Source organism: Adlercreutzia sp. ZJ138 (genome assembly GCF_011038935.1).
Classification (GTDB): domain Bacteria; phylum Actinomycetota; class Coriobacteriia; order Coriobacteriales; family Eggerthellaceae; genus ZJ141.
Genome location: NZ_JAAKEA010000010.1, coordinates 1 through 57,671, shown reverse-complemented (window position 1 = coordinate 57,671; position 57,671 = coordinate 1). Strand labels below are relative to the sequence as shown.

50 protein-coding genes and 1 pseudogene are annotated in these 57,671 nt (G+C 56.0%); 14 read left to right on the top strand and 37 right to left on the bottom strand.

Annotation, left to right across the window (positions count from 1 at the left end; genetic code table 11):
* Positions 1-102 precede the first annotated feature (102 nt).
* From G7Y43_RS05935 to G7Y43_RS05830, 23 genes are all read right to left on the bottom strand, one after another.
* Positions 103-1,686, bottom strand: a complete 1,584-nt coding sequence (locus G7Y43_RS05935) for a helix-turn-helix transcriptional regulator (RefSeq protein ID WP_165045048.1) — start codon at positions 1,684-1,686, stop codon at positions 103-105.
* Positions 1,687-1,968: 282 nt separating this feature from the next.
* Positions 1,969-2,652: a ferric reductase-like transmembrane domain-containing protein gene (locus G7Y43_RS05930; protein ID WP_165045046.1), complete on the bottom strand. Its 684-nt coding sequence runs from the start codon at positions 2,650-2,652 to the stop codon at positions 1,969-1,971.
* A 33-nt stretch (positions 2,653-2,685) separates the two neighbouring features.
* The gene (locus tag G7Y43_RS05925) at positions 2,686-3,438 is read right to left on the bottom strand and encodes a molecular chaperone (protein WP_165045044.1); all 753 of its coding nucleotides are present in this window, start codon (positions 3,436-3,438) and stop codon (positions 2,686-2,688) included.
* A 206-nt stretch (positions 3,439-3,644) separates the two neighbouring features.
* Entirely contained in the window at positions 3,645-4,259 is a 615-nt protein-coding gene (locus tag G7Y43_RS05920) for a 4Fe-4S dicluster domain-containing protein (protein ID WP_165045042.1), read from the bottom strand.
* Positions 4,259-7,141, bottom strand: coding sequence for a molybdopterin-dependent oxidoreductase (locus tag G7Y43_RS05915; protein ID WP_165045040.1), 2,883 nt, complete (start codon positions 7,139-7,141; stop codon positions 4,259-4,261). Before G7Y43_RS05915 ends, G7Y43_RS05920 begins: the two co-directional genes overlap by 1 nt.
* Before the next feature lie 26 nt (positions 7,142-7,167).
* The gene (locus tag G7Y43_RS05910; protein WP_165045038.1) at positions 7,168-7,944 is read right to left on the bottom strand and encodes a hypothetical protein; all 777 of its coding nucleotides are present in this window, start codon (positions 7,942-7,944) and stop codon (positions 7,168-7,170) included.
* 431 nt (positions 7,945-8,375) lie between these two features.
* Positions 8,376-8,726: a winged helix-turn-helix domain-containing protein gene (locus G7Y43_RS05905; RefSeq protein ID WP_165045036.1), complete on the bottom strand. Its 351-nt coding sequence runs from the start codon at positions 8,724-8,726 to the stop codon at positions 8,376-8,378.
* Between the two features lie 36 nt (positions 8,727-8,762).
* Positions 8,763-10,037: a 1-deoxy-D-xylulose-5-phosphate reductoisomerase gene (gene dxr / locus G7Y43_RS05900; protein WP_165045034.1), complete on the bottom strand. Its 1,275-nt coding sequence runs from the start codon at positions 10,035-10,037 to the stop codon at positions 8,763-8,765.
* Positions 10,038-10,136: 99 nt separating this feature from the next.
* Positions 10,137-11,039, bottom strand: a complete 903-nt coding sequence (locus G7Y43_RS05895) for a phosphatidate cytidylyltransferase (RefSeq protein WP_165045032.1) — start codon at positions 11,037-11,039, stop codon at positions 10,137-10,139.
* A gap of 1 nt (position 11,040) precedes the next feature.
* Positions 11,041-11,820: an isoprenyl transferase gene (locus G7Y43_RS05890; RefSeq protein ID WP_165045030.1), complete on the bottom strand. Its 780-nt coding sequence runs from the start codon at positions 11,818-11,820 to the stop codon at positions 11,041-11,043.
* Between the two features lie 349 nt (positions 11,821-12,169).
* Positions 12,170-12,727 (bottom strand): ribosome recycling factor, encoded by a 558-nt coding sequence (gene frr / locus G7Y43_RS05885; RefSeq protein ID WP_165045028.1) that lies wholly within the window; start codon positions 12,725-12,727, stop codon positions 12,170-12,172.
* Positions 12,728-12,836: 109 nt separating this feature from the next.
* The gene (gene pyrH, locus G7Y43_RS05880; RefSeq protein WP_165045026.1) at positions 12,837-13,553 is read right to left on the bottom strand and encodes a UMP kinase; all 717 of its coding nucleotides are present in this window, start codon (positions 13,551-13,553) and stop codon (positions 12,837-12,839) included.
* Positions 13,554-13,759: 206 nt separating this feature from the next.
* Positions 13,760-14,272, bottom strand: a complete 513-nt coding sequence (locus G7Y43_RS05875; RefSeq protein ID WP_206215095.1) for a DUF2752 domain-containing protein — start codon at positions 14,270-14,272, stop codon at positions 13,760-13,762.
* Positions 14,273-14,278: 6 nt separating this feature from the next.
* Complete coding sequence (locus tag G7Y43_RS05870; RefSeq protein WP_165045025.1) at positions 14,279-14,950, bottom strand: DUF4234 domain-containing protein; 672 nt, start codon at positions 14,948-14,950, stop codon at positions 14,279-14,281.
* Positions 14,951-15,183: 233 nt separating this feature from the next.
* The gene (locus G7Y43_RS05865) at positions 15,184-16,092 is read right to left on the bottom strand and encodes a LysR family transcriptional regulator (protein ID WP_165045024.1); all 909 of its coding nucleotides are present in this window, start codon (positions 16,090-16,092) and stop codon (positions 15,184-15,186) included.
* Between the two features lie 3 nt (positions 16,093-16,095).
* The gene (locus G7Y43_RS05860) at positions 16,096-17,070 is read right to left on the bottom strand and encodes a LysR family transcriptional regulator (RefSeq protein WP_165045023.1); all 975 of its coding nucleotides are present in this window, start codon (positions 17,068-17,070) and stop codon (positions 16,096-16,098) included.
* Between the two features lie 57 nt (positions 17,071-17,127).
* Positions 17,128-17,886, bottom strand: coding sequence for an energy-coupling factor transporter transmembrane protein EcfT (locus G7Y43_RS05855; protein ID WP_165045022.1), 759 nt, complete (start codon positions 17,884-17,886; stop codon positions 17,128-17,130).
* Between the two features lies 1 nt (position 17,887).
* Positions 17,888-18,874: an energy-coupling factor ABC transporter ATP-binding protein gene (locus G7Y43_RS05850; RefSeq protein WP_165045021.1), complete on the bottom strand. Its 987-nt coding sequence runs from the start codon at positions 18,872-18,874 to the stop codon at positions 17,888-17,890.
* Complete coding sequence (locus tag G7Y43_RS05845) at positions 18,871-19,707, bottom strand: energy-coupling factor ABC transporter ATP-binding protein (protein WP_165045020.1); 837 nt, start codon at positions 19,705-19,707, stop codon at positions 18,871-18,873. Before G7Y43_RS05845 ends, G7Y43_RS05850 begins: the two co-directional genes overlap by 4 nt.
* A gap of 40 nt (positions 19,708-19,747) precedes the next feature.
* The gene (locus G7Y43_RS05840) at positions 19,748-20,320 is read right to left on the bottom strand and encodes a hypothetical protein (protein ID WP_165045018.1); all 573 of its coding nucleotides are present in this window, start codon (positions 20,318-20,320) and stop codon (positions 19,748-19,750) included.
* 431 nt (positions 20,321-20,751) lie between these two features.
* A complete protein-coding gene (locus tag G7Y43_RS05835) occupies positions 20,752-22,524 on the bottom strand; it encodes a DNA repair protein RecN (protein ID WP_165045016.1) in 1,773 nt (590 codons plus the stop codon).
* Between the two features lies 1 nt (position 22,525).
* Entirely contained in the window at positions 22,526-22,624 is a 99-nt protein-coding gene (locus G7Y43_RS10800) for a Fic family protein (protein WP_370514649.1), read from the bottom strand.
* A gap of 52 nt (positions 22,625-22,676) precedes the next feature.
* Positions 22,677-24,746 (bottom strand): leucine-rich repeat protein, encoded by a 2,070-nt coding sequence (locus G7Y43_RS05830; RefSeq protein WP_165045014.1) that lies wholly within the window; start codon positions 24,744-24,746, stop codon positions 22,677-22,679.
* A gap of 199 nt (positions 24,747-24,945) precedes the next feature.
* Here G7Y43_RS05830 and G7Y43_RS05825 point away from each other — a divergent pair, with 199 nt between their 5' ends.
* Genes G7Y43_RS05825 through G7Y43_RS05810 form a run of 4 tightly spaced genes read left to right on the top strand, consistent with a single transcriptional unit; the run spans position 24,946 to position 29,397 of the window.
* Complete coding sequence (locus tag G7Y43_RS05825) at positions 24,946-26,466, top strand: VWA-like domain-containing protein (protein ID WP_165045013.1); 1,521 nt, start codon at positions 24,946-24,948, stop codon at positions 26,464-26,466.
* Positions 26,467-26,469: 3 nt separating this feature from the next.
* Positions 26,470-28,053 carry an ATP-binding protein gene (locus tag G7Y43_RS05820; protein WP_165045012.1) on the top strand — a complete coding sequence of 528 codons (1,584 nt, stop codon included), beginning with the start codon at positions 26,470-26,472 and terminating at the stop codon, positions 28,051-28,053.
* Positions 28,050-28,496, top strand: coding sequence for a D-aminoacyl-tRNA deacylase (gene dtd / locus G7Y43_RS05815; RefSeq protein ID WP_165045011.1), 447 nt, complete (start codon positions 28,050-28,052; stop codon positions 28,494-28,496). Before G7Y43_RS05820 ends, dtd begins: the two co-directional genes overlap by 4 nt.
* Entirely contained in the window at positions 28,486-29,397 is a 912-nt protein-coding gene (locus G7Y43_RS05810) for a glycoside hydrolase family 25 protein (RefSeq protein WP_165045007.1), read from the top strand. The genes dtd and G7Y43_RS05810 overlap by 11 nt, the downstream gene beginning before the upstream one ends.
* A gap of 81 nt (positions 29,398-29,478) precedes the next feature.
* Here the strand turns inward: G7Y43_RS05810 and uvrB are convergent, their stop codons facing one another.
* Positions 29,479-31,629 carry an excinuclease ABC subunit UvrB gene (gene uvrB, locus G7Y43_RS05805; RefSeq protein ID WP_165045005.1) on the bottom strand — a complete coding sequence of 717 codons (2,151 nt, stop codon included), beginning with the start codon at positions 31,627-31,629 and terminating at the stop codon, positions 29,479-29,481.
* Positions 31,630-31,841: 212 nt separating this feature from the next.
* Between uvrB and G7Y43_RS05800 the strand changes: the two genes are divergently transcribed.
* The 7 genes from G7Y43_RS05800 (at position 31,842) to G7Y43_RS05770 (ending at position 42,886) form a co-directional block, all read left to right on the top strand.
* Positions 31,842-33,023: a YeiH family protein gene (locus G7Y43_RS05800; RefSeq protein ID WP_165045003.1), complete on the top strand. Its 1,182-nt coding sequence runs from the start codon at positions 31,842-31,844 to the stop codon at positions 33,021-33,023.
* 152 nt (positions 33,024-33,175) lie between these two features.
* On the top strand, positions 33,176-34,714 hold the full coding sequence (locus tag G7Y43_RS05795; protein ID WP_255464336.1) for a DUF3375 domain-containing protein: 1,539 nt from the start codon (positions 33,176-33,178) through the stop codon (positions 34,712-34,714).
* Positions 34,711-35,559 carry a DUF4194 domain-containing protein gene (locus G7Y43_RS05790; RefSeq protein WP_165044999.1) on the top strand — a complete coding sequence of 283 codons (849 nt, stop codon included), beginning with the start codon at positions 34,711-34,713 and terminating at the stop codon, positions 35,557-35,559. Before G7Y43_RS05795 ends, G7Y43_RS05790 begins: the two co-directional genes overlap by 4 nt.
* Complete coding sequence (locus tag G7Y43_RS05785) at positions 35,556-39,044, top strand: ATP-binding protein (RefSeq protein ID WP_165044997.1); 3,489 nt, start codon at positions 35,556-35,558, stop codon at positions 39,042-39,044. The genes G7Y43_RS05790 and G7Y43_RS05785 overlap by 4 nt, the downstream gene beginning before the upstream one ends.
* Positions 39,031-40,251, top strand: coding sequence for a Wadjet anti-phage system protein JetD domain-containing protein (locus G7Y43_RS05780; protein WP_165044995.1), 1,221 nt, complete (start codon positions 39,031-39,033; stop codon positions 40,249-40,251). The genes G7Y43_RS05785 and G7Y43_RS05780 overlap by 14 nt, the downstream gene beginning before the upstream one ends.
* Positions 40,252-40,652: 401 nt before the next feature.
* Complete coding sequence (locus G7Y43_RS05775) at positions 40,653-41,669, top strand: alpha/beta hydrolase (protein WP_165044993.1); 1,017 nt, start codon at positions 40,653-40,655, stop codon at positions 41,667-41,669.
* Positions 41,642-42,886 carry an alcohol acetyltransferase gene (locus tag G7Y43_RS05770; RefSeq protein WP_165044991.1) on the top strand — a complete coding sequence of 415 codons (1,245 nt, stop codon included), beginning with the start codon at positions 41,642-41,644 and terminating at the stop codon, positions 42,884-42,886. The genes G7Y43_RS05775 and G7Y43_RS05770 overlap by 28 nt, the downstream gene beginning before the upstream one ends.
* Positions 42,887-43,084: 198 nt before the next feature.
* Here G7Y43_RS05770 and G7Y43_RS05765 read toward each other — a convergent pair whose 3' ends face one another.
* The 8 genes and pseudogenes from G7Y43_RS05765 to G7Y43_RS05730 all read right to left on the bottom strand — a co-directional run.
* Entirely contained in the window at positions 43,085-43,327 is a 243-nt protein-coding gene (locus tag G7Y43_RS05765) for a hypothetical protein (RefSeq protein WP_165044988.1), read from the bottom strand.
* A 15-nt stretch (positions 43,328-43,342) separates the two neighbouring features.
* Positions 43,343-43,504 carry a DUF3990 domain-containing protein gene (locus G7Y43_RS10795; RefSeq protein ID WP_370514648.1) on the bottom strand — a complete coding sequence of 54 codons (162 nt, stop codon included), beginning with the start codon at positions 43,502-43,504 and terminating at the stop codon, positions 43,343-43,345.
* 20 nt (positions 43,505-43,524) lie between these two features.
* Positions 43,525-44,052 (bottom strand): hypothetical protein, encoded by a 528-nt coding sequence (locus tag G7Y43_RS05755; protein WP_165044986.1) that lies wholly within the window; start codon positions 44,050-44,052, stop codon positions 43,525-43,527.
* Positions 44,045-45,220, bottom strand: a complete 1,176-nt coding sequence (locus G7Y43_RS05750; protein WP_165044984.1) for an ATP/GTP-binding protein — start codon at positions 45,218-45,220, stop codon at positions 44,045-44,047. Before G7Y43_RS05750 ends, G7Y43_RS05755 begins: the two co-directional genes overlap by 8 nt.
* Positions 45,221-45,468: 248 nt before the next feature.
* Positions 45,469-45,948 carry a PIN domain-containing protein gene (locus G7Y43_RS05745; RefSeq protein WP_165044982.1) on the bottom strand — a complete coding sequence of 160 codons (480 nt, stop codon included), beginning with the start codon at positions 45,946-45,948 and terminating at the stop codon, positions 45,469-45,471.
* Positions 45,945-46,682: a hypothetical protein gene (locus tag G7Y43_RS05740; protein ID WP_165044980.1), complete on the bottom strand. Its 738-nt coding sequence runs from the start codon at positions 46,680-46,682 to the stop codon at positions 45,945-45,947. Before G7Y43_RS05740 ends, G7Y43_RS05745 begins: the two co-directional genes overlap by 4 nt.
* Before the next feature lie 203 nt (positions 46,683-46,885).
* On the bottom strand, positions 46,886-47,446 hold the full coding sequence (locus G7Y43_RS05735) for a hypothetical protein (protein ID WP_165044978.1): 561 nt from the start codon (positions 47,444-47,446) through the stop codon (positions 46,886-46,888).
* 48 nt (positions 47,447-47,494) lie between these two features.
* A pseudogene (locus tag G7Y43_RS05730) lies at positions 47,495-47,974 on the bottom strand (NeuD/PglB/VioB family sugar acetyltransferase); the annotation flags it as partial.
* Between the two features lie 175 nt (positions 47,975-48,149).
* Between G7Y43_RS05730 and G7Y43_RS05725 the strand changes: the two are divergent.
* Positions 48,150-49,433: an ATP-binding protein gene (locus G7Y43_RS05725; protein WP_165044976.1), complete on the top strand. Its 1,284-nt coding sequence runs from the start codon at positions 48,150-48,152 to the stop codon at positions 49,431-49,433.
* A 34-nt stretch (positions 49,434-49,467) separates the two neighbouring features.
* Here G7Y43_RS05725 and G7Y43_RS05720 read toward each other — a convergent pair whose 3' ends face one another.
* From G7Y43_RS05720 to G7Y43_RS05695, 5 genes are all read right to left on the bottom strand, one after another.
* The gene (locus G7Y43_RS05720) at positions 49,468-50,028 is read right to left on the bottom strand and encodes a hypothetical protein (RefSeq protein ID WP_165044974.1); all 561 of its coding nucleotides are present in this window, start codon (positions 50,026-50,028) and stop codon (positions 49,468-49,470) included.
* A 114-nt stretch (positions 50,029-50,142) separates the two neighbouring features.
* The gene (locus tag G7Y43_RS05715) at positions 50,143-50,691 is read right to left on the bottom strand and encodes a hypothetical protein (RefSeq protein WP_165044973.1); all 549 of its coding nucleotides are present in this window, start codon (positions 50,689-50,691) and stop codon (positions 50,143-50,145) included.
* Positions 50,692-51,431: 740 nt separating this feature from the next.
* On the bottom strand, positions 51,432-52,133 hold the full coding sequence (locus G7Y43_RS05705) for a cytidylyltransferase domain-containing protein (RefSeq protein ID WP_165044969.1): 702 nt from the start codon (positions 52,131-52,133) through the stop codon (positions 51,432-51,434).
* Positions 52,081-53,292 (bottom strand): UDP-N-acetylglucosamine 2-epimerase, encoded by a 1,212-nt coding sequence (gene neuC / locus G7Y43_RS05700; RefSeq protein ID WP_206215094.1) that lies wholly within the window; start codon positions 53,290-53,292, stop codon positions 52,081-52,083. Before neuC ends, G7Y43_RS05705 begins: the two co-directional genes overlap by 53 nt.
* Before the next feature lie 2 nt (positions 53,293-53,294).
* Positions 53,295-54,338: an N-acetylneuraminate synthase family protein gene (locus tag G7Y43_RS05695; RefSeq protein ID WP_165044967.1), complete on the bottom strand. Its 1,044-nt coding sequence runs from the start codon at positions 54,336-54,338 to the stop codon at positions 53,295-53,297.
* 1,158 nt (positions 54,339-55,496) lie between these two features.
* Between G7Y43_RS05695 and G7Y43_RS05690 the strand changes: the two genes are divergently transcribed.
* Together G7Y43_RS05690 and G7Y43_RS10790 are read left to right on the top strand one after the other, a co-directional pair.
* Complete coding sequence (locus G7Y43_RS05690) at positions 55,497-57,212, top strand: IS110 family transposase (protein WP_165044965.1); 1,716 nt, start codon at positions 55,497-55,499, stop codon at positions 57,210-57,212.
* Positions 57,213-57,410: 198 nt separating this feature from the next.
* The coding region (locus G7Y43_RS10790; RefSeq protein ID WP_206215097.1) for a transposase at positions 57,411-57,671 on the top strand (261 nt) is incomplete at its 3' end.

Below are 57,671 nucleotides of genomic sequence, written 5' to 3'. Positions count from 1 at the left end.
AACGTGAAGAGGCTGCCGAAGTGGCGGCCTCTTCACATAACGAAGCGCACGTGGTTTTGACTCGGGTGAAACTGGCGGCAACCACGCTGTGCAACTTCCCCGCTATTCGTCCTTGTGTTTTTCGGTGTCTACCAGGTCTATCAGCTCTTGCCGGGAATGCACGCCCAGTTTCGCATACACGTTGCGAGTGTGCGTACGTACGGTGTTCTTCGACACCTGCAAGCGCTCGGCCGTAGCGGAAACGTCGTAACCCATAGCCAAACACTGAAACACGTCGGTTTCTCGCGCCGACAGCCCGAAGCCCTGCGCCAACGTATCGATAACCTCCGCAAACCGCTTGCGCACCGGAGCCTCCTGCACGACCACCACCTGCGGTGTTACCAATTCTTCGGCGAGCAGCTCTTGAATGGGAGACTCTTCCTCGCTTTCGGGCTCGAACAACGCCTCGAAATCCTTCTCGGAATACATGAAGAACGCAACGGCGAGCACCACCACCGCCAACACAATGTAGATAACAAACTCGTTCGGGGCACCCGCGAAACGGCTCAGCTCGTAAGCACCCAATGCCCATCCCAAGCTGTTGCCCATCAGGTATGCACCATATGCCCAGCCGAACACCATGGTGGGCGAATAGCGCTTTTGGTACAGCACGAACGACACGATGCACCACAACAGAAACTCAAACAAAAACGAAACAAGCACCGCTACCTGTGCAACCTTGGCGTTGGGGATGTTGAGAGCAGGTAGAACCGCAACCACCATCACCGCCAGCACCATAATGGCCGAATAGGCCTTCCCTAAGTTCAACGCCTCCATGTTCATGCCAACCGCCATGCACACAAACGCCGTCGCTAATACCATATGCAGCAGCATAACCACCCGCGTACGATCGAGCGTTTCCCCAATGGGAGAAGACTGCACAGCCACGGCATGAATAGATACCAGCGTCACCGAGAAAACAAACACCACCACAACCAGCTTGATAAACGTTTTCGGAAGCGCTTCGAACGACACCGACTGCCCATCAGCGCCGCGCGGGTGTTCTTCATCGCCTGCAGCTAGCTCGAACGAGTTGGTCGGCATAACAGCCAGCAAACCCGCCGCAAGCGGCAGCAGTACGAAAAACAGGATGCCGCACAAAGATGGACCGCCCGCAACCGGCGCCCAGGTAGGAGAGCCAATAATGACGAAGTACGCGCATGCGGCAACCAAATGCGAGCACGCCACATAGAAAACCACTCGTCGGGGGGGTAGTTCTGCATACAGCCGACCACACCGCAGCAGCACTGGAGCCATACCAATGCCGCTCACCACCCCCGACAGATAGAACAGCGGGCGGATAACTTCGTAGTCGAGCATGGGTAGAAGATAGTACGGCCCGATGGCGATAATGGCAAAGCATCCGAATGCCGTAACAGCCGCGCCTCCAACCACCCAGGGCGGGTCAACGAACCGGTCGCGCAAACTGGTGGGCAACAGCGCAATCGCAAGCATGATCAACCCCGTCGCGCCGCTCGAACAGATAAACAGCGACGAAATGTTCGAGCCATTGACCTCGGTGTCAGAGAGCCACACCGAACCGCTGAACAGCACAAAGAACCACGCTTGCCACATAGCGAACGCCATAAACGGCAGCGCCGGACACACCTGAACGAGGCGCTTCACGAACCCGCTAAGCTTTTCCATGATCTCCCCTCCGCAACACGTGCGATCATTCTACCACCAGTTCCCCGCAGCTCAGGCAGAAACACCCCACATATGAAGTCGCACTATCAGCACAATCAGGGACAGCAGGAGACACAAGAGTAAGAGCACGTGACAGGGGTCAAAATGACAGGGGGCTGTCAATGAAGTGGCGGTATCCGCATTCTCTGATATCACTCCCTCTTCTTACAGCTCCAACAACCCAAATCGCAACGACGCCCGAGCGAGCGCCCGGGCGTCGAGAAGCTATCTTTCTTACTGTGTCTAATCAACAATGCCAGCGCGCTTGTCGGCAAGTGCGCGGTACACACGTAAAACGGCATAAGCAATGAACACAACCGAATACACACCCGTGGTAATACCCGCCTGAATGCCGCCATGCAACGCTGCAGGAAGCAACATCGCCAGCAAATGGATGTACACCAACGCATAGAACAGGTACGCAAGCTTTTGCAGCTTCACCCACGAATCGTTGTCCATGCGTTTCTTCACGAAGTTGAACGACGTAACGCCCAACACGATAAGCAGCACAAACAGCACCACCGCCAGCACGAAGGCGAACATGACGTTCCCTTTGATGATGCCACCGCCGAAGATGCGCGGCACATACGACATCAGGTACACTACCATATGACCAAGCGACAGAATCCACGCGATAATGGATAGCTCAGCACGAATACCCTTCAGCCACATGTATGGTTTCGAGCCCTTGGCAAACACACCCACGTACATGACGACGATAAAAATTGCCAGCGACAGCGTGCATTTTTGAATGAGCGTAAACAACACGATCCATACGGCACGCGGCAGCTCGTAGAACGAACCCACCACATACACCAGGTCGATGATGACGGCTAGCGCATAGAACAGCATCGGCCATTTTTTGATGGGGTTGCGCAGCGCGAAGCATGCGGCAACCGTGCATGCGAGGATGATTGCGAACGTCATCTGAACCCCCTGTTTCTCTCTCCATACAATTCGCTAGTTTTCTTCCAATTCGGCACGGAGCTCGTCGAGCACGTCCGCATCGAACAGGAAAAACCCCTTGCTGATTTTGAGGATGCCGCGATAGAAGCGGGTCTTCTGCAGCAGAGTCGCGCGTTCAACCAACAAATCGAACCACGACAGCACATGCGCCTGCAGGAAGTCCTGCGAGATCTTCACATTCTCAAGCGCCGTTGCACGATCACCCTCGCGCAACGCGGTAACCGTACGGTTTGACATGATGACCAAAAACTCAAACATAAACGACAAGTGATCGTCGGGGTAGTCGTAGCCCTCGGCACGCCCAACGCCATTCTGCTTGAACAGCTGATACACCTCGTGATACGACTCCTGGAACATGAAGCCTTCTTCGCTGGTGAAGCACGATTCGTAGGGCGTGGCATACATACCCTTCCACGAAGCTGCACCACCGAATGACGTAGTGAAATCGACTGCTAGCTCTTGACGCGTGCCGGTGTTGCGCTTGCGCAAATATCGGGTGATATCATTCAATCCGTCAGCGAACTGCTCGTTTACGTCGGCATACACGGATAAGTCCATGGCGGCAATGTTTTCTATCTGCTCCTGTGTGAGCGGCCTGAAATAAATGGAGGCGAGCAGATCGTAGAACGCCGCACGCCCTTCCAGCGCCTCGATCATCTGGGCAGTTGTCTCGTCTTGCGCGAAATCAACCTGATCCTCGGCGACGGGGGTTTTCTGCTTTTCTTCGATGTTTGCTTCGTCTGCCATACGGTCACCTCTCAGCATCAGTACGCATTATCCTCAACATATGCGAAAACTCCCCTGGCAAGCCAACGTGGAGGGATGCTCGCCAGGGAAGCCCTCGCGCCTCGGTATCCGAAGCCTCAAACGAAGCTTCGAATACCGAGGATATCAGGCGGCGCGCCCGTGCGCATGCGCCCTGCAACGCCGCCTTTCTGCCGTTTTCCGGCTCGCTACTTCTCGTAGCGCGTGGTGGTGATGTCGTCAAGACCTTCCTGCCACTTAGCGTAGGACAGAATGTACACCGTGGAGGGCTCCAAACCATTCTCGTCGGGCAGATGATAGCAGTTCTCTTCACCAGCCGCAGCAATGGCCTTCGAAGCGGAGCTCTCGGGATCGTCCAGGTCGCCGAAGTAACGGGCGCCCGTGCAGCAGTTGTGCACACAAGCCGGCTCCCAGCCATCAGCGTCGTTGCGACGCTGGAAGCACAGGGTGCACTTCTCCACAACGTTGGTGTTCGGGTTCAGCGTACGCACATTGTACGGGCAGCCGCTGATGCAGGTTTCGCAGCCGATGCACTCGTCGGCGTTTACCAACACCACACCGGTTTCCTCATCGCGGTAGCTCGCACCAGTGGGGCACACCTCAATACAGCCCGGGTTGACACACTGCTGGCACTGCATAGGGCGCCAGTACATTTCGATATCCGGGAAGGTGCCGGTCGGACCGATGGCCGGAACGCGGTTGTAGTACACGCCCAGGTCAACGGAGTTCTCATGCTTGCAAGCGGCGATGCAGCCGTCGCAGCCGCTGCAGCGATCCAGATCGATAACAAGGCAATTTTTCATTAGAACACATCCTCAGTCTGAGCTTCAGCGAGCATTTCCTCAGTCGGCAGGAACGGTGCGAACTCCTCGGGCTCGATCCAGATGTTGGCCGGGCGCTCGGACTTCTCGATATTCACCGTGAAGCCGCGGTTCGTGTAGGAACCGTACACCTCGTTGAACGGGGCGTCATTCTTGGTGAGCACGTTGACGTTGCACTCACGCCAACCACCGGTGATCTCGGACTGCGAGGCGTCGTAGCACTCGGGATTCCAGAAGCGCTCCATCCACACCGTGTTGGGATGCACGCCCTCGGTGAGGTACGCGCGCGCATGCGTTTCGGAGCGGCGGCTGGTAACCTTAACCCAGTCCATGTGCTCGATACCCAGCTCCTTGGCGGTTGCCGGATTGATGCGAATCTCGGCACAGGGGAACAGCTCACGGCTGAACGCAGCGTGACGCATCGTGCCATGATGGAAGTACGGCACGCGACCCGAGGTGAGCACGTAGGGGTACTCGGTGTCGCCGATTGGGCTTTCTGCGGGTTCGATGGGCACACAGATGGGGCTGTAGTCGGCACAGGCTTCCTGCGGCTTCGGGTAGCAGAACGGATAGCCGGTACGGGCCGTCTTCAGCAGGATCTGGCAGTACGTCTCAATCTTGCGGGACTCAGTACCGAAACCAGCCGGCAGACCGTCATCACAGATGACCAGATGGTTGTCGTAGCTGAAGTAATCCGGCGTGACGAGCGGCGTATACTGCTCGGTGTTGGTGGACAGGTCTTCCCAGTCCTTGGCACCGAACTGCTCGACGAGCGCATCCTTGATGGCACCCTCGGTCGGTGTGGCAAGCAGACCCGGCTTCAAGCCGTTCGGGATTTCGCCACCCCACTTCTCAGCACACGCAGCCACAACCTGAGCGGCCGGAATGGAGTGCGACACGGTTTCGCCGATGTGCACGCATTCGTTCTGCAGCCACTGGGTGTCAAGCTGCGTCATGTTCACCATGGGCTCTTCCAGCCACTCACGCAGCGGGAACACCAGGTCGGCAGCCTCAATGTGGAACGAGGTGAGCATCGGGTACTGACCAATGACGAAGTCGACCTCAGGGAACACCTTGTACCACGACTCGGCGTTGCCCAACACGGCCAGCTTGTTGCCGGACATGTCGAACCACACACGCGGCTTGAACGGCTCGCCGGTCTCGATAGCATCGCGCACCGTGGGAATGTGGCTGTGGCACCACGCGTACAGACCCTTGTGGTCCTTCATACCCAGACGGTCGATGAGCAGCTGGTTTGCCAGCTCTTGCTGCGACACATCAGCCTTGCCATAGGGGGTTTCCTCACCCTTGGCCCACGCCTCGTTCTCGGCGTCGGAAGCGCCAACCACAGCACCGATACCGTACATGGCAGAGAACATGCCGTCGAAGCCGTTGTTGAAGGTGACGGGACGGGTGGGAGCAGCGTCGCCGCCGTTGGCACCAAACACGCCAGCCTTCTTCTTCGTCATGGTGACACCCGGCTTGTTGATGCGGCCCATGATAGAGTCGAGACCCATGCAGCCCAGCGGCACCTGAGAAGCCGACTCGGTCATGTCGGAAGCAACACCATTGACGATGCCGCCCCAGTTGTCACAGTAGATATTGATGGCTTCCTCAATCTTGTCAGCCTGCAGCCAGCAATCCTCGGCAGTTGCCTCGAGCGTCCAGGGGTCAGCCGTCTCCTTGTAGATCTGACCAGCGGTCTTGTAGGCCTTGCCATTGAAGTCGCCAGCCCAGAAGATCTCGGGGTCAACCTTGGAGTCCTCGGGCAGGCTGTACTCGAAGGGCTGCACCGAGTTGGTCTTCAGGTCGTAGCACACGTACACCGGCGTGTTCGCAGGCATCTCAGCCGGCGGCTCATAGCCCTCGATGACGTCGGTGGCCTTTACGGGCAGCTTGTAGTTCTCGCTCGTCTCGTCCATGTCGATGAGGAACGGCAGGTTCGTCCAGTACTTGGTGAACTCAGCGTCGTACTTCTCGTTTTCGAAGATGTAGCGGAACCAGCACAGCAACAACTTGGTGTCGGTGCCGGGACGAACGGGCAGCCACACATCGGCCTTCACAGCGTCGGGGCTAAAGTTCGGGTCAACAACGACAGTCTTAACGCCCTTGGCCTTCAGTTCAGCCATGCCACGACCAGATTCTGCGGTCTCAGAGACGGACGGCTGAGCACCCCAGATGACAACCATTTCGGTCTTGTTGTCGTCGCCCGTGCGGAAGATCTCCTGGACGGCGTTGTCAGCCACGGACTGGTCGTCGCCGCCGTAGAAGAGCTTCGACATGGACCAACGGGGCAGGTAGCACTGCGCGCAGCCCGGCTCGAACACGGTGGGGGAACCGAACGCCATGGGAAGCGTCATGGCTTCCATGAACGAATAAGCACCGCCGCCGCCTACGCTAGCGAAGAACGCATAGTTGCCATACTTGTCAATAGCGTCAACGATCTGCTGGGAAGCCAAGTCGATAGCCTCATCCCAGGAGATCTGCTCCCAGTCGTTGGTGCCGCGCTCGACATGCTTCATCGGGTGCAGGATACGACGAGGGCTGTACATGGTGTGCAGCTGGTTTAAGCCCTTGATGCACAGCGAACCACGGGAAACCGGGGCACGCTTGTCGCCCTCGAGCTTGACCACCACGCCATCCTTCAGATATGCGACAACAGGGCACATCTGAATGCAGCCGTGGCAAGAGGTGTACATCTTGGTCAGACCCTCTTTGCTGTCACTCGCAGAAGACGTGGTGCCACCGGTGGAGCCACCATCGTCCTTCATGCAGCCAGACATCGAAGCGCCGATAGCCGCGGCAGCACCTGCGAGTGCAGACGCTTTCACGAAACTACGACGTGTCAACGTTGCTTCTGACATCTTTCTTCCTTTCCTCCTACTTTTACCTACTCGTCCGCCTTCATTTCCTCGAGAAACTCGACCCCCTCTTCCGTAAGGGTCCAGCCCTCTTTCCAAACTAGAGCGCCAGCGCGCTCAAGCTTGTCAACAAATACGCTCGGCTGCATGGTTTCCACATGGCCGTCAATGACGGTCTGTAGCGCCGGGCGACCAGCCAGCAACTTTTGAATATCTGCATATGTGCGCGGCTGGGCGTGCACGAATTCGAGCACATCAACGTACGTTTCCGTGCGCTCAGGGTTAAGCTGAAGCATCTGCACAAGACGCGCCTTTGGGCTGTATTCCTCTACGAAAGCACGACCTATCTCGGTGGTCTTGTAGTGAAAGCTTGAAACCAGATCGTCTTCCTCGTCCTCGGTCAGACCCACCTTCTGCTCCGGTGTAACTACGTTGCCGTCGACGTCCTTCTCGATAAGTTCGAGACCATACGCACCCACCAGCTTCGTGATGAGGTAGTACTGGTTGGTGGTACAGCTTGCGAATTCGGGATAGGTGGCCATTTCCTGCTCGATCACGTTTAAAGGACGCTCTTCGAGACAGAACACGAGCGTTTTATACAGCAGCTCGCGATCGAGTGGTTGACGAGTGACGGTGTAGCCCAACTTGTCGAGCTTTTGATCAAACGTGAGCTCAGGTTGCGGCTGCGCCTCCTGCTCGGCGATTTCCGCCATATCGTTCGCAGCTGGGTCAGCGAAGCCGTTGTCTTCTTCTGTCTGATGTTGGGATTGCATCATCGGAACCGATCGCATTTGCTCTTCCGGCATATGGTTCCTCCCCCTTCTTCAATTCTGGAATGGCGCGCAGGCTCGCAGCCGCCTGAGTGCGGCTCGAGCGCGCTCTTATTGCTCGTTTGTAGCTGTTTTGTTGTGCGCATCTTATGAAGAAAACATGGTGCGCACCATCCGCAGCGTGGATGAAATTCACGATTTTTTGAACTTTTTTCCTCATGCAAAATGGATGAGGTGTTGCATTATGCCTGGTAACAAGAATGCTCATTCAAGAATGATGATGGATGAGTTGGATGAGACTTCTCCATAACCCAGTTCATCTACCGCCCTTGTTCACGTTAGCTCACGTTGTGAACTACTACCAAGCGCAGTCATATCAATCTGCAAAAAAGAGGGCGACCGCGTTCTATGCGGTTCGCCCCAACGCGCGATCACGCAAGCGATCGCAAGCTTGTTCGCGCCACCTGTCAGTCGGCAACAGCCTCCGCGTACTTCAGAGCCGCATAACGATGTAGATCCGCCTTCAAGCTGTCATAAGCGTCAAGCAGCGTAGTGCCATCATCAGTAAGCACGCTGCCGCGCGCACCATCGCGAATGATAAGCGGCATACCAAGCGCTTCTTCGGTTTCGCCCATAATACGCCAGGCCTTGCTGTACGCCATACGCATGCTCTTCGCGGCAGCATTCAGCGACCCAAGGTCGCGCACGCCCCGACAAAGTTCAGCCACACCTGGACCGAACATAACCTTGTCGCCATCTTCTCCGATAGAAACGATGGACAGCTTGATTTGGGGTTCAAGGGTTGCCAACTTGTTCATGCGGAATCCTCGCCTATCCTTCGCGCTTCGACCGTGTTATCTTACCATGCCTGCCGCAACCTCACGCGCCCAGGCATCGATTTCCAACAGCTGGTCGATACTCTCCACACGCTGCACGCCACCGCCGCCTCCCGCTTCGTGAGCATCCATGACAGCTTCCACACATTTGGCAATTCCAAGATAGCTTCCCTGCTGCGACAAAAAGGCTGCCACCGCAACCTCGTTCGCCGCATTCAGAACACACGGCAGCGTGCCGCCGCGCTCGCCCGCCGCACGTGCCAGCGCCAAACAGCGAAATGTGTTGGTGTCAGCAGGCGCAAAGTCAAGATGCCCAAGCTTCGTGAAGTCAACGGGTGTAACTGGTGCGTCCCACCGATCGGGATAACTCAGCGCAAACTGGATAGGAATGCGCATGTCGGTAGTACCCAAATGAGCCTTCACGCTGCCGTCGGTGTACTCCACCATGGAATGAATGGCGCTTTGTGGTTGCACCACCACCGAAATGCGCTCGTAGGGCATGTTGAACAGATGATGCGCTTCGATAACTTCAAGCCCTTTGTTCATAAGCGTCGATGAGTCGATAGATATTTTCGCACCCATGATCCACGTGGGATGCGCAAGCGCTTGAGCAGGCGTGATTTCGCGAAGATCGGCTTTTGTTCGTCCTCGAAACGGACCACCGGAAGCTGTTACCCACAACCGCGACACCTCGCGCGCGTTTTCGCCGAGCAAGCACTGGTAGATAGCGCCATGTTCTGAGTCGATGGGCATGAGCGCCCCCGCTGGCCCTGCGGCAGGAGATACTCCCGCAGCGCGACGAGCGGCGTCTACCCGTGCTGCTAACGGCATGATGAGATCGCCTCCCACCACCAAAGATTCCTTATTGGCCAAGGCCAATACCTTGCCTGCTCGCAGCGTTTCATAACTCGCCTTCAGGCCCGCCGCACCCACAAGCGCGTTCACCACAACGTCAACCTCAGGCAACCTCACCAGATCAACCACAGCATCGGCCCCAAAACCAAGCGACCCATGCGAGATGGTGGCAAGTGCATCTACGAGCGATGATGTGCCCGTCGTCGGCGACGGACACGTTTGTTGCTGCAAGTCTGCAGCAATGGCGGAATCGCGCAGGCTAACGTCACCCATCGCCAAATGCCGCACGTTGAATTCACGCGCTTGCGCAAGCAGATCGACCGCACGCGTACCAGCGGCCAAAGCGACAACTTGCAGCTTGTCGGAATGTTGACGAACCACATCGAGCGTCTGCACACCAATGGATCCGGTTGATCCTAAAACAGCGATGCGCCTCATAGCTTCGTCCTTTCAATTCATGGCGCAGAAACGCGAGACCCAATCTGACAACTTTGGAGGCAGTTTTGGGTCAAGTCCTGCGCTTTTTTCTTTTAGAGGTTAGAAAACGTTGGGAATACACCCTCCCAAAACGAGCAAAACGGCAGCAACCGTAGACACTAAAAACAGCGAGTCGGTGCGATCGAGCAGACCGCCATGCCCGGGCATAATGGTGCCAGAGTCTTTGAATCCGGCATTGCGCTTAATGCGGCTTTCAGCGAAGTCGCCCAGCACGCCCGCGCACCCACACGCCAGGCCAAAGCAAAGCGCTTGAGGAATACTGATAACGACACCAGGAATAAACGTAAAGAGACACCATGCAGCCATCGAGCCAATAAGCCCGGCAACAAACCCTTCCCAGCTCTTCTTCGGGCTGATACGCGGGGCCATCTTGTGCTTGCCGATCTTGCGGCCAACGAGGTAAGCTGAAGAGTCATTCGCCCATACGGTAGCAAACACACACAGCGCCAGCACGCCACCCCAAAAGCCCGGAATGGACATGCGAATCACCATAAAGCCGCACAGCAGCAGCCCACAATACGCCGAGCCGAAAAAGCTCACGCTAACGTCGGCGATACGTGCCCGCGAATAGAACACATACCACACCAGGAGCGCGATCATTTCGCCTATGGCAACAATCGCAATTCCGTTATGCCCACAGAAAAACACGCCGATCGGATACAGCACCGCACTTGCGATGCCTAGAATCTCGTTTGGAAGCTTCGCATCCTTGCGCAACATGTAGAAAAATTCACCAGCGCACACGCCAGCCGTAACCGCCAGCAAGATAAGTGTCGTGTATTCGCTCGCCAGCAAACACACCACCGACAACACCACGTAGATGAAGCCCGTGCGGAACCGCACCTGCAAATCCGAAGCGTTCTTGAATCGATCGGGCGTCTTGCCGTACGCATAGCTTTTGATCTTTGCCGCTGTGTTGCGATCATCCCCCTTTGTCTTCATGCTACTTCACCGCCCCGAATCGCCGATCTCTTTGTTGATACTCGAGTAGCGCCCGCAACAACTCGTAGCGATCGAAGTCGGGCCAGAGCACATCGGTACACACGAATTCGGAGTACGCGATCTGCCACAACAAAAAGTTCGACACTCGCATCTCGCCCGATGTCCGAATAAGCAACTCGGGGTCGGGAATACCTGCAGTGTAGAGCCCGCGCTCAAACAGTTCTTCGGTGATGGCAGGCATCTTACCTGTTTCCGCAAACTCGCGCGCTATATCACGCGCACATGCTTGCACGGCATGTAGTACCTCTTGACGCGCGCCGTAATTCACCGCAACCACCAGTGTCATGCCATCGTTGCTTTTTGTTTTTTCCCAAGCATCGTCAAACGCCTCGCGCGTTTCGGCAGGCAGCATAGACATATCACCGATAGTCATCACGCGCACATGCTCTTCATGCAAGCCATCGACTTCGGCGAGCATGGTTTTGGCGAACAAGTCCATAAGACCCACGACCTCTTCTTCAGGTCGCTTCCAGTTCTCTGTCGAGAACGAGTAGATGGTGAGATAGCGAACCCCCAAATCGGATGCACACCGAATGGTTTCGCGCACCGCTTCGATGCCGGCCTTATGTCCACGCAAGCGATTCAGCGCACGCTTCTTCGCCCACCGGCCATTGCCGTCCATGATGACAGCAACATGCTGTGGGATGGCGCTTATGTCAAGTGCCTTTGGATTAAGCCCGACCGGGGGATTCGGGAATATGTAATCAAGCGGTTTGTTCACAGCGTCATCACCACCTCAAGGCGATAGAAGGAAACAACGTCAGCGAGTCCTAGACGTCCACAGCGAGAACTCATTCCCTCCAGATCGTTAGCTAGACACCAACCATTCACAACGTTGAATGATTATCTGCTCCCAGGTCGTTCGTAACGTCAGCGAGAAGCGTTTCAGGTGCTCCAGATTGCCGTGAAAGTGCGAGGAAGTGTACCAAAGGTACACGACGAGCGCTTGGAGCGGCAAGATGGAGTGCCCGAACGCTTCGTAGCGTCGATCTGTTCCGTTGATCGTAGATCAACGGAACAGATTGCTTCGTAGCGTCGAGTTGTTTCGGCGGTTGTAAACCGCCGAAACTCTAGATCTCCATGACCTCGGCTTCCTTTTTCTTGAAAGCCTCTTCAATTTCGGCGACATACTTGTCGGTGAGCTTCTGAACGTCGGCTTGCGCGCGCTTCATATCGTCTTCGGGAAGACCCTCGTCCTTCATGAGCTTTTCGATGCGGGAATTGGCATCGCGGCGCATGTTACGAACGGCTACACGCGCATCCTCAGCGTATCCCTTGCACTGCTTCACCAGATCACGACGACGCTCTTCGGTCAGCGTTGGGAACGGCAGTCGAATGACCGAACCATCATTTGAGGGCGTTACACCCAAGTCGCTCGCCAAGATAGCCTGTTCGATAGCTTTCAGCACGCTCTTATCCCACGGTTCGATGACCAGCATATGCGCGTCGGGAGTTTTGATACCCGCCATCTGGTTCACTGGCGTGGGTACGCCGTAGTAGTCAACTCGGATACGATCGAGCACCATGGCGTTCGCACGACCAGTGCGTACTGCCGAGAAATTGCCGTTTAGCGACGAGAGGGTTTTCTGCATGTGCTCTTCGGCATCCATCATAATTTCGTCAACCATAGCCGTTCCTTTCGTTCCGCTTGCGACGAGACGGTCGTCCGCTCCGGCGTCGCATGCGAAACCGACCGCGAACCGCGCGTTTCTTACAAGGTTCTTACGCGCTTGACGCCTATTCTACCGTTGTTCCGATGCTTTCACCCTTGAGGGCGCGAGAAATGTTGCCGGCAACGGTGAGATCGAACACAATCATAGGAATGTTGTTGTCCATACACAGCGATGTAGCCGTAGCATCCATAACATGCAGACCGCGGTTGAGTACGTCCATGTAACTGATGCGATCGAATTTCTTCGCATCGGGATTGCTCTTCGGATCGGAATCGTAGACGCCGTCGACTTTCGTCGCCTTCATCAGACAATCGACATCGAGCTCACACGCGCGCAGTGCCGCCGTGGTGTCGGTAGTGAAATAGGGGTTACCAGTACCCGCCGCCAAAATGACCACGCGCCCCTTTTCCATATGGCGCAGCGCACGACGACGGATGTAAGGTTCCGACACCTCTTGCATGTTGATGGCACTCTGAACGCGGGAATAGATACCTCGACGCTCGAATGCGTCTTGTAACGCGAGCGCATTCATAACGGTTGCAAGCATGCCGATGTAGTCAGCCTGCGCGCGGTCCATACCCTCGGCCGATCCCGCAAGACCGCGGAAGATGTTTCCGCCGCCCACCACGATGGCCAGCTGCACACCGCCGTTCACGACTTCCCCAATCTGATCAACCAGGTCATCGACGACTTTCGGGTCGATTCCGTAGCCGAGGTCACCCGCCAGGGCCTCGCCAGACAACTTCAGCAGCACGCGCTTGTATTGGTAGTCTTCAGACATGGGCATCTTCTCCCGTCTTCCGGTTGGTATAACTGTTGCATAAACGTTCACATAGTACCCGAAAACAAACGCCCGCGTACACAACGCAGGCGTTTCCAGCTATTCAACGCAAACGGAAAAATGAGATAGAGCACACAAAAGAACGCAGAAGCATGAGACGGCGTAAGATAAAGCAAGGCAAAACCGAACAAGACAACGTGCGGCACCTACATCAGGTTGCGTACAACACCGAACACGAGCAGTACCACCACCATGGCGATGACAAGCACATTCGCCCATGTAGGCAGACGCATCGACCCCTCACACACGTAGCCTCGCACAAGAACTGCGGCCAGCACCGCACCAGCTGGCAGCAAACACAGAATGGCGGCGTTATGATGAAACGCCGCCTCGAAATCGAGTCGAAGCAGATCGAGGCACATGCGGCTGACCCCACACCCTGGGCAGAGCAACCCCGTCAGCTCATGAAAAACACATGGCACCCCGATGCCAGTTACCGCAAAGAACACTGCGTATACAAGCCCCACCACAAGGGCGATACCCGCAGCTTTTGCCAGGCGGCGGGCCCGCGTGCACCGATCGGATAGATCGGACGAAGCAAGGTTCGCAGGCGAAGCAACCGCTGCGACAGCTATCTCGCGTGGTGCACACGGGCGCACGGAGCCACAGGTGCTCGGTGCGCCCTGTGACGGCATGCTCAGTTCGCGCTGATTTTCCATTCGGTACTACGCGAGCGGAGCTAAGTTGTTCAGCTCGTTTTGGATCAGACAGTCGTTCACGATACCGAAGCCGAACAGCGCCAACACCAGATACAGGATGGCGCTGCTGTTGTCGGCCGCACCCGTTTGACGACGGCGGATTTCCGCAACTTTCTCGCCAGCCTTGTAATACCAGTAAATGCCGTAGATGCCACACGTAAGAATGGAGAACAGGATAACCATGCCACCCGAGGTGTCCTGCGGATGACCACTTGCCGTATTCAACTCATTCACCAGGCAATATATCCAGTATATGCCGTAGATGCCACATGTAATGATAGACAGCAGGATGCACACGGCAATGTTGCGGTTGACTGGCGGATACGGCCCCGTGGGTACCGCATAAGCCACAGACGGAATCGCAGTTGGCGGAACCTGATAGCCCGGCTGCCCATACGCTGCATATGGCTGCTGGTAACCGGCGGCGTCGTAAGGCTGTTGGTAACCCGGCTGTTCATAGGGTTGCTGATAACCCGAAGGTACTGCGTCTTGACCCGGCTGCGACATCATAGGCTGAACCACAGGCATAGGCTGACCCACTGATGGCTCATTAGTTTGCGCACCTGATAAAGATGCGCCGCATCCTACACAGTACATAGCTTCTTGAGTGTTCTCACGTCCGCAATGGGGGCACAGCATGGCCAATCTCCTATCATGTCTTCGCCTTCAGCTCGGTTATTCTTCTTGACGCCACATTCTTTTGAAAAGCAACACAGCCTTCCCGAACCGAAAGCAATGATAGCGCACACCCCGGTCACAACCGCGCCGAAACGCACCCGTTACGAATCTGATACAAAAGGAAGGTTGTGTAATTCCGTCGACCCAAGAGCCACGGGACAAGTCCCTTCAATACAGTGATATCTCTGTTTAGCTTAATGACATTGGGCTGGCCCACCGTGCGCGCCGTCATACGAACGAACGTCGTTCAGGTAGTCAAGGAAGCGCTTCGTTGCCAGCGACAAGGTTTGCTTCTGCCGCTTCACCAGACATATATTGCGAAACACCGGGTTTTCCAGCGGACGAATTACGATGTCGTACGGCATTCGGCGCAGCACTAAATCGGGCTGAATGCCCACACACAAACCGCTTTCCACCATACTCATCATCGACAGGTCGTCCCACGTGGTAACCAGCGTGTTTGGTGTGAAGCCCGCCTCATCGAACGCTTTCTTGTACAGCGCTTGATCACCCTTCTCAGTGAGCGCGAACAGTTCGTCACGCAGCTCATTAATGGGCACACGGGAACGCGAGGTCAGACGATGCCCGCGCGGCAGCAGCACCTTAAGCTCGTCTTCCTGGAGAAACTCAGACGTTAAACCCGGCCGCGTCGACTCGCGGGATATGGCGCATTCCACGCGACCTTGTTCCACCTTGTCTTCGAGTTCTTCATAGTCGCCCACCACAAACTCGAATCGTACGCGTGGATACTCTTCCTGAAAACGCTTGATAACCTGGGGAAACCAATGCGTTGCGATGCTGGACATGGTACCAATGCGCACCAAGCCCGTATGTAGGCCATTCAAATCGTCAACTTGCATCTGCAGCTTGCGATGCTCTTCACATACACTCAGCACATACGGAAGTAGTTCCTCGCCATCGGAGGTGAGGCGAACACCCGACCGATCGCGTTCGAGCAACGTCACCTTCCATTCGCTTTCAAGGTCGCTAATCATACGACTTATGCCCGACTGCGAATACGACAGTATTTCGGCTGCCTTCGTGAAGCTGCCGTAGCGTACGGTTTCTGCAAACGCGAGATACTTTTGGATGTTGGTATCCATGGACTATTCCCCTCCCCCGCACACATCGCTCGCGGCGCGTGCCGCCAGGCCGCCTGCCGCCGCTTCGTTTGCCGCCGCGTCGACCCCAAACCGGTCGCAGTTGCGGTACGGCAGGTACTCTAAAAACTTTCGAGTAGCCACCGATGCCGCATCGAGGCTTTTCAGAATGACGCCCACGTCGCGGCTGCGCGCATGCGCAAGTGGCCGCATGACAATACGGAAAGCCTTTCGCCGCGTGCACATCTCGGGCATAATACTCACACCCAGCCCGCGCTCGACCATGGCCAATGCGGCGTCGTCGATCCAGCCGGCAGCAATGGTGTTGGGCGTAAGCCCCCACCGCTCGATCGCCTTTGACACCACGTCGTTCTCTTCCTTGTCACCGAATCGCTCAGGCAAGATGAACGGGTATTCGAGCAATTCTTCGGGTGGCACCTCATCGAGTTCAGCGAGCGGGTGCCCTTCCGGCAGCACCGCCACCCACCCTTCGCTTTCCAGCGGTATCTCGTGAAAGCGACCCGACGCAGGCAGGCGCAAAAACGCGCAGTCGAGGGTTCCCTCGCGCACCTTCGTTTCGAGCTCGCCGTAGTCACCCTGCACGACCTCGTAGCGAATGCCCGGGTAGTCGGCGCGAAATGCCCCTATGATGTTGGGAAGCCACACAGTTGACAACACCGACGTGGCCCCAATGCGAATGAGGCCCGTGTCGATGCCGCGCACCTGATCGATATGCATGCACAGATCGTCGTACATCCGGCACATCTTCTGCATAGGACCGAGCAGCTCTTCGCCGTCGGAAGTAAGACGCACGCCCGCGCGATCGCGATCGAGCAGTACCACGCCGCATTCGCGCTCGAGCTCACCGACCATGCGACTGATACCCGATTGCGAGTACGACAGCAGTTCGGCCGCCTTCGTGAAGCTGCCGTAACGCGCCGTCTCCACGAACGCCCTGCATTTCTGCACGCTCACTTCCATGCCGCGATTCCCTGCCTTTCAACGCGTTTCTTACACCCTGCGGGCTACGCGTTTATGCTACAGGATGATCGCCACCACGAACAGAGCAAAGCACGCCACGATCATGATGAAATCAGCTAAAGCAAATGCGTGCTTCTTCCAGGCACTCGTACGCGTGCGCAGGTTGAACCCGCGCAGCTCGGCCGCCACAGCAATGGCGTCAGTACGCTTCACCGACGATATGAGCAGCGGCACGCACAACGGCACCATGAGCGCAATTCGCTTCACCACGTTGCCCGTGTCAAACCGCACACCACGCGCCTTCTGGGCCTCCATGATGGCCGACATCTCATCCATGAACACGGGAATGAAGCGAATTGCGGTGGTAACGGTGAACGCATACTTATACGGCAGGTGCCATTTCCCCACCAGCTCGTTGGTAAGGTCGTTGATCTGGGTGGTCATAAACGCAATGGACAGCGGCAACACCATGCACACCACTTTGAGCACCACGAGCACACCGCTGAGCAGGCCCTCGTTGGTAATCATGAACCACCCCGCCTGGACAAGCGGGGTTCCCGTACGTACGCACAACACCTGCAGCACCAGCACGATAAGCGCAAGCGAGCCAAGCGCGGTAACTAGCTTCGCACAGGGTTTGAAGCAGCCACAAATTGCCGCCACGATAAGCTGTGCCACAATGAGCGCCAGCACGTATGCGTGATTACCGCAAACGGCTGCACCCACGCACACCGCAAACGCTGCAACCAACTTGGTGAGCGGATGCATCCGATGGAGAAAACTCTCGCCTGGAATGTAGGAAAACACGCTATCCATACTACTCACCTGCCTTGCATTCGAATGTTTCGCCAGATGAGGCACCAGCTTCGCCACCGGCGAGCGTGGCGATGGCGATCGCTAACTCGTCGGCACAGAACTTGCCGCCAAGCTGCGGATAATCCGTTGCCAACTGCGTTGACAGCTCGCAGATCTGCGGCGGAATCAGCGAAGCACGCTGTAAGGTTTCGCGCTCGGAGAACACATCGCGCGGCGTACCATCGAGCAGCACACGACCTTCCGCAAGCACGATTGCTCGGCTGGCGAAATCGAGTACCACTTCCATGTCGTGACACACCATGACCACCGTGGCACCCGCTTCGTTCATGCGCTTAATATGGGTCATCATCTCCATGCACTCGCTGTAGTCAAACCCAGTGGTGGGCTCGTCGAGCAGCAGCACACAGGGATCAACCGCGATCAGACCCGCCAAAGCAACGGCTTGGCGCTGACCACGCGACAGGTTGAACGGATCGGCGTCTCCATCAAGGTGCAACAGCTCGAGCACCTCGTCGGCGCGCGCTTTCTGCTGCTCTGCCGTACCACACTGCAGCGCGCGCAAACCGAACAGCACTTCGTCGTAAACGGTGTTCTGGCAGATCTGCCGGTCGGGGTTTTGAAACAGAAAGCCCACATGGCGCGCAATATCACTCACCTTCGCCTCAGCAGTGTCGAGACCGCATACCCGCACGCGCCCAGAAGCTGGAGCAAGTAGCCCGTCGGCAAGGCGCAGCGTGGTCGATTTGCCGGTCCCGTTTGGCCCGAGCACAGCTACAAACTCGCCCGGCTGTATGCGGAAGCTGATACCACGCAGCACCTCGGCTTCTGCATATCCGAAGTGCACGTCGGAGAATTCGATGACAGGTTTTTGGTCTGCGCCTTCGATGCTAGGCGCGCAGACATCGGTAAGCGAACAGGATGATTCTACGGATTCCTCGGCCACCTGTGTCCGCACGGCGGGCGCGGCTTTCTTCCCGAATAGGCTCACGACAGCACCTCCTTCACGTAACTGCAAGCGTCGGCGACCGTTGCCACCACGCGTCCGTCACCAACGCCGCGTTCGGTCATGCGGTCGCACAGTGTCGCCACGCGAGGGCAGTTGATACCAATTCGCTCCATATCCTTATAGCGGCGCAGCACGTCGGCAACTGTCCCTTCAAGCACGATGCGACCTTTGTCCATAACCGCGATGCGCGCTGCGTACTCACACAGCAACATAACCTTCTGCTCGACGACGACAACCGTTACGCCGTGCTGGTTAAGCTCGCGCAGCACGTCGAAAATCTGCCGACTTGACACCGGATCAAGCTCACCAGTAGGCTCATCGAGCAAGATAACATCGGGTCTTAAAGCAAGAATTGCTGCAATGGCAACCTTTTGCTTCTGCCCACCGGAAAGCGTCGCGATGCGCCGATTGCGCAGGTCGGGAATACCCACCGCTTCGAGCGCCTTCAACATGCGACCCTCTATTTGGTCGTGCGGCACACCGAAGTTTTCAAGTCCGAACAGCAGCTCATCTTCGACCACGGCAGCCACCATTTGGCTGTCAATGTCTTGACTCACCGTGCCGATGACAAGCGAGAGATCGGTAAGTTGCGCGTCGAACGTATCAACGCCGTCCACTTCGACCGATCCGAAGTAGTCACCATGATAATGATGCGGAATAAGCCCGTTGATAGCTGATGTCAGTGTGGTCTTGCCCGCACCACTTTCCCCAATGATTCCGAGGAAGTCGCCTTTTTTCACATGAAGTGTCACATCTTTGAGCGCCGGCGCGCTTCCATGCTCATACGTGAACGACAAGTTGTTTACCTTGATCACGCGCTTCCCTTTCCCAACGTCGGAGCCGATTGTCGTAAGACTACTGTCGCTTCAATGCGCGCAGCAACGGAATGATAAGGATCTGCACCAAAACGGTGTTGATGACGGCGGTAACCACCACAATGGGAGCGAACTGAATCAGGCCAGCCATAACGTCCATACTCTTTACTACCACCACGATGGCCGAGAATACGCTACCTGACACGAACGTACCCAAAAACGTACCCACAGCAGGGCGGAAGTCAAACGACTTCGGCGTTGGCAAACCCGCAATAGCACCGATGACGATGCCGCCGAGCAACTCTGACACAAAGTTTACGAACGGTGTGCCACACAGAAGCGGAATCTGGCAGATGGCGGCGGCAAGCAAGCCGATGATGGCACCGTACATGGCTCCCTGACCTGGGTTGCTCGGACGAATGAGCAGCACCGCCAAGCAGTACGACGCAATAACGAAGTTCGGCTTCACGCCACCTTGAAACATCATGCCCACCACAAGCTTCAGAACCGCACCAGCCGCAAGCAGCACCGCCACTAACACCAGATCGCTGATGTCTAAGCCCTTCTTCTTGCCAGTGTTTTTCATCTCTCGCTTTTGCGCAACGTTTTCCATGGTTTCCACCTTTCCCTTCTGGCCGCTTACAGCGCTTCCCGCGCAGCTTCGCCCATCGTTCGGCCCACAAAAAAAGACCTGTCCTTCTCTTCCAAAGGACAGGTCTTCAAACCTGCGGTGCCACCTTTGCTTGACCCTTTCGGGCCCTCTCATGAGCGAGCCATCACCCGCTCTGCCTTTAACGCAGGCTCACGGTCCAGATACTCAGCCGGAACCGCTCCGCAACGCGCTTGGAGGCTCCAACTTTTCCCCTTTCCCTCGGCGATCCATTTGCCATCCAGCATTTCTGCGGGAATCTCAGCTGCACCCGCTCTCTGTGAGCGCTTATGATGGTTTAACCTTCGCCTCATCGGTTTCAAAGGTATTAAGTTGTGGCCGAAACTCTAACACAGCAAAACGAGCCGCGCAAGGTACTTTTTCTAGCGCTTTTTCTAGCGAGCTGCAGCCAGCAGCTCGCGGGCGTGAGCAAGCGAGACGTCGGTTGCTTCGCCTGAAAGCATGCGGGCTATTTCGGCTGGGCGTTCGTCAACGCCAAGGCAGCACAGGTCGGTTTCGGGAAGACCATCGGCTCCTTCAATCTTGCGAACCACGTAATGGGTATCACCCCGTACCGCGACCTGAGCAAGATGTGTGACCACAATCACCTGATGCGTGCGCGCCAGATCAGCCAGCACGTCAGCAAGTGCGACAGCGGTTGAGCCGCCCACACCGGCATCAACTTCATCGAATACGAGCGTGTCAACCTCGTCGCGATCGCCGAGCACCACCTTTACAGCCAGCATCACGCGACTCACCTCGCCACCCGACGCAATGCGCGCGAGTGGACGGGCCTGCATGCCGTCACCTGGGCGAAACAGGAACTCAACGAAATGCGCACCTACACGTGTCCACTGCTCACGAGGCAGCGGCGACACATCGCATACGAGCTGCGAGCCACCCATCTCCAAACGAGCCATCTGTGCCGTAACGGCGCGGGCGAAACGCGGGGCTGCTTCCGCCCGCACATCACCAAGTACCGCAGCCGCACATGCAAGCTCGGCTTCAGCCTGATCAAGCGCCGCACGGGCAGCGCGTTCACGCTCGGAAGCGTCGTCCACAAGAGATACCACCTCAGCCGCGCGCTCCCATGCATCAATCACATCCTCCATGCGCGGCCCGTACGCGCGCAGCAAGCCTTGCAACTCAGACATACGCTCCTGCTGTGCGCGAAGCTGCGCTTCATCAAACTCGATGTCATCGCGATAGGCGCGTGCGTCGCGCGCTACGTCTTCAAGCACGTAGCCCGCCTCGCGAAGTGACTCAGCATACGCGGCCAGCGATTCGTCATAGCACGACGCCTGATCAAGTGCAGCCACAGCGGCATTCAGCCCGTCAAGTGCGCCCCCTTCGCCTGCGAGCGACTCATGCGCCGCATTCGCGGCAACCGCCAAGGTTTCGGCGTGCTCCGCCTTGCTAAGCGATGTGGCAAGCGCGTCGTATTCCCCTGCTTCGGGGCGAACAGCTTCCATACGTTTCAGCACAAAACGCGCCTCATCGAGTTTTACTGACGAAGATTCTCGGGCCTCAAGCACGCGGGCAAGGTTTGCCGCTGCATGCTCCGCCTGAGAAAACGCCTCAGCGTACGCCTGTCTTGCCGTCGCAACCTCGTCACCCGCCCATGCGTCGAGCAAGCGAAGGTGCGATGCAGACTTCATGAGTTGCTGGTGCTCATGCTGGCCGCATAAATCGATACGCGGGGCAATACAGCGCGCAAGCTCACCAACACTCGCCATATGTCCGTCAATGCTCACGCGAGAACGACCATCCGCAGTCACGCTGCGTACGGCAACAAGCTCCACGGAATCAGACGCATCGGGGCCAACATATTCAAGAAGACTCTCACGAGCAACTTCGACAGGTTCGCCGCCAAAACTCTCAGGGTCAGCAGCCACTGCGCCAACAGCAGGCACATGCGCAGACTCCTCAAACGAAGCAGAATCTCCCGGTTGAGCGTTGAAATAGAATCGCCCACTCACCCGCAGCGCGCTTTCGCCATCGCGCACTGCGTCTTTGTCGGCACGCGCACCCATGAGCAGCTTACATGCCGACAACAGCGCCGTCTTGCCCGCACCTGTTTCACCCGTGACTACTGTCATACCACGCGCCGGACACAACGCCGCCGAGCGGATAAGCGCGAGGTTTTCCACCTGAATCTCATCGATCACGTTAACCCTCCCAGCTTCTCAATGCAGCATTGCCTCGTGCCGTAAGGCGATACCGCTGGTTTTTACTCTTCGGCTTGTCAGGAATCTCAAGCTCGATCAGGCCGCATGGGCTCGCTCATTATCTCACAGCCCCACCGCTTTCGGCTTTTGCGTTACAGTGCGAAGCGGGCGCGGGCTGATTTCGGTTTGCCGGCTTGTTCCTCTTGTTTGCGATGGCGTTCCATAAGGAACATCACGCAGTCGGTACGGTTGCACGCGCGCAATAGCTCAATCTGTCGGTCGAAGTTTTCGTCGTTGATAAAACCTGCCTCAAGCAGTGCAGCTACCATGTCGATGTTACCTTCGCGTGCTACGTACTGCAGCGCGTCACGCCCTTTGGCGCGCGCCTGCGACACGAGTGTCTGCTTGGTCGCAGGAGCAAGCCCTTCTGGATGCGCCAACCGATGAAGCAGCGCGCCCAGCCGATCAGGAATATTCTTGCCCGACAGCAGCACCTGATCGTAGCGGGCAAAATCGAACAGGGCACCTGTCGAAGAAGAACTATCACCTGCGCCACGCACACCAACTTCGGCACCTTCCCTCTGTGTGCACTCAATAAAGCAGCTGAGCAGCTGGTCGGCAGGAACATGCACAACAGCACCATTTGCTGCCAAGCGGCACACCGCATACTCGAAGCATCCCTCACCCACCGATTCGACGCTGGCAGGAATAAGTACCGGGGGCTCTAACGTACGCGAGCGGAAGCTGTGGGCCCCAATGCTGCGCACTCCGTCGGACAGCGTGAGGCGCTTCGTGCCCAAACACGCATTTTCTTGCTCGATAACCTTCACGCTCGAGGGAATGACCAGCGTTTCGGGAGCAGTCGGCAGCGCGCGCACACCAATGCGAACAAGCGGACGACCCTCAATCTCGCGCGGCAACACCAGCGTCGTACGCGTTGACACAGCTGCACCACCAGAGCCTACGGTGCCCGACACTCGCTCACCTGCGGCACCAGCCGTCGATGCGTCCGAAGTGCCCGCACCACCCGCAGCGCCGCCCGCCTTCGCACCGCCACTCTTCCCGAACGCGAATGCTTGCGCCGCAAACCGCGCAGACGCCGACTTCGGAGCAGGCGGACCGGCAACGAGCACTGCTCCTTGCTCGTCGAAGTCGTACCAGCACCCATCATGCTCGACAACGTTTTCGCTAGCCAAACGAACGCCTCTGCTTTTGAGTTTTTCGCGGACTGCCGACGCAGGCGGGCACACCCACACGGCATCGCGCCACGCCTTCGAATCGACCTTCTCGAGCGTTTCCGGTGCCAGCACGAACAACGGCTCATCACAACCCGCACAGAACGCCGCCGAGCCTATACGGCGCACGCCTTCGGGAATGGCGCAGCGTTGCTCGTAGGGTGGCGCGAACAGCAGCAACGTCTCGCCGTCCTTCGAGTACAAGCTGCCGTCACGTGCGGCGTAAGCCGGATTGTGTTCGTCAACCGTGTACGTGCGGCTTACCAGGCGCGGGTGTACGCCGGCCATATCACACGCTTGGTCGCCACCGGTTTCTACGCTTGCACCCAAGTGAACGTGACGGCACGACAGGGCCGCGAACGCATCGCCCCCAATGCGGCGCACCGTATGTGGCACCACGAGCAGCCGCACATCGACACCCTGTACCAAGCGGCGAACGAACGCCTCCTGTGCGATACGCACAATAGGCACGCCATCGACAGTAGCAGGCAGCACCACAATCAGGTTGTCGGTGGTACCAAGCGCCTGAGCGTACCGGCGAATGTCGATACCCACCAGCACGTAGCCGTCGGTATCTTGTCGCACCGAGATAGCACCACGCAGGTCATCGTCGCCATCGAACACGCGCCGCTTCACCACGGCGGCGGCCAACGCCTCGGAGTCGCCCTTCTCGCGTGCCTGTGCAATCAGTTTTTCGCGCAGGTCGTCGTCGATGAATTCCAAGCGACCCCATGCGAGCAGCCCTTCGTTGTATGCGTCGTCCTGCCCCTCGATGCGCAAGACCTTCGTCTCGATATCCTGATGCTTCGTCCAATCGTCGTACGGCAAAAGCTGCGGCGACCACACCTCGCCTTCCACGGAATGCGCAGCGCGTTCGATACTCACCTGGTCAGCGTCAAGGTTCACTTGCAACGCACACAGCTCTTCAACCAAGTCGTCAATTGGTGTTGTTTTGTCGCAAAACACCAGCGAGCTCGCTTGAACCATAACCACACCTCTTCCGTCGCTTTCATCCGACTGCATTCGGACCACATCCGAACCACATTCAAACCGCATTCGAACACAACAAAAAACTACACGCGTTCATTTACCGCCCATCCTGCGAATGCTACACTTCAATTGGCTGCGAAGGCAAGCGAACAACGTCTGCCTTCGCATATTTATCCCGTCAGCGTTAGGAGAGGCCGTGACTGCCGGATCTGTCGATGAGCTCGCGCGAGATGCGCTCGATCTCTCGAAGAACGCCCTACTTGTGAACTTACGGTTCATGAACTCGGCGTTCTCATTCCTGCACCCGCTCGCCATTCCGCACAGCACGTTCGCAACCGATGGCACCTATCTGCGCTACGACCCCGCAACCTTAGCGCGAACGTACGCCGACGAGCCGGAGCGTATCGCCCGCCTGCTGATGCACGTCACGCTACACAACGTATTTTTGCATCCGTTTTCGGGCAGCGAGCTTGACCAGAACTGTTGGGATGTCGCCTGTGACATTGTGGTTGAGCACGCTATTACCGAACTTAACCTGCCCTCCGTGCACACCACGCGCTCGGAGCAACAAGCGGCCACCCTCGCACGCATTGCGGCGTCGGTGCCCCGCATGACCGCCGAAACCGTGTATCGCTGGCTAGTTGACCAGTCCCTTTCCGCCGATGAATTGGCCGAAATGCGCGCTCCGTTCTTCATGGACGACCATGATGTGTGGTATCACCTGATCACCACCGAAAGCACGAAAACCGACGGCAAGTCGGGCCTGCGTGAGGAAGGCTCGGGTGAGCGCGGGGCGGTTGCTACCTCGGCTGCGGAAAGCGGCACACTTTTCGACGTTCCCGAAGACGCCACACCACCTAAAAGCACGCACACCTCGCACCGTGCCAAGATCAAAGATGACATCGTGCAGAAGGAAGCGCCCGAGATTATGTCCCAGGCGATGGAGCGCCCCTTCGGCAACACCATCAACTTAGACCGATCGGCATTCCAATGGAAGGAAGCCGCCTATGAACTGGGCGTGCAGCTAGACTCTTATGCCAAACAGTGGGGTGTTTCGGGCTCGAACCTATCCATGAACCTGCGCCACGTAACACGTGAGAAGCAGGATTACCGCGTATTTCTGCGCAAGTTCGCACGCATGGGCGAGCATATCCGCGTGAACAACGACGAGTTCGACTACGTGTACTACTGCTACGGCCTTTCCCGCTACGGCAACTTACCGCTCATCGAGCCGCTCGAGTACACCGAGGAAAAGCGTATCCGCGACTTTGTTATAGCTATCGACACCTCGGCGTCCACGAAAGACGGACTCGTGCGAAAATTCGTGGAGAAGACTTACACCATCCTATCCCAGGAAACCGGCTTCTTCACCGACATCAACGTCTACATCGTACAATGCGACGCTGCCATCACACACGTAGCACACTTAACAAACGTGGACGACTTGAACGATTACCTCGATGGCCTGCAGATACACGGCTTGGGCGGGACCGACTTCCGCCCGGTGTTCGAGTTCGTAGAGGCCGCTGTCGAACGAGGCGACCTTCCCAACCTAGGCGGGCTCATTTACTTCACCGACGGACAGGGAACCTTCCCCGCGCGAAAGCCCGACTTCGACGCCGCTTTCGTGTTTGTGGAAGAAACATCAGATGACATTACCGTGCCCACGTGGGCCATGAAGGTGGTATTAGAAGAAACCGCGATCGTGGAGGATTAACAGATGGATATCCGTCAAGCAAAACAGCAGATCGAAAACGCCATGCAGGCGTATTTCTTAAAAGACGAGTTTGGCAACTACCGCCTGCCTACCCAACGGCAGCGCCCCGTGTTTTTGCTGGGCGCGCCCGGCATCGGCAAGACGGCCATCATGGAACAGATCGCGCAGAACTTGGAAGTTGGCTTCGTGTCGTATTCCATGACGCACCACACACGCCAAAGCGCCCTCGGCTTGCCCTTCATTGCGAAGAAGAGCTACGACGGTGTTGAATACGACGTGTCGGAATACACCATGAGCGAAATCATCGCCGCCGTGTATGACTCCATGGAGGCAACGGGGCGTCGCGAAGGCATTCTGTTCCTCGACGAGATCAACTGCGTGTCAGAAACACTCACGCCCGCCATGCTGCAGTTTTTGCAGTACAAAGTGTTCGGACGTCATCGCGTGCCGGATGGCTGGATTGTGGTAACCGCCGGCAACCCGCCCGAGTACAACCGCACCGTACACGACTTCGACATAGCCACGTGGGACCGCTTAAAGCGCATCGACGTGGAGCCCGACTTCGGCGCATGGCGCGAATACGCTGTAGAAACCGGTGTGCACCCCGCCGTACTCACGTACCTTGACATCGAGCGCGACCATTTCTACCGCGTGTCGACCACTGTGGACGGTAAAACGTTCGTCACCGCGCGCGGCTGGGATGACTTGTCGTCGATGATGAAGCTCTATGAGGAACAGGGGTTGCCCGTAGACGAGCTGCTCATCGGGCAGTACGTGCAAGACCCCGAAATCGCCAAGCGCTTCTCGGTGTACTACGACCTGTTTACCAAATATCGCGCCGACTACCAGATCGACCGCGTGCTGACAGGAGACGCCGACGCGGCTATTGTCGACCGCGCGCAGGCGGCGGCCTTTGACGAGCGCGTGTCGCTCATGGGTCTGCTTGTGGACGCGCTGGGCGAAACGCTGCGCGACACCGTGACAGAAGACCGCGCGACTGCGTTTGTACATAGCGAGCTGGCAGCTGTGAAGGAAGTGCTCGCGAGCGAGGGCGCGGGCGCAGGCACGGACAGCGGAGCAGCCGCGGACGAAGCCGACCTGGAAACGACTGATGCCACCGCACTCGTACGCGAGGCAACGGCACGCATTCAACGCACCATGCAGACTGAGCGCAAAGCGGGGTTGCTTTCCGACGAGCGCTATGTTTCCTACGAACGCGCGATCAATCTGTTCGACCGAGCGCTGCGTGGCGAAGGGGCCAACCCAGCAGCTGGCGTGCCCGTATGCTCGTTCGACGCGCTGCGTGCGCTGTTCGGTGAACAACTCGACGCGCTCGACGCGCGCATCGAGCGAACCTCAGCCGCACTTGACCACGCGTTCGCATTCGTGGAAGATGCGTTCGGCGATGGACACGAAATGCTCATTTTGGTAACCGACCTGTCGGCGAACAAGTACGGCATGGCGTTCATCAACGACCATGGCTGCGAGCGCTATTTCGCACACAACCGCGAGCTGCTGTTCTATGAGCGCGGTGCCGACCTTGCCGACCGTATCAATCGACTCGACCTGACCGCGAGCGAATCGTGAGGGCGCTTATCCAGCGCGTCACACGTGCAAGCGTTACAGTAGACGGACAGGTGGTGGGCTCGTGCGAGCGCGGCTACCTCATCTTCTTGGGCGTCGGACACGGCGATAGCGAGGAACAGGTAGAGCAGCTGTGGAGTAAGGTGTCCCGACTGCGCATTTTTGAAGACGAAAACGGAAAGATCAACCGATCACTTGCCGACGTTGAAGGCGACGTGCTGGTAGTGTCGCAGTTCACGCTGTACGCCACCTGCAAGCGCGGCAACCGCCCCTCGTTTACGTGCGCCGCGCCGCCAGACGAGGCACGCCGACTGTACGAAGCGTTCGCGGATCGTGCCCGACGTGATGTCGCGCGGGTGGGAACCGGCGAATTCGGCGCAATGATGAGCGTCGAGCTGGTAAACGACGGTCCTTTCACCATATGGTTGGATACCGATGAACTCTAAACGAAGGAATGTAAGTAGCCGAAAACCACCCACAAGCCGCAACCACGCACGCCAAGCGCGGCCCCACCTGATCGCGCTGGGCGCTGTTGTTCTCGCAGCACTAGCAATGGTGCTGGTAGCAGGCATGTCGTGCGTGCGATCATGCGGGCGCGATGGAGCGAGCGTAGACGATGCCTTACGGACACAACCCTACGTGAGCCCTTACGATTGGAGTCAGATCGCCTGGGAAGGCGCATCGGGTGATCGAGCCGTGCTATACCGCGGTGGCGCGATCATTTCCGATACCGGGATCGACGTGTCGGAATTCAACGGTAACATCAACTGGGACACTGTGGCAGCCGACGGCGTGTCGTTCGCATTCGTGCGCGTGGGCAACCGCGGCTACACCGAAGGCGCACTTTCGGCCGACGCCCGCTACGAGCAGAATCTCGACGGTGCCGCAGCCGCCGGGTTGCAGGTGGGAGCGTATTTCTTCTCACAAGCGACCACTATTGAAGAGGCGCGCGAAGAAGCTGACTTTTTGGTGCGGCTACTCAACGGCCGCACGCTTGATTTGCCCGTCGCGTTCGATCACGAAACGATTGTCGGCGCAGGCCGCGCAAACGACGTGAATGGCGACACGCTAGTTGCTATCGCCGAAGCGTTCTGCGAACGTGTCGAGAAGGCGGGTTACCACACACTCATCTACGGAAACGCGCACGACATGCAACGCATGGGCTACGGGCTTGGCGGAGCGGCAGGCGGGCGCGAGGTTCTACAGGGCCGTCCCACCTGGTTCGCAGAATACGGTGTCGCGCAGCCCACCGCACGGTTCGACTTCATCATCTGGCAGTACAGCAACACCGGCACCGTAGCAGGCATAGATACGGCCGTCGACATGAACTTGCGCCTGCTGCAGTAGCAATACCTTAGGGAAACCTGTTGCGCATGGCAGGAGGGCGAACGCTTACTCCTACCCTTACCATGCGGGCCTGGTCACCTTCTACGACCGGTTACTGCTGCCGTAGGCTGCGTGTTTGCGATTGCCGTAGGTACTCCCCTTGCGAGCGCTTTTCTTCAGGTTCTTCAGCACGTCGCTTTCGCTTTGACCCTCAACTTGCGCGCGCAGCTTCACCACCTGGTCGCGCAAGCGAGCGGCTTCCTCGAAGTCCATGTTCGCCGACGCGGCGGCCATTTCGTCTTCCATGCTGGACACAATGCGCAGCACTTCCTCGCGCGACAGCTCGGCTAGCTGCTTGTTCACCTGCTCGGCACTGGCACCTTCCACATCCTCAGTCACGAACGCCATGATGTCACTGATAGCCTTGCGAATAGTTTGCGGCTCGATGCCATGCTCGGCGTTGTACGCCATCTGTAGCTTGCGACGGCGGCGCGTTTCGCTGATCGCTCGGTCCATGGAGTCGGTGGTTTTGTCGGCATACATGATCACCTGGCCGCTCACGTTACGCGCAGCGCGACCGATAGTCTGAATAAGGCTGCGGTGGTTGCGCAGGAATCCTTCTTTGTCAGCGTCGAGAATAGCCACCAGCGACACCTCCGGCAGGTCAAGCCCCTCGCGCAGCAGATTAATGCCCACCAGCACGTCAAATTCGCCACGGCGAAGGTCGCGCAGGATCTCCACACGCTCAAGCGTGCCGATGTCGGAATGCATATAGCGAGCCCGCACTCCCTGGTCAAGCAGATGGTCGGTTAAATCCTCAGCCATCTTTTTCGTCAGCGTGGTTATGAGCACGCGCTCATCGCGCGCGGCGCGCTCCTTCGCCTCGTCAATAATGTCGTCAATTTGGCTGGCAATCGGACGCACCACGATGTCGGGATCGAGCAGACCAGTGGGGCGAATAATCTGCTCCACCTGTTTCTGCGTTACCTTTTCCTCATAGTCGCCGGGCGTAGCCGACACGTAGATGAACTGCGGCACACGCCCCTCGAACTCATCAAAACGCAAGGGGCGGTTATCCAGGCAGCTGGGCAAGCGGAAACCATGTTCGGCAAGCGTGATTTTGCGGCTGCGGTCGCCCTCGTGCATGCCGCGAATCTGCGGCACTGTCACGTGACTCTCGTCGATGATGCACAGAAAATCGCTGGGGAAGTAGTCGATAAGCGTGTAGGGCGGCTCACCCGGCTCGCGCCCGTCAAGGTGACGCGAGTAATTCTCGATGCCGCTACAAAACCCCATCGTCTCGAGCATTTCGAGATCGTAGTTCGTGCGCATTTCCAAACGTTGGGCTTCAAGCAGCTTGCCTTCGTCGTTGAATTGCTGCAAACGGTCGCGCAGTTCCTCTTGAATGGTTGTAAGCGCATGCTCGATCTTCGGGCGCGCCGTCACGTAATGCGACGCAGGCCAGATGGGCAACGCCTCGAATTCGCCGATCACTTCGCCTGTGACCAGATCGACCTCGGCAATGCGCTCGATCTCGTCACCCCAAAACTCCACGCGCACCGGATTGTCGGCATACGGCGGAAACACGTCGAGCGCATCCCCTCGCACGCGGAACGTGCCACGCTTCAGCTCGTAGTCGTTGCGGTCGTATTGGATGTCGATAAGTTCGTAAATCACCTGGTCGCGATCAGCCTCGCGTTCCTTGTCCAGAAACACCGCCATACCTGCATAGTCCATGGGGCTACCGATGCCGTAAATACAGCTCACCGACGCCACCACAATGCAGTCGCGACGCGACAACAGCGCGCTCGTTGCCGCATGACGCAGCTTTTCCACCTCTTCGTTGATAGAGGCGTCCTTTTCAATGAAGGTATCGCTTGAGGGAACATAGGCTTCGGGCTGATAGTAATCGTAGTAGCTTACGAAGTATACGACGGAATTGTCGGGGAAAAATTCCTTTAGTTCGGCGGCCAACTGCGCGGCGAGCGTCTTGTTGGGAGCTAACACGAGCGTGGGCTTTTGCACCGCTTCAATGGTCTTGGCCATAGTGAAGGTCTTACCGGAACCGGTCACGCCAAGCAGTGTCTGGTAACGCAGTCCCTCGCGCACACCACGAGCCAGCGCGTCGATTGCCTGAGGCTGATCGCCTGCCGGCTCATAGGGCGACACCACCCGAAACGGCGTATTCGCAAGCCGCACCTCGGGAAGCTTGCCCTCCATGAGGGATCCCTCTATATTTGACAAATGAGCCATCGAGTTGCCCTTTCATGCGCGAGCGCAGGACTTCGAAAAGTCCCGTTTAAAGCCGCCTTGATGCCTTACCAGCCGGAACAGTCTAGCACACCTGCCACGCACTGCCCCTTCCGAAGCAATGACAGCTCGGCTACAATAATTTGGTTTGAATAACGTTGAATAACGTTGGATAACGTTGCCGAAGGCCATGGTATGGATGGGGTTGATATAACGTGAATTTCATCAGGAATAACGCAGGCGGCATTGGCATCTGTGCAATTATCGCCCTTCCCTGCTGGTTTTTGGGCCAGGCGTTCCCTATCGTTGGCGGGCCAGTGTTCGCCATACTGGCGGGCATGGCTATCGCACTTCTGTGGAAACCACGTGCTCGCGGCACTTTACAGAAAGGCATTGGATTCACAGCCAAGAAGGTACTGCAGTATGCCGTGATCCTGTTAGGGTTCGGGCTGAACCTTATCCAGATTGCCCAGGTAGGAGCCATGTCGCTGCCTATTATCTGCTCCACCATAGCCACCGCGCTCATCGTGGCGTTTTTGATGAGCAAGGCACTACACATGCCCTCAGATATATCCACGCTCATCGGCGTGGGCTCGTCTATCTGCGGCGGCAGCGCCATCGCGGCAACGGCTCCGGTTATCAACGCGAAGGACGAAGACGTCGCACAGGCGATTTCGGTTATCTTCTTGTTCAACGTGGTGGCTGCGCTCGTATTTCCCACGCTGGGAAACCTGCTGGGCATGAGCAACGACGGCTTCGGCCTGTTCGCCGGAACCGCCGTGAACGACACGTCGTCAGTCACGGCCGCTGCGGCCGCTTGGGACGGCATGCACCCCGGATCAAACGCGCTTGACCATGCCACCATCGTGAAGCTCACGCGAACCCTGGCCATCATTCCCATCACGCTGGTGCTGGCGCTTCTACAAGTGCGTAAAGCAAAGCGAGCGGCTGAAGATGCTGGCAGTGCGGGCGTGAGCATGGTGGCATCTGACGCGAGCGCCAGCGAAGTGGCAGGCGACAGCAGCAACGCGGTTGCCAACTCCAACAACAGTGCGGCAACCACTGCGAGTGATAGCAGCGCAACACGCCAGACGGGCGGCAAGCAGCTGGGTAACTTCAGCTTGAAGCGTGCCTTCCCGATGTTCATCTTGTGGTTCGTGGTGGCAAGCATCATCACCACCATCGCCGTGGCGGCGGGCGCAGACGCTGCAGTGTTTGACCCCTTGAAAACTCTCTCGAAGTTCTTCATCTGCATGGCTATGGCGGCTATCGGGTTAAACACCGACATCGTGAAACTGGTGAAATCGGGCGGCAAGCCTATTCTCATGGGCTTTGTCTGTTGGATATGCATCGCCGCTGTAAGCCTGGGAATGCAGGCGCTGCTGGGACTGTGGTAGCCACACACAGCCGATAATACCCGGCAATGCCGAAGCTGCGATAGCGGGTGCTGGCAAATTCTCAAGGGAACCACCGATTAATTCCCTACACATTCTGTACGTGGGTCTTATCGCCTCGGCTCTGTCTGCTATGCTTTGCGTCGTTGTCATAGGTGTGCGCAAAACGCACAAGAGAAGGGCGGATAGGCCTTTTGTCGGTAATATCAACAGCGATCGCATTGCAAAACCTCAAGGACGAAAACGTCGCCTGGAAGCTTCTGCGCTCACGAAATGCGCCGATGACTATTGCCATACTCGATTCCCACTTCACCGAGAGTGCTCGTCGTATTCCGGTACCCGAATTCATAAACCTCGTTGATGCCGACTTAGAGGACATCGCTTCAAGAACATCTATCGAGGTTTCTCGGTCGGCACAAGCGTATTGCGACGCATGGCGCGCCGATGGCTATCTGGTGCGGAGGCCCGTTGCTCAAACCCGGCAGGAAACATACGAACTGTCGAGCGGCGCGCTGCTTGCTATCGACTACGCCAAACGAATGATGCGTCCACATCGAACCGTCACGCAATCACGCCTGAGCATTATCGTCGATCAGATAAACAGCCTGGCGCTTGCTACCGACGAGAACGAAGAGCGCCGTCGGCGCGCCCTTCTCGAAGAGCGTGATCGCATAGAAGAACAGCTCGTAGCACTTGAACAAGGGCACATGGATGTGCTCGATCGCACCGAAGCTGCGGAACGCGTGAAGGACATCGTTGGTCTTGCCCGCGAGATTCCGGCTGATTTCGCGCATGTGCGTGACGACTTCGAGCGGATCAATCGGTCGCTCTACGACACGATTATCAATTACGAGCCCGGACACGAAGATATTCTTGCCGACATCTTCGACGGAGTTGACGAGATATCGCAATCTCCGTCGGGGCAGTCTTTCAAGGGGTTCTATTCCTTGCTTCGCGATGCCGATCTGACCGAAACGGTCCAAGACGACATCGACGGCATTCTGGATTGCGATTTCGCGCGCGAACTCGATCCCGAGGAGCGCCGTTTTCTGCGGGGGCTTGTGAGAGCCTTCGTAGAACAAGGCCAAGAGGTGAACGGAGTCATGACGTCGTTTGCTCAGGGCCTGCGACGATTCGTACAAAGTCAAGACTATCAGCGTGAGCGCGTTCTCAAACGGCAGATTGACCGGGCACTTGGTCGCGCCAATCGCGTGGTTGAAATCTGCCCGTGTTCCTGCCGCACGGGTCAGTCGCTCGAGCTTTCTTCGGTACGCATTATGCCCGTGTCAAGGTGGAAGCTTAAGAACCCTGCGGAAACGCAAGCCGCGCCTGCCGCCTGTGTGTCCGCCGATACCGCCGAAACGGTATCATTCGAGGATCTGAAGCGCATTGCGCGCGAAACGGAAATCGACTTCATGGAAATAGCCGCCAATGTTAACGCATGTGTAAGGAAACTGCTGCAAGATGTTGGCGCAGGTGGCTCCGATGAGCTGGCATGTGTAAGCGTTGCCGAAGTACTTGCACGCTATCCTGCCACACAGGGCGTCGCAAGCGTTGTAGGCCTGGTTGCGCTCGCGCTTGACCAGGGAGTTTCACAACGCGGGGAGGAAATAGTCCATTGGAAGTCGGCTGAGGGGGACAGTTTCCGTGCACGCATTCCCCGTTTGGCATTTGACCGGGAGGTGATCGTATGAGCGATGAAGCAAAATGTGCCCGTCAAAGCGAGGCTAACCACCTCAATAATGAAGAAGAGCCTTCACGCGAAGGGTTGTGGCCAGGGGATACCGGAACACTGTGTCTTGATTCCCGCCGAGCACTGTTACAGCTGGTCAGAGGGCCCATGATCAGTGCGCAGGCAAATGGCGAGCTGTGGCAAGCACTGTTGGCCGACCAACCATCAATCGAATCGCGGCTTGCCGATTTATTCCTCGAGCTTGTCGTTCAGGAAGATGAAGGCATTGCATTTGTACAGAATGCACCGGCGGTTGACACACGTATTCCCAAGGCGGTGCGCAATCAGCCGCTCACGCTTATCGACACCATTTTGGTACTAAGCCTTCGACGCGAGCTGATGGTCAGCCACGAAGGGCGTGTATTTGTAAGCCAGGAGGAAACGTTTGCCTCCGTTGCGCAGTATCGTCCGCTCTCGAAGCTCGACGAAGCGGCATTTCGCAAACGGCTTGAAGGGTCGTGGAGCAAGCTTGTCAGTGCGGGTATTCTGCTTAAAGCGGAAGGCGCCGAGCGTTTCGAGGTTTCCTCGGTGCTGCGCCTTATCTTCGGTGCCGAAGAGGTGAAGGCGGTAAACGATGCATTCGAGCGGATGCTGGAAGAGGCGGGAGACGGAGCACTCGATAAATTCGACGACGAGACAGCCTTTGAGCCCGGCACAACCACTGACGTTGACGAAGAAACTGCCGATACCAGTGTCGATACCAACACCACTTCCGACGCTGACCTGTACAACGAACCTGATACTGCCCACAACAGCACGGCTGACAACAAAACACCAGATGGCAAGAAGGCGAGGAGGACACTATGACGCCCGCCAGCGAGCACGAGGGACAGTGGAGACTTGCGCGCATAGATGTGGCGAACTGGGGAACGTTTGACGGATTCCACAGCCTTGATGTCGATCGACATGGTTTGTTGATTACGGGGGCGTCCGGTTCGGGCAAGTCGTCACTTCTCGACGCAATTGCTACAGTGCTCACCCCGCCGCGCAAACGCCATTTCAATGCGGCGGCACGTACGGGTTCAACCAAGGGCGAAGACCGCACGCTTGCCAGCTATATACGAGGAGCCTGGCGCCACGAAACCGATGCAACGGGCGAAATAACCAACAGCTATTTGCGACGCGGTGTGGCGGTTTGGAGCGGCGTTCTTCTCCGTTACGAAAGTGGCTTTGAAGAGGGGCATGCTACCAGCAATGCCCCAACGCGTTTGGTTGGACCGATCAACTTGCTGGCGCTTTTCAATTTGAAGGCCGGCTGCAACACGAATGACGGCGTCATGCAGCTTTTTGCCATTGTGCGCGGAGATGCATCGCTTACAGAATTCGAGCGATATGCCATACACGGCATTGACGCTAAGAAGCTTCGCGCCGACATACGTGAGCGAGGACAGGTTTTTCGTGAGCATTCGGCGTTTTCAGCGGCGTTTTGCCGTCAGCTGGGCATAGCAGGAACCAAGACGCTCGAACTTCTGCATAAAACGCAAGCTGCAAAAACGTTTGGGTCGCTTGACGATTTGTTCCGCAACTTCATGTTAGAAGAACCGCAAACGTTTGAGCAGGCAAATGAGGCAGTAAAGCAATTCACCGCACTTTCCCAGGCCCATGCTGGCGTGGTAAGTCAGAGAAGGCAGATGGAGCATCTTGCCCCACTTGTCGAACTCGACGAGCGGAATACCACTGCGCAGCAACGGATATCCCATTGTGGTCAGCTTTCCGATTGTCTTCCCGCTTACCTTGAGCACCTTGCCCTCAATTTGCTGCGCGGACAGCGCGAAAAGCTGCAGGAGGCCGCCGATCAGGCCAACGAAAGTCATCGCTTGGCTGTAGCGGAGCGAAGTTCTGCCCAGCAAGAGTTAAGTCAGGCACAGAAGGCGCTTGACGGTGTTGGCGGAGACGCGATTGACCTGGCAAGATCGCACATGCTCGAATACGAGCGGCAACTCAATCAGGTAAGGGATAACCGCGCACGACTCGTCTCAGATCTCACATGCGCCGGCGTGAAGGATATTCCCCGTTCCTACGCTGAATGGAAGAAACTCGGACGCGACATGGAGAAGCGGGCAGATGACGCAGTTGCCGAGCAGGAGCGCAACCGTGATGCGCGCTTTAAAAGCTATGGACTCGTACCGCAGATCAAAGAGCAGATTGCCAACACCGAAGAAGAGCTTCGGCACCTGCGAACCCGCGACACCAACATTCCCAAGCGGTTACATCAAGTGCGTGTTGACATAGCAGATCACCTGGGAGTGCCCCCGCGTGACCTTCCCTTCTTTGGCGAACTTGTAGCGGTCAAGCCCGAGTTTGCCCCCTGGCGCGGCGCTATCGAACGTTTGCTGGGAAATCGCGCCGTAACGCTGTTGGTTGCTTCGCGTCATGTGCGCACGGTATCTCGCTATGTGGAGTCGCGCAACTTGCATGTGCGACTGGAATATGTTTCAGTTCCGCAAGAGGTCACGGTTCCCAAGCTTACCCTTACCGACAGCTCCCTGATACGAAAGCTCGCGGTTAAACAGCACCACGGATATCCGCCGTATTCCAACTGGGTTGCCCAAGAGCTGCGACGAAAATTTGATTACACCTGCGTCGATTCCGTAGACGATTTGGAGCATCATCGCTTCGCCTTAACTATCGGCGGTCAGATAAAGCGCGAGAATCGGTTTGTGAAAGACGACCGCTACGAACTGAATGACCGCACCCGTTGGGTGTTAGGCGACAGCAATGAAGAGAAGGCTGAGCAATACGAGTGTCGTCTGCGCGATTTGCACGCTCGCCTTGCCGAAGCGTCCCAAATTGCCGAAAGTCTGACCGAACAAACGCGTCGCGCGCAAGACCTGCAACGCGCAAAAACCCTGCTTACCAACGATGCATGGGGAAGCTACGACATCGAAAGTGCCCAAGCCGAGTATGATAAAGCGCGTGAGTTTTACGACGTTCTCAAGAAAAGCAGCGCCCGCATCGAACGAGCAGTTGCCGTACGCGACGATGCGCAAAAGCGGCTAAACGCAGCCAACGATGCCGAAGCTCAGAGCCGCTACGAAGTAACGAAAACGCAGGAGCGCCTGAAAGACAACGCCGAAAAGATACAGGAGCACACCAAGCGAGCAAGCACGTATCCTGATGTCGAGCGCGCTGTTGCATCAGAGTTGCTCGCGCTGTTCGAGAAATGCAATCCAGCGTTTGGGAAAGACACAGACACCCTGTACGTAACCTCTGCAGCCGTTCAGCAACGCATCAGCAGTATGAAGGCACAAGCAACGCGCGACGAGGGAGAAACGCGGGCGAGCATTGAGCGCATCATTCGCGAATACCGGCAGAACTGGAAAACCCAAGCAGCCGATCTGTCTGAGTCGTTCGAGGAACGTGCGGCGTACCTGGGCATCTACCATCGCATTCGCGCGAGCGGCCTTCCCGATTATGAGCAGCGCTTTCTGCGCGTTCTTCACGATTTCAGCCAAGATCAGCTAACCGTTATCGCTTCGACCATACGAGGTGCGTATCGCGAAGTGAAGGAGAAGCTGGAACCAGTTAACTGTTCGCTTGCGCTTTCGCCGTATGGCGCTGGCACGCATTTGCAAATTAAGGCACGCAGAAGCGCCGGTTCGCAGGTGACGGCTTTCCTCGACACGCTGCAAAGTATCACACAGGGGGCATGGGGCGAAGAGGATATCGCTTCGGCCGAAGAGCGGTTCTTGCGCACCAACGAGGTTATCAGTCGCTTGGGTTCAAGCGACTACGCCGACGTTGTGTGGAGAAACGCCTGCCTTGACACTCGAAAACATGTTGAGTTTATAGCCAGCGAACTAGACGATGATGGCAATGTAGTAAACGTGCACAGCTCCGATTCGGGTCTTTCGGGTGGGCAGAAGCAAAAGCTTGTCATTTTCTGCTTGGCTGCCGCCCTGCGCTATCAGCTTGCCGATGAAGATCAGCCACTGCCCCGTTTCGGAACCGTTATCCTTGATGAAGCGTTTGACAAGGCCGACCCCGCGTTTGCACGCACCGCTATGGACATCTTTGAGGTGTTTGGGTTTCATATGGTGTTAGCAACGCCCTTCAAGTTGATAACGGTGCTTGAGCCATATGTTGGCGCTGTGGCGGCCGTAAGCTGCAAGGATTCGCGCGCATCATCGATCACGCTGGTTGACTTCGAGCGAGATGCGGATGACGTTGATGACGCTGATGACGCTGATGACGGTGGCGTAGGCAGTGCAAACGAGAAGGACACCGCGCGGAAAACTAGCACAAGAGAAAACGCAGTAACAGTGAAGGGCGCACGCGATGGCATCGTTTGATCCCGTAATGCCCGAGGAAGCAAAGAATAAGGCGCGTGCCCATTTTGACCGACATTGCAAGGCGTGGGCGGTTTCACGCTTTGCCCGGGAATCTGGGTTCGCAGGCGATCTCGACCGGGTTTCCTTTTCTGTTTCGCTGCATCCACCAACCGAACAAAGAGTGCTCGCCGATATAAAGAAGGCGCGGGCATGGGCAACGGCGTGGCGAGAAATGCCGCACCAGGATACTATCGAGTGGTCTTTGCGCAGGTGGCCCAGCGTTGGAAGCCAACAAGTTCCCGAAAAGGTTCTGCTTGTTGGGGTTGAAGTCATCGCGAATTTTGCGGGAAGAGCACGCGAATGGCGTCGCCTTGCGAACCGCATGGACAATCTCGCGCAGCGATGGCGGGAGTCGTGGCAGACTCTTAGCCCATCGGACGTAGACGTCATTCTTGCTGGGCTGAGCCGTGCAGTGCCGTCGATCCGCCAGCTTTCTGACGATGACTGGGATATGCTGCTTTCTGTTCTCGACTGGCTGTTTACCCATCCGGGCGAAACACGCTACGCTCGGCAGCTTCCCGTTCGAGGAATTGACACCAAATGGGTGGAAGGTCACCGGCAAGCCGTCACGCGGCTTTACTGCGCGTTTTCGGGAAGAGAAACCACGGGGCTGTTACTGAAAGCCCCTTCTCAAGTACGCGTACGCTTTCTCGATGATTCACTTGTGCCCGGCGGCATGCGCGACCTTTCGGCAACACCTGACGAACTTGCTCGGTATACAGGCAGGCCGAAGGCAGCTATCATCTGCGAAAACCTTATTTCGCTCATGACGCTTCCCCCGCTGCCTGGGATTGTAGCGCTGCATGGTGGCGGGTACAGCGTTGGCGACCTTGGGGCAATCCCGTGGCTTTCTCGCATGCCAGTACTGTACTGGGGCGACATCGACAGCCACGGATTCACCATTTTGAACATATGGCGGCATTGTCATACACACACCCACTCGATCATGATGGATCGCGAAACACTCGAGCAGCACCGAAACTTGTGCGTTGAAGAACCCGACCCAGCACCAAACTGCCCCGCCAACACCGATATGCTAACCGACGAGGAACGTGCAACGCTTTCGCTCTTGTCAGAGCAAGGAACGCACTTGCGCCTTGAGCAAGAACGCATCGAGTGGAACTACGCCCTACAGCGCATCAAAGAAGCCGTAGAGCATTTGAGCTAGCCTTTTTCTGGGGTCTTGCTTTTTCTGGCAAACATATTGCCGTGGATACAAGAGCATCTTTATAGATTGCTACCTATTGCCTATTGTTTCTGCTCGGAAAGGGCGTATGCAGGGCATATGTAAGGCGCATGTAAAGCGGTTTTCTGTTTTACGCATGCATGCGTTGCGAACTTATGGCAGTCTCGTAGCGGCTTGAACATCGCCTCAGCATGTGCAGGGCGAATAGGTTAGCATGGCAATCATCGCTTGCGCGCTTGCAGAATGCGCAAGGCTACGACACGATGGCGGTTCCCGCGAAACTCAGGCGGCAGCCAAACGGCAGCCACCGCACGAGATTCGTTTGCCGCCGTGAAGCCAACTATTCACCTTCCGCCCCAACGCGGACGAAAGGAGTTTCTCCCATGGCCTTGAGCAAAGCGGCGCTTGCTGCTGTGCGCGCTATCACCCGCATGCGCCCCGACATCGCCTCTACCTACGACGACCAACGAAAACTGGAAGATGCAACCGCACGTCTGACCGTCGCCAGCCCGCACTGCCGCATCGACGATGCCACAGCCACCGCACCCGACGGCTACAGGATTGCGTTGCGCGTATTCACACCACTCGATATTGATTTCTCGCTAAAACGCGGACTGCACGTTAACGAAGATTACCGGGGCACCATCCTGCTTTTTCACGGAGGCGGCTGGGCTAACGGAGATGTGAGCTTCTACACCGATTGCTGCATGAGAACCGCGCTTAAGCTGGAACGTAGGGTAGTGGCTGTCGACTACCGCCGCAGCCCCGAATACCGCTTCCCCACCGCGCTGGAAGACTGCTATGCAGCCACGCGTCAGCTGTTTGCAGGCCAAATCTTAAGCGACATCAACCCCGAACGTATTGTGTTGTTGGGCGACTCAGCCGGCGGCAACCTGGCGGCCGGCGTGTCGCTTCTAGCGCGCGAGCGGGGCGATTTCCGCCCGCACACACAGGTTTTGCTGTACCCACTTACCTATAACGACCACAGCGAAACCACCATTTTCGACTCCGTGCGCGACAACGGCGACGACTTCCTGCTCACCCGTCGAAACATTGTCGATTATGTTGACATGTACCTGCGCGACGAGGCCGACTACACCGACCCGCACTTCGCACCGCTGCTTGCCCCAAGCCTTGCGGATATGCCCCGCACCCTGCTTATTAGCGCCGAATACGATCCGCTGCGCGACGAAGGCGAAACGTTTGCGGCCCGCTTAGAAGCGGACGGAAGCCCCGTGGAGTGCTACCGACTGCTTGATGCCGTGCACGGTTACTTCCTTTACCCTTCGGTGCTCTCGCTCGTGCGCGACACCTACCGCCTTATCGCGAACTTTCTGGACAACGCCCCTCTTCCCGAAACGGAGAAGGACTCATGGCTGCACTTACTTGGTACCGTTTAGATAATGTGGGGAAATACTACTCGGCACAGGCGGGCAGCCCGAACCAGGCAGTGTTTCGGCTGACCGCCATTATGGCCGACGAAGTTGACCCGGCCTGCTTGCAGCGAGCCCTTGACACGACAATCGCTCTGTTTCCCGGCTTCAACGTATGTTTGCGCAACGGTGCATTCTGGCACTACCTGGTGCCGGCCTCTACCGTTCCGCGCGTACAAGCCGACGATCTGCCCATCTGCCACAGTTTGCATGTCGGACCCCAGTCGGTGCTCTTCCGCGTGAGTTACCATGCGCGGCGCTTCAACGTGGAAGTGTCGCACATGATATCGGACGGACGCGGGAGCCTGGAGTTTCTGAAAGCGCTCATTTCCAGCTACGTAGCCGAGCGCTACGGCGTGCAAAGTGCGCCACCTGTCTACCACGGCACCGAAGAAACCAAGACCGAAGACAGCTTCGCGGTTAACTACGAGCGCCACCTTGCTGGTGCAACCCCGCGGCCGCGCGGGTTTCGTCTTCGCAAGCGCAAGAGCAGAAAACAAACCGATTACCTGGAGCTTCACTATTCGGCAGGCGCCGTGTATGCAGCAGCGAAAGCAGCGAAGGTTACCGTTACCTCCTACCTTATTGCAGCTATCATCTGCGCCGTGCGCACGAGCATGCCTACCGCAAAGCGCAACCGCGCCATCCGCATAGACGTACCTGTTGACCTGCGGCCACTCTTTGCGTCCACCACCCTGCGCAACTTCTTTGGTCTGGCATGCATCGCCTACACACCGGGCGCCACCGACGAGCCGCTTGCCGCTGTAGCCGCGCACGTGCAACGTCAGCTGATCGCAGAAACCCAGCCCGACGCCTTGAAGCGCCGCATGATGCATATGATTAGGCTCGAGCGCAACCCCTTTGTGAGTTTTGTGCCCCTGCCGCTTAAAGATGTGGCTCTCGGCGTGGCCGCACGCAAAGCTGCTCTTGATGTCACCTGCACCGTATCGAGCCTCGGACGCATGGTTGTAGACCCCGCCGTTACCCCCTACCTACGCGGTATCACCCTACTGTCCTCACCCACCAATGCCAACTTCGTCTTGTGCACCTACGACGACGATCTGTCTATCGGAGTTTCCAGTCGTCTTGCCGACGACCAGGTGATTCGCAACTTGAAAAGCATTCTTTCTGACGAAGGCATCTGCGGACAAGTGATAAACCCGAAGGATCACCAGAAAGCCTGATAAAGAGAAGTGACACAGGTCACCCCTCAACCAAGTTACTGCCGAGCGAATTGCCTCCGTCGCCGCAACGACCTCTTAGCAAGTTGCGCAATGAGACCATGGTGCGGATGTTACCCGCCGATGGAGATCGGTGAACGCGCTGGCAGCGGCATGGACAAGATATTCGATGGCTGGAAGTGGGCCGGTTACGTGAACGATTTAAGCGCGCTGGTTCTCGGCGCGTTCTCGTTGGAATTCATCGAGGATGAAAGGGGCGCTTTCCGACCACATGAGGGTACGCGGGTCGGCGAGAGCTTCGTAGGTGAGCGATCCTGCGAAAACGCGGAACGCCTCGTCGAACGTTATGCTGTCTTCCTTGGAGATAAGCTCAAGAACGTCGGTGAGTTTCTCGTAGACGTCAAGTGTAATGTCGATGCCCTTGTAAGTGTATTTGCTATCCAAGGAGATACCTTCTCTTCAACTCAAGACGTTCGATTGCGCGGACGGTATGGAATGACACCTGATCGTTGACGCGGAAGTACGCATGTTGTGCGCCCAGCTTTCAGCCTGTGCAGATATAGTGGTGGTGTAGAAACCGCGTCCGAAATCTCGCTTGTCCTTCGAGGCGTTCAGGTCGATACGCTCAAAGAGGCAGAATCCTATCGAATGAGGTCAGCTAGGCACAGCTCACCCTTAGGGATCTTGGAAAGGCGGCGGTACTCCCTGGCGGCGGCGGTCAGCGCGTCCGCGTCCCAGTAGCCCCTGAGGAAGTCTGCACGCTTGATCTCGCGCATGCCGAGCTCCCGCTTGCAGAAATCACTGGGCTTCACGTGGCTGCCGTGCCAGCGGCCCCATGCGTCCTCGCGGATGATCGCCAACACCTCCATCTCCGGATGCGTCACGTAGCTGACCACCGGAAAGCGCTCAGCGTACAGGTTGTTTAGTTTGAAACGCTCCTTTCGCGAGTCCAACACGCGGACGATGCACACCGGCCAGTCGTAGTCGTAGTTCAGGTACTCGACCTGAATGTCGGCCGCCCTGCGCAGGCGGGTGACGTCCACGACGTCAGCTTCAGGGAAGACGAGCGCGTCCGCAGCGAGCAGGATCTCTACGGCCACCTGCTCTACGGTGCCCTCGCAGGAGATCAACGGATGGTACCCGGCAAGGTCGAAGGTATCCCTACTCATCGGAAACCCCCTTCGCCACGAGCTCTTTCAGCGCGCGAACGTCGGCGTAGCGGGGCGCCGTTCCTTTCACGAAGTTAGAGGCGAACACTTCGGATTTCTTGTTCTCGATGCGCTTCACGCGGTCGCAATATTTCACAGCACGTGCGCCGTTCCCGCTGCCGCGCGTCAGGAAGAACACGTTGTCCTTGCGGTGTACGTGGTCCAAAAGCTGCGGATAGTGAGTCGTAAAGACCAGCGTCGCGCCCTTAGGGTTGGTCTCGGAGGCGGCGAACAGGTCGAGTACAACGTTGACCAGCTGTCGGTTCAGGTGGTTCTCCACCTCGTCCACCAGCAGGTAGCCGCCAGAGCGCAAGGCTCTCATCGCGCGCTGCACCAGCCCCAGGCCGCGCACGGTACCGGAGGAGAGCACTTCCGCCAGGCCGCGCTCGGAGAGCGTGATGGGCTCTCGCCCCGGGAACGTCAGCACGAAGGCGCGACCGGCATCGCGCACCTCTAGATGCTCGATGCCGGGGTCGAATACGCGGAGCACGTCGTCGAGGCCGTCGAACTGCTCGGCGAGGCGGAACCCGCCATCGCGCACGGCCGTCACGCGGGCGCGTTGCCCAAAGTCTTTGGCGAAAACGGCGGCGGCGATGGATACGTCCGGCGAGGTGAGCGCCGCCCAGGAAACGGGCATTTGGGTGCGAGCGCACACCGGCGAGGCGAGAGCCCTGATGCCATCCCAAGATCCCAAAACCGACCGCTTGAGGGCTTTGGCCGGCAGAGTGGACACCGTCTCCTCGATAAAGTTCAGCGCAGGACCGTCGCCCTCGCCTTCGACAGCCGCCAGCACCGACTCGACCAGATAGGCGGAGCCCTCGTGCCATGTGACACACTTGAACGTTGAGGGGCTGTCGAACACGGTGGGCAGCGCCGACGGGAGTCCGCCGCCGCGCACGGGCGAACCGTCCACGATACGGCAGGCAAGCTCCAGCAGGTTCAACGCTGTCGTTTTGCCCGAGGCATTGATGCCTGCCAGCGCCACGATGCTGTTGGTATGGAGATGGCGCGCCAGCTCGAAGGCCGACTCATCGGATGCCGCAACGCGGTCGGAGGCGAAAAGGTCGATCTCGAAAACTCCTCCCTCGTACATCATGAGATGGTCGAAGTAAACCTTGAGCAGCTTCATTTTCGTCCTTTCGAATACTTAAAACACGATCTGTGTTTTAAGTATATATCATGTGAGATGCCAAGACCCTGGGCAAGACCCTTACGCCCACAATATTCGATGGCTGGAAGTGGGCCGGTTACAGGGAGCCGGAATACGATGTCGTTTTCGGTCCTGACCGCACGACACTAACGCTACCTCTCGTTTCGACCGCGGGTAACCGCTAATTCGTGTGGTATTTTGCACGGTTTTGACCTTTATTGCGCGAGCTAATCCAGTGCATCAAAAAGGGGGACGGGGTTAGCTGGGTACAATTCGAACGTTGGTTCGATGATAGGCATCGGAATCTCCGGCTGACCATTGAATTTCAGTAGATCATGGTCGAAGGTATGGAACTCATCAATACTATGGAAGCGGTTAATATAAACAGCAGTGGCAAGATGAATGGCATCTTGTTTATGCTTCTCAAAACTGTAGTTCCATATCACTTCTCGCGCTTGCTCCGCAAGATGTTTGGTCAAATCAACAACGAGCAACCCTTTCTCCTGGTTGAAGACCCGTACGATCGTGTCCCGCTCCTTAGCTGTCCCGTTGCCAAGTTTTATCACCTCGGTCAAGGTAATAACTGAGGTAACTATCTCCAACTCGCCGCCGTCTTTCTTGTCGACAACGCCCTTAAGTACCTCTCCACGTCCAGTTCCTTGAAGATACTCGATAAAGCAGCATGAGTCCCAGTAGACACGCTTCATTCGGCATCGCTCCAAATCCCAAATAAGTCATACAAAGAAACTGTATCTGGACGCTCAACAACCTGAATATCCTTAGCTAGAATGTCACGTTTGGTGCCATCCTCGTTGAAAGATATGTCACCAGTGACGCGCACGTAGTTGCTGCGGTAACAGGAACGCACCGTATCCAGCAGAGTATCGTCATAATATACCTTGATACGCTTACCGGAAGTTTCATCGTAAAGCGCGAAAAACGGTCGCCCACTTGCATACAGAGTCTTAACTTCTCCATATGCAGTGCCAAAAGAACGATCAATCGTCTTGGATTCTGCTGGCGCAGAATAATCAACCATAGCAATTGGATCATGTTCATTACTGCTCGGATAGAGAACGTCGATGGTCGGATTGCCGGAAAGACCTTTTTCGCTTATGAACAGGCGTGTCATTGCCTCGTAATGTTGCAGGGTCTTCTTTGTAAACGTAGAAGGACTCTTTCCACCTTGGATCAATTTGAAGTCCCTTCGAATGGTTCCTAGGCACTGATCTATTTCCTCGTCCGTCTCGATATCAGAGAAGGGATAGGTTGCCAATGCCACAGAACCCTGTTGAATTTCAGCAAACCATTTTACGTTGCTCAGACAGTCTTCGGAGGCAGACTGAATCATAGCGAAGAACTCGGAAATGCAGGTCTGCAATTCCTCAACAGGCAAAATGTCCTTTTCAAGATGAAAAAGGATTTTTCTATCTTTGTTCACAGCAAGCCTCCCTTCATAACGTGGTTTTCTCAAACAAGTAAGATACTCTAGCGGACCGTCACTTCCTAGTCTTTGAGAACCAGAAATAGAGAAATGTCACCTTGCTGTCGGTAAAGCAGGGGTAACGGGTAACCGCTAATTCGCGTACTCTCCCTCTGCGAGACTAACGGCGCAAGCGCTCTAACTAACCATAAACGTAAAACCTACTCGGCAGCCTTTTGCAAAACCACGGCACCGACACCTGATAGTGTTACGTCAAGGTAGGTTCCATCAGGAGCGGAAGAGTCGGTGGCAAGGCCAAGGTTTGAAAGCAGCGCTGCTGCATAATAGCAATCTTCATAGACGTCGACATAGAAATCCGGAATGTCTGTTAGGTGAAGTACGGTGCTCTCTTTCACCTCTGCATTGGTAGCGGCTTTCACATATGCCTTTGCCAGTGTGCGAAGAACTAAAGGAGCAAAATCGAAGTCCTCGGACACATCCCCAAAGCCTAAGGCCGCTTTGTAGTCATCCTCTTCAAACATGAGCGTTTCTATTTCATCGCCGGTTTGCACCTGCTGACGGCGAAGTGCAAACTCAAGGTTAGGTGCCGCGCTGAAGTCTTCAAGCTCATCGTCTTCTTCGGATTCGTAGCTTGCGTACTCACGTATCGCATCATCAATCTGATCGATGCTGTACTCGCGCGTAACATCTTGCAGACCCATGGCATCTACCGCTCGCAAAAGCTCTGGTAGACGCTCAACGATTCTGTCTTCGAGTTCCATTAGGTACACCTCTCTCTTCTTGCAACAACACGTGAGATCCCATCACTATCAACACACCATCTTTGCCGGAACACCCACATAGGTTCCCGGCTGAGTGACGTCTCTCACAACCACAGCCCCAGCGCCGATCATACAGTCGTTGCAAATGCTGATATTGTTACTCACAACGCTACCGATGCCGAGCCAGGTTCTGTCACCCACCATCACCGCGCCGGCGACGTGCGCACCCACGGAAATGTGGACGAAGTCACCGATATGGCAATCATGGTCAACTGTAGCCCCAGTATTGATAATAGAACCTATGCCAATAATGGCATCGGAGTTGATGATAGCACCCATGCCAATAACGGAGCCCTCACCTATCTCGACGCGCCGGCTGATAGAAGCAGAAGGATGAACCAGCGTGGCGATATATCCAGTGATCTCTCGCTGAATCCGCTCACGAACACCCGCGTTTCCGATGGCGACCACGAAATCCGCATTGGGATGTTTTACCCAATCGAGAGTCTTACCGATAGCAGGGAAACCGTTACCGGCGGATCCCCCGCTGTTCTGGGGCTATTTTTCCCACATGAGTTAAGACTTATCCCTCCTGTTTTTTCCCAAAAATCGTTCGATATTTTCCCAAGATTGCTCCTGTATTTTCCCAGAAAAGCACTAAAATACAGGGAGTTTAACTATCTCACACAAAAGGGCAGAATGCATGAAAAACAGCGCTTATATCCCACGGCTTGTTGACTCGCTCGTACAAAAGCACTTGGAGGCATTTGGTGCTGTTGAGATTACGGGAACCATGTGGTGCGGGAAAACATGGACGTCGCAGCAACATGCAAAAAGCTCTATCAGGCTCGACGTGAGGGCAAACAGAGAGCTAGCGGAACTATCTCCTGAGACAGCACTCAGCGGCGAGCATCCCCACTTGATTGACGAATGGCAAGAGGTTCCGACCCTGTGGGATGTGGTGCGCCATGCGGTTGACGATGCCGCCGGGCAGCGCGGGCTGTATCTTCTCACAGGATCTTCCCGCCCTGCAAAAAAACAGGTCCACCATTCCGGATCTGGACGAATCTCCCGGTTGCGCATGTGGCCAATGACACTTGCAGAGACAGGCGTCTCTGCAAAGTCCGTTTCTCTTAAAAGTCTTTTCGAGGGTTCTTTTGCGACTACACCCACCGAAACAAGCCTCGCTTCTCTAGCAGATCAAATTGTACGCGGCGGATGGCCCGATGCGATTAATGTGAGCGCGGACGCTGCCAAGCTTATTCCCAATCAGTACGTTGACACGCTGCTGTCCGCCCAGGACAACAATGCACCGGAGGGAGAGCGAGACCAACGACGATTCCTGCAATCTCTGGCGCGCAACCTGGGCTCATCCGTGAAAATCGATACGCTTGTGACGGACATGGGCTACGAAGTTGAGAAAGCAGTAACCGAAACAGGAAGGAAGCGCGTACGAGACTTGCTCTTGTTCTTTACGGGGAAATTCGTCATCGATGCTGTAAGCGGGTGGGATGCACCTATTCGCTCGCCGCAAAGGCTAAGAACAAAGCCACGGTACAACTTCGCCGACCCATCGCTTCCGGCAGCGTTGCTCGGCGTGGATCAGAATGGTCTCATGGGCAACACGCAGCTTTTCGGCCAGCTGTTCGAGCAGCTATGCTTGCGTGACCTCAACGTTTACTCTTCGGTTCTTCCAGCAGCCGGGCCTTCGCCGCTTTTCTACTATCGGGATGCCGATGGACTCGAAGTAGACGCCATCATAGAGCTGCGCGACGGCCGATGGGGTGCCATTGAGATCAAACTCAGCGGCACGAAGGTCGCCCAAGCCGAGGAAAGCCTCTTGCGTCTCAAAAAGAAGATCACCGCAAACCCAGCAGCCCGCAACAAAGAGCCAAGCTTCATGATGGTGTTGGTGGGCCTTTCTGACTATGCCTACCAGACGAAAAACGGCATCTACGTTGTGCCGCTTACAGCGCTGACAGCGTAGAGATTCCACCTATCCGGTCTTCGTAGAAGCCGCCTTACTCGGCGGCCTTTTGCAAGACCACCGCACCGACGCCTGAGAGCGTTACGTCAAGGTAGGTTCCGTCAGGAGCAGAAGAGTCGGCGGCAAGACCAAGATTTGAAAGGAGCGCTGCCGCATAATAGCAGTCTTCATAGACGTCAACATAGAAATCCGGAATGTCTGTTAGGTGCAGTACGGCACCCTCTTTCACCTCTGCATTTGCAGTAGCTTTCACATATGCCTTTGCCAGTGTGCGAAGAACTAAAGGGGCAAAATCGAAGTCAACGGATACATCCCCAAAGCCTAAGGCCGCCTTGTAGTCATCCTCTTCAAACATGAGCGTTTCTATTTCATCGCCGGTTTGCACCTGCTGACGGCGAAGCGCAAACTCAAGGTTAGGTGCTGCGCTAAAGTCTTCTAACTCATCGTCTTCTTCAGAACCGTAGCTTTCATACTCACGTATCGCATCATCGATCTGATCGAGGCTGTACTCACCCGTAACATCTTGCAGACCCATGACTTCAACCGCTCGCAAAAGCCCTGGTAGGCGTTTAACGATTCTGTCTTCAAGTTCCATCTTGGTACTCCTGTCTCTTTCTTGCACACATCTCGCTCATCTACTCGTACAGTTTTGATTCTACTAAAGGAGCGTTGTATCGAGACTCCCATGCTATCTACCACTGGCTAATCCTTAGGCAGTACCTATCGACTTCGCAAAAATGGGATGATCAGGGTCGTTCCCTTCTCTGCGAAAGACAGGCTTGCCGCAGTATTCCGTATGCAAGGAACTGATAGCCCCCATAATGACCAATACCTTGGCATTGAGGTCGAAAAACTCATCAACGTGAGATCTGATGTCGTAGCAATAGCCCTTGTGATAGAGGACCGTGTCGGAATTCGAGTTGATAACGAGAAGCCCATGAGCAAATCTATTTCTCAACATACGCCATACATTCATTGTCTTTGTGGCATCTTCACAATGTATGCCCGCAGCCTCAAGTAACGTTGCAGTCTCCGGCAGTTTGAGCATAGCATTGCATTTTTGGCTCAACGATTTCTCCTGCAGATAACCACCAATGTAGTCGAGATAAGCCTGCTCAGAAATAGAATCTCCACTCGCCTTAAAGTGCGAACCTGCCAGTATGTCATCAATCTCGAATTCCACGGCATTCGCTTGGTTTATCGCCTCGGAGACCATCGCGTTGCATAAGCTATTAAACTCAGTCTTACCTAAACCCATCACGTTTCCTCGTTTTCTTCCCATACTCGATGCGAGTTTAACTAGACTCAACTAGACCTTCAACTTATCCCAGTTCAGATGAACCACCTGGTAAATAGTGACCTACTAACTGCACGTGAGGATATTAACAAAATAGTCATTTCCGCTTCCTAATCGTGCGATTCACTCCCACAATCACGGATCCTGATACGAGTAGGTCTTTAGAGACGCATGCTTTCGCACCAAACACGCAGCCATCAGTAATATGAATACTATTCCAAACCTTCACACCTGGACCGACATAGACGTCGTTTCCAATAGAAGGACCTTCAGCAGCGCCAGGTTTCACGCCAATGTTGACGCAGCTGTTCAACGTGCACCTCGCATCGATTCTTGCATGCCTACTTATCACTATGCTGCCATAGTGCAAAATCGCAAGACCTGGACCACACACATTCAGAGGAATCGAAAAACCTAGGAGTGTACTCAACTTCTGAAAACGCCAACGCAAAAGATAACGCCACGGTTTCATGAGTACCCCCGGCAATTCTCCCAATATTCGACTTTTCTCAGTAGTCGCTGATATCGCACTACCGGATCTGTAAGCCAGATCATCGAATTGTTCGTTTGCAGCAGAGGATGAGATATACAAGCTCCTAAAGCCTGCATATCCCCTAATGTATCGACGATAAGCGGCTTTACTATCAATCACCAGAAGTACCACCTGCGAAGAATCGATAGATATATCGAAGACCGTTATATCATAAAATGCATGGATTCTGAATCAAATAACGTGCGAGATTAAGATCCCAAGGCTCATCAATGTCGATCGAATGGCTGCGATCCATAATATATGGGATACTATTGTCATTAAAGCTTGTCTCACTGTCAATGCTACGAACTTCATTAACGTATATACATCCATTAATGCGGAAATAGGCCGGCATATCTTGCCTTCTACACGTACTCTTAGCATCCAACAACTGTTGAAGCGTTCCGTTGTTATCGATAGAGCGAACAAGCAGAGGATGATCATCTACTGGACTCACAGAAGCAAGCGGCTGACAACCGTTGTCGTAATACATCATCAACGCCCCATCGATGTCTTTTGCGGTACGCAAAGGCTGAGTCGGCTGCAGCAATACCAAATCATCGTACTCCCTACCGTCGGATCTAAGGGCTTCGATCGCATGAAGGACGACACTCAAAGTACTCGACGTATCCGTAGCAAGGATTACTGGTCTCATGAATGGGACTTCAGCCCCAAAATCCCTTGAAACCTTAGCTATGTCATCACCGTCAGTAGATACAACAACATCGTCAATATACTCACTCTCGAGAGCTGCTTCGATCGCATAGCCAACGAGCGGCTTACCTGCAAGATCAGCTAGATTCTTACCAGGTATCCCTTTACTTCCAGCCCTCGCAGGAATGAGCGCCAGAACCTTCCTTCCGTTGAGCATCTGCATCACCTTCTAAACAACGATCGTTGAATTGCTTTTGGGTAGAAAGACTCCATACGGCTTCCGATTCGAGCACTCTCATGAACCCTCGCACACTGTTGCCCTTACCATACGCAAACGCCTTCACCGCGTACTCGCCGGACGCAACAATCGCGTCGATAATCTCATTCGCGTCGTAGCCAACGTGCTGAATATTCCCGCACTCATCGGTTGAGTACCGACCTTTTTGTCTCGTTCCAATATCAATGGCCGGTATGCCATACACACCCGATTCCCTCACACCAGCGCTCGAATTCCCAAGGATCAGATCTGCGCCCTTCAGTAGCGACAAAAAATACTCAAACCTCAAGGAGGGAAATATACGGAAACGTTCGCAAGAGAGTAGCCTTTTGTACTCACTCAATATTGCTTCATATCCGAGGTCACTGTTAGGGTAAATTACTACGAAATCCCTACCACTTTCGATCACAGCGTCAATAACCGCGCGCGCGTTCGCTTCCGCATTCTTCACTTCAGTGGTCACTGGGTGATACATCAGGATCCCATAGTTGGCAAACGGGATACCATAACGTGCTTTTGCCTTTTCAAGTGTAGGAAGGTTATCATCTAACATCAGATCGACATCCGCCGAACCGATCACGAAGATTCGCTCGTCGTCCTCACCCAACTGCAATAGTCTTCTCCTAGCATCCTCATTACAAGCAAGATGAACGTGTGCGAATTTCGATATCGCATGGCGAATGGACTCGTCGATCGTGCCAGAAAGCTCCCCGCCCTCGACATGCGCCACGAGCACGTTCGTCAACGCCCCAACAACAGCACCGGCGAGAGCATCCATTCGGTCACCATGCACCACTATCATGTCAGGCTTCACGCTATCAACATAACTGGAGAACGCTCTCACTGTGTCGCCTAGACTCACGCTCGCACTCGACGCACTCGACTGGCTCAACCCCAGTGCTACATAGGTATTGTCATATTCATCTTTCAGAACCTCGCGGTAGGTACCCCCGAACCGTTCTAGGAGATGCATACCACATACGTATACATACGCCTCAAAATCGGGGCTCTCCTCTACCGCCTTAATGAGACCCTTAAGTTTTCCATAGTCTGCACGCGTCCCTGTTAAAAACAAGATCTTCTTCATAGTGGAAACCATCTCTAGCCTTCCAATATGTCCCAAGCGATCTGTTCGCCTTCGACAATATCTCGGCCCGCTGTTTTGCCGAGAACTTCGTCATAGTATTCCGCTGGGATATCACCGGTTCCAGGTCGTTTAACCCAAATGTTATTCACTGTCAGCCGCTCGCCAGCCATGATTCCCTTTATGGCAACAACGCTCGCGAAAGCAAAGTCTCGCGTAACCTGTTCATTAGCTATCTCATCTTTGCACCCTCCGAGCATTAGGGGAACATCATGAGCAGCCGCTAACAGCTCTCCGAGGGCGGTCTCATCCATCGAGCAAACGATGTCCGGTCCCTCCCGATCCATGCGGTCAGTGAAATGCCGCTCAACTATGCGTGCGCCAAGGGCAATCGCCGCCGTACAGGCAGCATTCGTGAGCGTGTGATCAGACAAACCCACGGGCACACCCGGAAACACTCCCATCATTTCCTGCATTGCACCCAGTCGCACCAAGCTTGGATCGGTCGGATAGAGGTTTGTGGTGTGGAGCAAAGCGAAGGGCACCTTGTAATCCTCGAGAACCTTCACAGCCTTGCAGACTCTCTTCAGTCCATTCATGCCAGTTGACACGATCATCGGCTTACCGAAAGAGGCAATATGGGCTAGGAGCGGAAGGTTGTTCATCTCGCCCGATCCGACCTTGTAAGCCTTTATACCAAAATGCTCCAGCCTGTCTGCTGCCGCTCGAGAAAAGGGGGTGCTCAGGAATTCCATACCGAGAGACTCAACATAGACCATGAGTTCGTATTCGTCCTCCTCGGAAAGAGCACACGCGCTCATGATGTCATAGATTGACATATCCGCATTACCAGGCTTTACCTTCCTTGCGGCAGCGCTCATCTCGTCATCAACCACATGCGTCTGGTGTTTGACGAGCTTCGCTCCAGCACGGTACGCAGCGTCGACCATCTCCTTTGCAACAGCCAGGCATCCGTTATGATTGATCCCTACCTCAGGTATGACCAGCACATCACCAACATCAGTTACGGGAACGTCCCCAATTTCGAAAAAAGTCCTCATTCTGAAGATCCTCTCATTATTACGGTCAATACTTTGAGCTTGACATCGCTTTTTGAAACGCTCAAGCAAGTTGCTTGGACAATTTCACCCTAAGATCAGACTGCTTTAGGAGGCCAATATGGGACGCAAAAGAACTGTCAGCATTGATGCTGCGGTATAGGATTCGCGGGAGGCAGCATCACGAGTGTATCTTGCCTTAGAAAGAATAGAGAGACCAACAACCGGGAAACCGCTTTGAAGAGGTGACTCACTATCGACTTTTATGTGTTTTGCTTCCATCATCGCAGGTCAGGCTAAGCTTTTACTCGAATCGTCCACACTAAATCCTCGATACCCACACTAAATCCTGGATATCCGGGTAACCGCTAATTCGTGTGGGATTTTGCACGGTTTTCATCCTCTTGTGCCTACCCACATGTTTTCCGCCTGTTTTTGCGTGGTGCGCCGTTTTGTAAGTCTGCCCATGCCCCCAAGCCTTACAGTCTGAAAAGCAGGACGGGCGTCATTAACCAACGAATAGAGGGACGGGATGCCTTGCCCGTCCGCAGTTCTGTTCGGGGTCTTGGGAGAGAGTCCACCTCCCCCAAGACCCCTATGGCAGCCCGCACCCTCGGAAAGTAAGAGGAACATGAAGAACACAGGCAATACCACCGTAGGAGTGGATGTGCGTCTATACGAGCGCATAGCGATTAGACTCTCGCAGTGCCAGCCATTCAAACGTCTGGGTATACGAGTACTCGACAGACTTTGCGATCGTTGTCTTAACTCAGGCCGCTGCGTTAGCGACCTATACAAAGACAGCTGGTATATCCCCGCAGACGAACTTGGATGCCCAGGCTTCTGTGCGCTGCTCGCACACCTTGAAGCAATGGATGAGTCTGAAGTTGCCACGACAGACCTCGATAACATCTCTTTCTGAGCGGGGGTTGTCATGGAATACAGAAGACGAGTATCAGAACCTAAGCCAAGTGCATCTGAACAAAGAGCGTTTGAGCGCCTTTTGTCAGGACAAGGAAGCTCGATAGATGTAGAAGTAATACGACTGCTTGTAGGGCAGTGTGGTAAGTATGGGTGTGTGTATACACGGCTCTCAAAGACATCTCCTGGTATGAAGGAGTGTCCCGGGTGGTGTGGCATTGCACACGATGCATGTGATAAGTGATCGATGAACTGGGAAAAGCCAAAACCATCGCTGAACTTGAGCGCATAACTGGTGCTTCTAAAAACATCATTGCCAAGCTTGAAGCAAACGCACAGATGCCCAAGCACCGTCTGCCGCACAACCTCTGTATTGATGAGGTTAAAGCGTTTCCTAAAAGGATTGCAATCAGAAGAGGTGAGCCTCATATGGCAAGCTGTATCTATGATGCCGATGAAAAGACGCTCGTTGACATGCTTGCAGGAGATGATCCTAAAACCGTCACAGCGTATCTGGAAAGCTTTACAAAAGGTGAGCGTGATGCGGTGGCAACTATATCGTGTGACCTGAACGGCTTCTACATTAGCCTTGCAGAAAAGTTTTTTCCTGGTGCGGTAATCTACGCTGATAAGACAGTATGTCCCGAGCGACAGGATCTGGGAGATCACCGCCCCGGAAGAAAGGGCCCGCCAGCCCAGACGGGATGCGACAATGAGATCCCAGTATCTGAATGCGGCGCGCAAGAACGCGCCGCCGAGGAGAAGGAGGATCCCCTCATGACGAAGTATGCCGTAGAGTCCGAGTACTGCTCCGTGTTCGGCATGGACGTCCACGCCAGGACGACCACCATCAAAGGCCTCGACCGCTCCACGGGGGAGACCAGGATGAAAAGGTTCAACGACGCGCCAGCACCTGCCGCGATAGCGTCTTGGATGAAGCAGAACTTCGCCGGCCCCTGGTATGCGGCCTACGAGAGCGGCTGCACCGGGTTCCACCTCTGTCGCGAACTTCGTCGTGAGGGGATAGGCTGCGACGTGGTGGCCGTAAGCAGCATTGCGCGATCCGCCGACGACAAGCAGCGTAAAAACGACAGCAGGGACGCCACACGCTTGCTCTCCGAGCTCGTGAGCATGGAGAAGACCTACACCGCGGTATGGACGCCCGACCCCGAAACCGAGGCGATGCGCGATTTGTGCCGTGCGCGGGTGGCGGCGGTTGATGCTGTTAAGGTTGCCAAACTCCAGACCTCGGCTATCCTGCTGCGCCACGGCTACGTCTGGAACGAGAAGACACCTGATGGCACCCTCAAGAACTCGTGGACGAAGAACTTTGTTGCATGGATAAAGTCCGCCGACCTCGGCGATGCGTGCGCCAACGAGGCGCTCGCGTTCAGCCTGCGCGCCGTCGAGGAGGGCGCAGAGCGAGTGAAGGACCTCGAGGCCAAGCTCGATACTCTCTGTGATCTTCCACGATGGAAACCCTACGTGGACGCGATATCGCTGCTTCGAGGTGTCGGCAAACTGACCGCCCTTACTCTCGCGTGCGAGATAGGGAGCTTCCACCGCTTCAGGAGCGGGCGGGATGTGTCCAAGTGGCTCGGCACCGTGCCGTCCCATAGCGAGAGCGGGGGCAAGGGGCACCACGGAGGCATCACCAAAGCCGGCAACGCCGTCTGCCGCACCCTGCTCGTCGAGGGGATAACCGGCAGCGGGAGATACAAGTACAAAAGCAGCAAAGCCCTCAGGGCGGGTCAGGTTGTGTCGCCTGACGTCAAGGCCGTCTGCCGCAAAGCCGACCGCAGGCTCGCCAAGCGCCGCCAGCACCTCTCCGAGCAGAAGAAGCACCCCAACAAGATAAAGATCGCTATCGCCAACGAGCTCATACGCTGGGTGTGGGTGATCGGGTGCATGGTCGAAGACGAACAGACAGTGCGCATCATCTCGCGCCCGGCTTAGCTGCGGCGCGCCTGCCACAGAGCATCCGCCCCGACACCGGCCGTCCAGCAGGATGAGGGAACCCGCGATTGGAATTTGCGCACCGCTCATGCGGCACGCGCGGGATAAGTGAAGACGATGATTCCCCATCGGCGGAAGGCCCTTACCGAACGACTGGAGTGCGGGCCGCGTGCGAGATCGCGGTACCCGCGGATTTGAGTGTGCGCCGCAGGCGTCTTCGGAGCACGGACATCCGCTGCACAGCCGGGCCGGGGCGATGCATATAGATACTCCCAGCCCGGACTGGGAAAACCCGGGCCGGGAGGACTTTGTCTCTTGACAAAGCTCGGGACATATGAATTCCATGTAGCAAAGCTTGTAACAGAAGCTGTTGATGATGTACGACGGCGGCTCACTCGTACAATTGAAGATGACATAGACCACAAAGAGCAAAGACGTATCCTGCGTAAGGCCGCCAAG

Excerpts from the sequence above, each read along its gene's own strand:
- G7Y43_RS05785 (WP_165044997.1), top strand. The coding sequence starts at position 35,556 with ATGACGCCCGCCAGCGAGCACGAGGGACAGTGGAGACTTGCGCGCATA.
- G7Y43_RS05720 (WP_165044974.1), bottom strand. The coding sequence starts at position 50,028 with ATGGAACTTGAAGACAGAATCGTTAAACGCCTACCAGGGCTTTTGCGA.
- pyrH (WP_165045026.1), bottom strand. The coding sequence starts at position 13,553 with ATGTCTGAAGACTACCAATACAAGCGCGTGCTGCTGAAGTTGTCTGGC.
- G7Y43_RS05915 (WP_165045040.1), bottom strand. The coding sequence starts at position 7,141 with ATGTCAGAAGCAACGTTGACACGTCGTAGTTTCGTGAAAGCGTCTGCA.
- G7Y43_RS05935 (WP_165045048.1), bottom strand. The coding sequence starts at position 1,686 with ATGGAAAAGCTTAGCGGGTTCGTGAAGCGCCTCGTTCAGGTGTGTCCG.
- G7Y43_RS05905 (WP_165045036.1), bottom strand. The coding sequence starts at position 8,726 with ATGAACAAGTTGGCAACCCTTGAACCCCAAATCAAGCTGTCCATCGTT.
- G7Y43_RS05820 (WP_165045012.1), top strand. The coding sequence starts at position 26,470 with ATGGATATCCGTCAAGCAAAACAGCAGATCGAAAACGCCATGCAGGCG.
- G7Y43_RS05910 (WP_165045038.1), bottom strand. The coding sequence starts at position 7,944 with ATGCCGGAAGAGCAAATGCGATCGGTTCCGATGATGCAATCCCAACAT.
- frr (WP_165045028.1), bottom strand. The coding sequence starts at position 12,727 with ATGGTTGACGAAATTATGATGGATGCCGAAGAGCACATGCAGAAAACC.
- G7Y43_RS05790 (WP_165044999.1), top strand. The coding sequence starts at position 34,711 with ATGAGCGATGAAGCAAAATGTGCCCGTCAAAGCGAGGCTAACCACCTC.
- G7Y43_RS05895 (WP_165045032.1), bottom strand. The coding sequence starts at position 11,039 with ATGAAGACAAAGGGGGATGATCGCAACACAGCGGCAAAGATCAAAAGC.
- G7Y43_RS05870 (WP_165045025.1), bottom strand. The coding sequence starts at position 14,950 with ATGCTGTGCCCCCATTGCGGACGTGAGAACACTCAAGAAGCTATGTAC.
- G7Y43_RS05925 (WP_165045044.1), bottom strand. The coding sequence starts at position 3,438 with ATGGCAGACGAAGCAAACATCGAAGAAAAGCAGAAAACCCCCGTCGCC.
- G7Y43_RS05705 (WP_165044969.1), bottom strand. The coding sequence starts at position 52,133 with ATGCTCAACGGAAGGAAGGTTCTGGCGCTCATTCCTGCGAGGGCTGGA.
- G7Y43_RS05860 (WP_165045023.1), bottom strand. The coding sequence starts at position 17,070 with ATGGAAGTGAGCGTGCAGAAATGCAGGGCGTTCGTGGAGACGGCGCGT.
- G7Y43_RS05725 (WP_165044976.1), top strand. The coding sequence starts at position 48,150 with ATGAAAAACAGCGCTTATATCCCACGGCTTGTTGACTCGCTCGTACAA.
- G7Y43_RS05735 (WP_165044978.1), bottom strand. The coding sequence starts at position 47,446 with ATGGAACTCGAAGACAGAATCGTTGAGCGTCTACCAGAGCTTTTGCGA.
- G7Y43_RS05755 (WP_165044986.1), bottom strand. The coding sequence starts at position 44,052 with ATGAGTAGGGATACCTTCGACCTTGCCGGGTACCATCCGTTGATCTCC.
- G7Y43_RS05810 (WP_165045007.1), top strand. The coding sequence starts at position 28,486 with ATGAACTCTAAACGAAGGAATGTAAGTAGCCGAAAACCACCCACAAGC.
- G7Y43_RS05865 (WP_165045024.1), bottom strand. The coding sequence starts at position 16,092 with ATGGATACCAACATCCAAAAGTATCTCGCGTTTGCAGAAACCGTACGC.
- G7Y43_RS05840 (WP_165045018.1), bottom strand. The coding sequence starts at position 20,320 with ATGGAAAACGTTGCGCAAAAGCGAGAGATGAAAAACACTGGCAAGAAG.
- neuC (WP_206215094.1), bottom strand. The coding sequence starts at position 53,292 with ATGGTTTCCACTATGAAGAAGATCTTGTTTTTAACAGGGACGCGTGCA.
- G7Y43_RS05920 (WP_165045042.1), bottom strand. The coding sequence starts at position 4,259 with ATGAAAAATTGCCTTGTTATCGATCTGGATCGCTGCAGCGGCTGCGAC.
- dxr (WP_165045034.1), bottom strand. The coding sequence starts at position 10,037 with ATGAGGCGCATCGCTGTTTTAGGATCAACCGGATCCATTGGTGTGCAG.
- G7Y43_RS05695 (WP_165044967.1), bottom strand. The coding sequence starts at position 54,338 with ATGAGGACTTTTTTCGAAATTGGGGACGTTCCCGTAACTGATGTTGGT.
- uvrB (WP_165045005.1), bottom strand. The coding sequence starts at position 31,629 with ATGGCTCATTTGTCAAATATAGAGGGATCCCTCATGGAGGGCAAGCTT.
- G7Y43_RS05875 (WP_206215095.1), bottom strand. The coding sequence starts at position 14,272 with ATGGAAAATCAGCGCGAACTGAGCATGCCGTCACAGGGCGCACCGAGC.
- G7Y43_RS05745 (WP_165044982.1), bottom strand. The coding sequence starts at position 45,948 with ATGAAGCGTGTCTACTGGGACTCATGCTGCTTTATCGAGTATCTTCAA.
- G7Y43_RS05930 (WP_165045046.1), bottom strand. The coding sequence starts at position 2,652 with ATGACGTTCGCAATCATCCTCGCATGCACGGTTGCCGCATGCTTCGCG.
- G7Y43_RS05770 (WP_165044991.1), top strand. The coding sequence starts at position 41,642 with ATGGCTGCACTTACTTGGTACCGTTTAGATAATGTGGGGAAATACTAC.
- G7Y43_RS05775 (WP_165044993.1), top strand. The coding sequence starts at position 40,653 with ATGGCCTTGAGCAAAGCGGCGCTTGCTGCTGTGCGCGCTATCACCCGC.
- G7Y43_RS05855 (WP_165045022.1), bottom strand. The coding sequence starts at position 17,886 with ATGGATAGCGTGTTTTCCTACATTCCAGGCGAGAGTTTTCTCCATCGG.
- G7Y43_RS05750 (WP_165044984.1), bottom strand. The coding sequence starts at position 45,220 with ATGAAGCTGCTCAAGGTTTACTTCGACCATCTCATGATGTACGAGGGA.
- G7Y43_RS05715 (WP_165044973.1), bottom strand. The coding sequence starts at position 50,691 with ATGGGTTTAGGTAAGACTGAGTTTAATAGCTTATGCAACGCGATGGTC.
- G7Y43_RS05780 (WP_165044995.1), top strand. The coding sequence starts at position 39,031 with ATGGCATCGTTTGATCCCGTAATGCCCGAGGAAGCAAAGAATAAGGCG.
- G7Y43_RS05830 (WP_165045014.1), bottom strand. The coding sequence starts at position 24,746 with ATGGTTCAAGCGAGCTCGCTGGTGTTTTGCGACAAAACAACACCAATT.